Consider the following 53770-nt stretch of genomic DNA (forward strand, 5'->3'; position numbering starts at 1 on the left):
GTTAAGAGTTAAGAGTTAAGAGCTAAGACTCATTGATTGACGTAACAAACAGAGAAGGGGGCAGACAATCGCTCAAACTCTTTGATCCAGCGCCACTGGTTGTCTTGAAGTTTATCGCCAGGGCCTTTGACTTCAATCCAATGAAACTCATCGCCCTTGAACGCAATCAAATCCGGCATCCCAGTTCTAAATAGCTTTAAGTCACTCAATATCACTTTGAAGAGGTCTACAACCAAGGCATTTGGAATTGAAGCCATGCCGTGTTCGATGAGTGCCTTAGGAAAATAATTCCAATGAACAAAGGGGTTCGCGATACCTTGCTTTTCATCGTAAGTATCAAGAAAATGGTTCAGCCCATGTTTGGATATCGTCTGAAACACGGCTTCAATCTGTTCGGCTCGCTTGTCTACGAAATCTGAATGGTACAGATCCAATGGTCGATGTTGGTAACGATTGATAAAGGCGCCTTCAACGTCTGCGAAAATGACATCCCAGAAAGCCAAACCAAACAAGCCACACAGAAAACTGTTTTCTGAAAAGTAGACGTCCCAACCTTGGTTCTCAAAATGCTGCTTTACCGCAAGCTCGACTCGAGTTTGGCTGAGGTCTAATTCCAGTTTTAACTCTTTGCAGCTCGGCTTTATGGTTCGTGAAACTTTGTGCCCCTGTTTCCGTAGCAGCCGGTCTTCAAGCTTAATAGCGATTTCCAACTCTGACACATCCGATGGAGTAGCTTTCATTTGCGTGACAATGTCACACATTAAGTCTAGCGTACCTTGCTTATCATAGATGCGTGCAAGTCGTTCTCTGCTCGGAGGAAGTGTAGATTGTCTGAACCAAAAGATAGCTTGGTCGTTTAGATTAAGCCTTTCAAGATCGCGAGCAATATCATTGATCAAACGCGATCGTTTTCTGGCAATACTTCTGTGTTCTGATTCTTCAGGAATCGCATTTAAAAGCAGTTCCAGAAACGCGCCATCTTTGCGGTCACCTTCTGAATACAAGCGTTGAATATCGCGCATCTGGATTAATTGATTGAGCTGATCCCTAGAGGTGAAGAAGCGGTGTTGCTTGCTTAATGGGTAGTTCTCAAAGGTGTTTAGCCCAAGGTCGCTTAACACGAACTGACTTAAGTCTTGATAGGTGTTGGCAAAGAACAGCAACAGTAATACATCAATCACTTGAGATTCGATGACGTAAATACAGTCGAAAGAGAGGTTTTGAAATTGGTCAAAAGGTTGCTGATCAAGCCGTAACAACAGCTCGTCTTTCTTGGCATTTCTATGGCTCTTAAGGGCGGGGAATACACTCAACAGCTCTGGTTTGGTGAGCAAGTGAAACCCGAGCTCGACCTCACTAATGGCGAGGTCATGCTGTTCTTCGGGATGACTCAACCCAATGAAGCCTGAGCTGTTTAGCTCTTGCAGTACGGTCTTTAGATCTGGGATCTCAACATAGTTGAGTTTATCGCTGCGAAACCAACGGCCTTTACGAGAAAGCAAACGAACCATTAGGCATTGGCTTGAAACAGAAAGACGTTTGTATGCGGACAACCAACGACATTCATCATCACTCAGAAGATCGGGGTAGAGCGTTTGAGCGTGTTCAACCAGTCGATTGAAGTTGTCGAGATAATAAGTGGGGGAGAGCTGAAGAGTGGTTTCGGTCGTCAATTGAGAAGTCGCTTGATACAAAAAGAGCCTAACCCTAAGGTTAAGCTCTTCAGTAACAAATTCAATCTTTTCTGTTGATTAAGCTTGTGATGCTTTTAGTTCAGCAACTTTAGCTTCAGAGATTGGTTTAGTGATGATTGCTAGAACAATACACACTGCCATCATAACTGCAGAGATTGTGTAAGCTAGGCCGTAACCTTCGCCGTTTGACATTGAGAAGCCAACAACTGCTGCACCGATAGCGCCGCCGATACCCCATGCCGTGTAAAGCACGCCGTAGTTAGTACCGTAGTTTTTCAGGCCGTAGAACTCAGCAGTTAGTGTTGGGAATACTGCTAGAAGCGTACCGTAACCAACCGCTGCGATAGCCGTACCAATGATTAGCGTGAATTCAGAGTTGAACGTAGCGAATAGAGCCATGTTCGCGCCTTGAAGGATGAACGCTAGAAGTAGAGTACGTACGCCACCGATTTTATCTGCAAGCATACCCGCAGCAACACGGCCGCCTGAGTTGAATACTGCAAGGATAGACGCTAGGTAAACTGCGTTTGGCAGGTTAGCTTGAACGCTAGCAATTGTAGTGATGTTACCGATGATCATTAGACCAACAGATGCAGCGAATGCGTACATGATCCATAGAGAGTAGAACTGAGGAGTCTTCAGCATTACTTTCCAAGTTAGGTCTTCAGTCTTCTTAACCGCTTTAGGAGCTTGGCCTGCTTTTACTTTAGGCTCAGCTGGCGTGTAATCCGCTGGTGGGTTGTTGATTGTTGCTGCTAGAGGTACTGCGATTGCAAGTACACCAACACCAAGAATCATAAAGCTAGTTTGGATACCCATGCTGTCGATTAGCGCAGAAGTTACTGGTGCTAGGTAAATAGCCGCAAGACCGAAGCCTGCTGCGATAAGACCGTTAACCATACCTTTCTTAGAAGAGTGGAACCACTTCATTGCTGATGGAGACAGACATGCGTAACCGAAGCCGATACCTGCACCTGTTATAATACCGAACGTGATGTTCAGCATCATAGGCGTTGTAGCGAAACCAGAAGCAATCATACCTAGGCCTGTAAGCGCTGTACCTAGGATAAGGATCTTACGTGGACCCATACGGTCTTGTAGGATGCCCGCAACAAGAAGACAAACAGAGAATGTGATAGTTGCAATAGCGTAAGGTGAAGATGCTTCAGCAGCACTCCAACCAGCTTCAGTTACTAGCGCTTTGTTAAATACACTCCAAGCATACAGGATGCCAAGACAAAGGTTGATACAGAAGCCTGCTAGCAGGATACGTGTTGCTTTATCAATCTTGCTCATTTTTATTCTCAGTTTTGTCATCGGTTAGTGGAGAGCCACTTAACTAAAGACGGGTTATTGTGATTGTTTCTTCAAAATTAGTTTGCGTTTATCAACAGATAGCGCAAAAGAGCGCGGATTATAACCAATTAAAATGTGATTGGAATCTCTTTTTCCATTTTTGGTAAATTAAATTCAATTTGTTAATGAGTTGTTTTTCATTGGTTTTTGAAATGTTTTTAACACCTCTCTATTTTGTTCTTTTTCGCTCTGTCTTCTTATTATTTCAGGGATTTTGAGGTGATGGTTTTTGAATAGACGCGTATTGAGTGCGGATATCACAGAGTTACAAATAATTTTAATTAATTTCCAAGGTTAAATTTGTGTAACAAAATAAATCGTAACAGCGCTTTGTTCATATGAGACAAGGAGTAACGGAGTTTTATTAAAAACAGAATGTTAAGCAATTGTTAAGGGTGATTTTTGTTAGTACTTTTGCTTACATTTTGTTCGATTGGAGGGGTTGTGTTGTCCGTAAAAAGTGGGAAAATAGTATGCAAACTGAGATTCCAAATTTGAAAGGATGCGTTTCCAACTTATGGTGAGGCGAGTATTATGAAACTGTTTTTAATTTTATTGATGTCAATTTCTGGTGGTGTAGCGGCAGCTGACCATATTCACTCTTTCCTATTCGGCTTCTATGTTGCGGCTCTAGCAGTTGGTAGTTGCTACTGGCTTGCATTCCGCAGTACGCGTTTCCCACAGTTGGCATTAGTGCTATTGATGTGTGGCTTTTTTGCGAAAATTGCAGTGACTGTTATCGGTGTTTCTTGGGGTATCTCGAACGATATCATTCAATCGCCGTTCATTTTCTCATTGTCATACCTGTTCTTCTTAGTGGTTGTGTCTTACGTTTGGTTTGCATACCGCGATAAATTGACGCTAAAACAACGCGCTAAGAAGGTAGAAGAGTCTCGCAAGCAAGCGGCAGCATAATTCGATTTGATTCTTAAAAAGCCTTCTTCGGAAGGCTTTTTTGATCCTGCCTACCTGAACTCTATTATTTGGTTATGACGGCAGATAAAAGAAACCCCAGTATGGTGACATACTGGGGTTACTTGTTATGTATCTATTATCTAGCAGTTACCATCTACCAAAGACTACTCTGAAGGTGTGTTATTTCTTCATCATCTTAGCGAGATCGGCGAACGGGTTGTGTGTCGCTGACTGATGATCATCTAAACTCGCTTTTGCATCCACACCATAACGCTCATGGTCAGTGTATTTTGAATGCTCATGATCGTGACAGTACAGGCACAGTAGCTCCCAGTTGCTGCCATCTTCAGGGTTGTTTGTATGGTCGTGATCCACGTGGTGAACGGTAAGCTCTCGGAGGTTTGAGTAAACAAATTCGCGCGCACATTTACCACAAACCCAAGGGTACAGTTTTAGTGCTTTTTCGCGGTAGCCTTTCTCTTGGCGAGCATACGCTGCACTCGAACCTGTGAAATCAGAAGACATTGCCAAATCCTTATCAATTGTAATACCCCGATTTTATCACAGCTTTCTTGAAGCTGTCGGTATGTCGTTCGTAAAATCATTGCTAAATGATGCAGTGGACTTATCGATATTAGATTGAAGTTTGAATACAGACTTACCTTCTACACACTAACGCTTAAGCGGGTTATGTCTTTCTGGAATAAGCCATGCTTAACAGTTTGAAAATAAATCGTATTCAGGGGTTTTAACCGCAGGCATGTGACCTAATATCAGTTTGTGAGACCCTATATTAATAAGGAAATATCATGTCAGAACAATACACTCCGCCAAAAGTTTGGGTTAACGATACTGCTGGTGGTAACAAGTGGGCAAACATCAATAGTCCTGAATCTGGAGCTCGCTTTGATAAAGAGCTTCCTGTTGGTGACCATGCTTTTCAATTGTATTCTCTTGGCACACCTAACGGTCAAAAAGTCACTATCTTGCTGGAAGAGTTGTTAGCGGCGGGTGTTAAAGAAGCTGAATATGATGCGTACTTGATCAACATTGGTGAGGCTGATCAGTTCTCTTCTGGCTTTGTTGGCGTGAATCCAAACTCCAAAATACCAGCACTTGTCGACAAGTCTGGTGACGAAGACGTGAATGTATTCGAATCGGCATCTATCTTGATGCATCTAGCAGAAAAATTTGGTCACTTCTTACCAAAAAAAGGGGCAGCAAGAACGCAAACCATTAACTGGTTGTTCTGGGCACAAGGCTCGGCACCATTCCTAGGCGGTGGTTTCGGCCACTTCTACGCTTACGCGGATGAAAAGCAAGAGTACCCAATTAACCGCTTCGCAATGGAAGCTAAGCGTCAACTAGATGTGTTAGACAAGCAACTTGCTAACAGCACTTTCGTTGCGGGTGAAGAGCTGTCTATTGCAGATATCGCGATTTGGCCTTGGTACGGTAACTTAGTACTTGGCAAAATTTACGACGCAGCCGAATTTCTACAAGTTGAGTTTTACACCAACGTTGTGCGCTGGGCGAAGCAGCTAGAAGCGCGTGAAGGTTTCCAACGCGGCCGAGTGGTTAATCGTTCATTTGGCGAAGAGTGGGAGCAAGTACCAGAGCGCCATTCTGCAGAAGACATTGACCGAGTTTTAAAGCTTAAGCCTTAGTTCTTTTTTGAACGTGTTTTTGGCAGATATACCCTATCGGTCTTAATGTTAATGGCTAATTGAAACGCCATATCTCAATCGAGATATGGCGTTTTTCCGTTTTAAGGTAGGGAGAGGTTTTGTAATTGGAATGAGAGTCTCAATTATCATTTTTTTTCTTATTCAATCGCTTATGAGTAATGGTCTTTGTGGTTAAGACAAAAAACAATAGTCATCGAGGTGGAGTAAATCTATAAGATAACGGTCCACTTTAAATTACGACTAACTTCGCTCAATGAAAAAAAACTTAATTGCGTTGGCTATCATATCCACGGCTCTTTTAGGGTGTAATCACGACTCACTAAGCTATAGTGGTGGCCCTGATACGGCTCCTCCAACAGATATTGTACCACCAACGGACATTCTTCCTCCGACAGATATTGTTCCACCAACGGATATTCTTCCGCCGACTGATATTATTCCACCAACAGATATTATTCCCCCAACAACTTACATCGGTTCACTGTTGTCGAGCGGGGCGTTTGTTTCTGGAGATGTGTACTGTGACGGCATTCATCTTGAAAACGGAACGTTCAGTGTAAAACAAGGCGTGAGTTTTAGTTGTACCTTGGGTCACCTTACTTTAGGTGATTTCACGGCTCCTTTCCCCGAAGTCACAGAAAGCACGATTTCAAATGATGCGCTTCATGCGGCATTTGAGTTGACAGAATTACATGGAGACAACGTTACCAAGGTACTCGAATCAATTGATGTTTGTGAGACTGAAAGTGCTATCTGTCTAAAAGAGCTGGATGCTTTTGATATTGAGGATGTGTTCTCGCAGCTTGATGATCAAGATGCTGTCGATGCGTACTTTTCATCGAAAGAAGAAGAGTCTACAGATGAAGTAGGTAAGGCTCCTAGTTCACACGTAGACACAACAGTTGTTCCTGCGGTTGACCCTAATGCGGACAATAACCTTAACGCTGGTTTTGTTTCTGCAGACGCAGAGTCTACCTATGCTTATAAGCCAAGTGTTGAAGGTAAGGTGTTAACTCGCAGTAAGCTTACAGACGCTAATGGTAAAGCGATTTCTGGGATCAGTTTCTTTTCGGCTAACGCGACGGGCGTGACGGATGAAGAGGGAATCTTTGAGTACCTGTGGGGCGACAGAATCGTTTTTGGTATTGATACGTTTGAGTTTGGCTCCATTACGGGTAATCAGATTGCTTATAAATTGTCTGATGTGACCAATAATGTGGTTGAGAAAGCGAATATCCAGTCATTACTAGAGCGCTACGCGCTTGATCATGTAAGTCATTATGAGATATCTGAAGAAGTCCAAGGTACCTTTTCAAAGTACCCTAACGTTATAAATGAACTGATCAACCTAACTCTGCCAAATGGGGGATTAATAGAGGGTACAGACTTTGAACTTCCTAATGAGTTTGTTGGTCAGTTTAGCCAAGGGTTAACGGCAGTAATCGATGAGCAGCTGCGCCAAACGCCTCAGTTTATGGATTATGTTCGTCAACCTGCCGTTTTATCTATGGATTCTGGTCAGTATGTTACGGAGTCTCTGCAGCAAATCTTCCACAACGTCACCACATTCCATGTTTTCAATGACAATGGTAGTTTTTACGGTGCGACGGGGTATACCCGTGGTATGCGAGCTCTGAACATATCGAACAGAGCATTCCCTGTGATGATGCCAAGAACTGATAAAAACCGTCAGCTTTATTTTGGTGAGAAGCAGGCTTGGACCCGTGAAGGCAAACCTTACATCGCACAACACCCAAGTATCTCGATGCCTCCGATTCCTTTAGTCTCTGAAGACAACGCGACTTATGGTTTCCCATTCGTTACTGCAGGCGAGATAGGCAAAGGTAAGGTCGTGTTCATGGGCAATGGCTTATATCCAAGTATTCTGTCATGCCCAGAGAATTATTGGGCTAATCGCACATTACATATCGACAGCAACAAACAACAGTGCACTGTTTCGAAGTTTGAAAACCTACTACATGATGACCAAGGCAGCATGAGGTTGTTTTTCTCGAACTTGTTTGAGTGGTTCAATAATGGTTTGCCTATTGCTGGGATGAATGCAGTGACCAATATTGACCAAGCCTATTCGGCTTATCACCACTCCACAATGGGTAAGCAGTACACGTTTTTTGTTAGTCCTCAGTATGGTTTTGCGTCAGTAGAAAAGCGTGGTTCAGGTGACTTTGATGATTTGGATGCGAGTAATACGCCGATTTTGATCCTTCAGGCATACCCACCTAAGTTGGTTCAAGATGGCATGACTAACCAGTTTGTTGCTGACTTGGATAACCCGAACTTAAACCAAGACGATATTACGGCTCTTATTAACTATGTTAATGACGGTGGCAATATCTTGTTTATGGATGCGATTCAAACGACTAATCCTGAACCTGTTGGACGCTTGGCAGATGCCGTAGGTGTATCTCTTGGTGGTGAAAACGTTACCCCGACAAACCAAGCTTTCTGCGGTAGCTCTTATTACTGCCAAGCACCTTATCCTAATCTTCACGTGAAGAGTCAAAAGGAAATGGTGGTTCTTGAGCGTTTTCAAGATAACCAAGGAGAGCCTCCATTCACGGTAAATCAAGATGGTACGGTTGAGTGGATCAAAGATGAGTCCAAGATTAAGTTTGAGATCCCGACTTATGAGGTTACTAAGTTAGACGCTGAAGGGAAGCCAGTGCTTGATGCGTCTGGTGTAACAGTAATGGAGAAAAAATCCGCACGTATCTTTGTTGAATCGGCAGAAGAGCGTGAAGCGGCGATCAAAGAACTGCAATCTGCTTTTGTTGGAACTGATCTTTGTACAAACGATTATGAATATGAATTTAACTGTATTGAGACTCGTTCTGGAGACGGTGTTACTGTTCGTGGTGCTTATCATCGCGCAGACTTTGATCGCTATGAAGTAAGTGAAGCTGTTGTTGGTAGCATGGTTAAAGCGGCGAACTTGGGCACTAACTTTACGGCGCTTTATGAGCATGAAATTTACTATAGAACAAAAGGTACTCAAGGTAAGCGTCTGTCTAACAGCGAATTGAATCAAGCGTTTGATAACCTGTCTGTTTGGATGTGGAATGACAACGCATACCATTTTGAAACAGAAATACAAGATGAGTTGGGGTTCAAGCAGGCTGTTCAGTTCCTTAACTGTTATACCGAAGACTTACATCAAACAGACACAATGGATGCACAGTGTCCTGTTGACCTAAAAGCGTCGTTAGTCGCTAATGGAATGATTCATGGCGAAGGTGAGTTATCTGGGCAGTTGAATCCTAGCTATCCATTAAATTACATGGAGAAACCTCTGACTCGTATTATGTTGGGGCGCTCATTCTGGGATCATGAAATCGTTGTTGATACCACAATGTATCCGGGTCGAACTTCGGGGGCATCTTCGTCAAGTACGGTAATGGTTCAGACCAACGGTAAAGCGGTGACGTATTCGGCAGGAAACAATCAATCGACAGGTCTGTGGGCACCTCAATTACAAGAAGTAACTATTCAAGATGGCGTGGCAGCTACGATTACTGTGATGATCGCGGATGATCTTACAGGTAAGCCGAATCACGAAACGAGTTTGAAACGCCCTCCACGTATGCAAACCAGCTTTGACTACAATGGTTCGAGCTTAACTTTCAAGGTTCCATATGGTGGCCTTATTTACATTCAACCGAAAGTAAAAGAGCTTGGTGAAGTCTCGTTTAGCATTGATGGCGCGTTAAAAGCGGCTTGGTGGAAAGAGGGACAGTGGATTAACACTATTCAATCGGCAGACGCACCAATTGCAGAAATCGATACGGGTTCATTTATTTACACTACACCAATCAGGAATCTAGAATCCGCTGATTTGAACCAATTCGCAACAGATATGAATCGATTCGCTGAAGCGGCAAGTGACTTCTACGGGCGTGATGAGAAACAAAGCACTGGTTTACACCGTAGGTTCACTTATCCAGAACTGAATGCGTTCCGCCATCGTTTTGTGAATGACGTGCAGATTTCGATTGGCGCTGCTCACTCTGGCTACCCAGTGATGAATTCAAGCTTTAACGCAAATCGGACATACATTCCAACCAACCCTGTGAACGATTGGTTGTTGTGGCATGAAGTTGGTCACAACTTAGCATCAGCTCCTTTCCTTGCGGCTGGTAGTACAGAAGTGACCAATAACCTTCTTGCGTTGTATATGCAGGAGTTAGAGGGGCGCAATGCAAACCCTGAAATGGATCGTATTAAATCGGATATTAAGAAAGCACCTAAATGGCTAGAGCTTAATAATGAACATGCGTGGTCACATGGTGATGCAGGTTTACGATTAGTTATGTTTGGTCAGCTAAAAATCTGGGCAAAATCGAACTTTGCAATTGATGATTGGTATACACGCGGCGCAAGCCAATCTGATGTGTATGGTGAAGATGAAGGCTGGAACATGTTCAAACTTATGCACCGTAAAGCTCGAGGTGATAGAGAAGGCGACTCGAATACGAACTATTGTAGTGCTAGCGAGACTGGGCTTTCTGGTGGAGACCTAATGATGGTGTGCGCTTCTTATGTTTCAAACTATGACTTAAGTGACTTCTTTGAAGTTTGGAACGTGGGCGAAACGTCCATGACTAATACTGATGGCACGAAGTCTTATAGTGGCGGAATTAGCTCTAAAGGTCTTAGTGCGGTTGAACAATTAAAACTAGAGAAACCAAACAACAGTCCTTTGAATGTTGATTCAATTTACTAACGCTAATTATTGCTAAAGCATTTTATAGCTTAAAAACAAACGCCACACTGAAACTACGTGTGGCGTTTTTGTTGGAATGCTCTAGAAATTTCAGCTAGATCAGTCTTCTACATGATGTTTAATACTTCGGCTGCCATTGGTTGACTGTCCTTGCTAGAGAAAGCCGGTTAAACTGTTCGCATCATAATTCTAAAGGATGGTGCCATGTACCACGGTCATATCTATTTCCCTCTGCGATTTGCAGAGCAAGCAGAAACACTGCGTCAGAAAATTTTAGCGGAACGTAAAGATGTATTAGAGGTTTTCCCATTAATACAGCGTTTGGTTGGTCCACATAAGATGCCAATGTTTGAGATTCACTTTGCGAACAAAGAGTCGGGCATTGTTGAATGGCTTGAGCAAGAACGCGGTGATATGTCGGTGCTTATTCACCCTGTAACTGGCGGTGAAGAAACTTTGGATCACACAGTACGAGCGATCTGGCTTGGTCGTGAATTGGGTGTCTTTGAAGAAACGCTTACTAGCTAATCAAATATACCAATATTGCACTTAACTCATTCCGACCGGAAAATACATGAACAATAAAAAGGCTCCTCAAATGAGGAGCCTTTGTTTTAAGGAGCCGTTTTACCAAGAAACCGGTTATCAAGAGCCTCTGGTTATCGGGCTGAACCGTTAACCAGAGTAGGGGGATTAAGCCTCTGCAGTTACCTTAGAGTCACTCATCTTTTTAAGAGCCGCGTAACCAAAGCCTGTTACCGCTGTACCTGCTGCAATCGCCAATAGGTACATTAGAACTGGAGAGATAGCACCAGGAATCAGTAGTACGAATAGACCGCCGTGTGGAGCCATTAGCTGAGCACCAAACATCATTGATAGAGCGCCAGTTAGTGCGCCACCTGCCATACAAGCTGGGATAACACGCATTGGATCTTTCGCTGCGAATGGGATTGCACCTTCAGAGATGAAACATAGGCCAAGAACGAATGATGCTTTACCTGCTTCACGCTCGCCTGCTTCAAACTTGTCTTTCACTAGGAAAGTCGCAAGGCCCATACCTAGAGCTGGAACCATACCTGCTGCCATGATTGCAGCCATTGGTGCGTAAGTTTGCGAAGCCAGTAGACCAACACCGAATGTGTAAGCGGCTTTGTTTACCGGACCACCAAGGTCGAAACACATCATTGCGCCTAGAATCACACCTAGAAGAATCGCATTAGACGTACCCATGTTGTTTAGGAAGTCTGTCATTGCGCTCATTACGCCAGAAACAGGACCACCTACGATGTAAACCATCACAAGACCAGTGAACAAACTCGCGATAAACGGAATGATCAGGATAGGCTTGAGGGCTTCCATGGATTGTGGAAGTTGAACCTTGTCGGCAATGAATTTCGCTGCGTAACCGGCAATGAAACCTGCTGCGATACCACCTAGGAAACCTGCGCCCGTTGAGCTAGCCAACATACCGCCGATTAGACCTGGAGCCAGACCTGGACGGTCAGCAATCGAGAATGCAATGAAACCAGCAAGAACAGGAATCATCAGTGCGAATGCAGAACCACCACCGATAGTCATCAGTGCTGCTGCTAACGTGCCTTCTTCTTTAAACGCTTCGATACCGAATACGAAAGAGAGTGCAATGATCAAACCACCCGCAACCACCACAGGAAGCATGTGTGAAACACCTGTCATTAGGTGCTTGTACACGCCTTTCTTCTCGTCAGCAGGCGCTGAATTTGAAGAAGCAGTGTGTTGGTATGGTTTAGCTTCTGCGAATGCTTTTTCCATCTCTTGCTTTGTTTTCTTAAGCGCAGGACCCGTTGTCGTTTTGTATAGCGCTTTGCCGTTAAAACGATCCAGAGGAACGTCGATGTCAGCTGCGATGATAACAAGATCAGCGTCTGCGATTTCTTGGTCAGTCAGTTGGTTTTTCGCACCTACAGAGCCGCGAGTTTCCACTTTGATTTGGTGACCTAGGCGTTTGCCTTCTGCTTCAAGCGCTTCAGCTGCCATAAAGGTATGTGCAACACCCGTTGGGCAAGCCGTAATCGCTACGATCTTCTTGCTGCCTGTGCTTGCTGTTGTAGAAGAGTTTGGAGAGGTACCGGTCACTTCAACAGTGCTTTCAACTTGAGAAGCGTCTAGTACTGTTGCTTCTACTACCGCTTTCTCTAGAAATGCTTTTGCATCCGCAGTGCATTCCGAGATAGCTGCTTGGTACACTTTCTTGCCGACAAAGCGCGCTTTATCAACGTTGGTGTTGGCTGCGATAACCACAACGTCGCTGCTGTCGATAGCGTCTTGCGATACAGTTGAATCAGGTAACACGCTTGATTGACATTCAATAGCAGCGTTCCAACCTAGTGCTTTTGTCGCTTGCTCTAACAAGCCCGCGGCGATGATGCTGTTTGCTACGCCACTTGGGCAAGCTGTGATAATGGTAATATTCATAATAAACCTTTTGTCCTATTTGCTTGTGTCTAACTGGCTAGTTGGAGCACTAAGCGCCTGTAATTGGATATTTTGTAGTACTGAATCCAGCTCTTGTTGGCTGGTGATGCCCACGCCTACCTGTGAAACTGCTAGAGCAGATAGGGCGGTTGCGAATTTAATAAGTTCTGGTTTTGGCATCTGTTGCATTTGACCCCAACATAGACCAGCAACCAATGTGTCACCTGCGCCTACCGTGCTTACTACTTGCATGCGCGGTGGTTGAGCATGTAACCATTCACCTTGGTTAAGCCACATCACGCCTTCAGCGCCAAGTGATACCACGATATTCTCGATGCCTTTTTCACTTAGGGCTTGGCCCGCGTGTTGGCATTGGTCACGAGTTGTCAGCTCTGCATTGAACAGCTGAGACAGCTCTTCATCGTTTGGTTTGATTAACCATGGTTGTGCATTGATACCGGCTTTAAGTGCGTCACGGCTGCTATCAAATAGCACCTTCTTACCTAAATCGTGTAAGCGTTGAACCCAAGAAGCGCAAAGCTCAGGAGAGATACCTTGTGGCAAGCTGCCTGCAATGACGAAATAATCGTGCGTTTCAGCAAGTTCTAATAGGGTTTCTTCGAACGCTTTAATCGCGTCAGCATCAACAGGAACACCTGGGAAGTTGATGTCGCTTACTTGGCCTGAATTCTCTACCAATTTCACGTTAATGCGAGTTGCGCCATCAACACGGATGAAGCGGTCAGTTGCACCCATCTCTTCAAACAGTTGGCAGAACGCTTCTTCGTTATTGCGACCAAGGAAACCTGTTACGGTCACTTTCGCGCCAAGCTCTGAAAGAACTTTTGCGACGTTTACGCCTTTGCCCGCTGCATGCAGAGAGCCTTTGTTTACTAGGCTAACTGAACCTACATTTAGTGCGTCGATAGCGCCTGTCAGGTCTAGAGCAGGGTTAAGCGTTACGGTAACGGCTTTGATTTGTTTATCAGACATATCGACTCCTTAACCTTCGCCAAGGCCTGAAGCGATAGCTTTACCAATCGATTCAAGTGCTTGTGCTGCATCGTCACCTTCAGCAACAAACTGAAGCTGGTGGCCGTGTTTAACGCCAAGTGCGATGACTTTCATCAAGCTCTTCGCGTTCACTTCTTTTCCGTCGCCATCTAGGTTTGAAACGCGGATTGTTGATTCGAATTTCTTCGCTTCAGCAACCAACATTGCACCTGGACGAGCGTGTAGGCCGTGTGCGTTTTTGATTTTGAAGACTGCGCAGTTGTCGTCGTCTTGAGACGCTGTAGAAACCGCTTCACCTTTTAGAAGGCCAATCACTTGCGCTGCGTCAGCGGCTAACAGTTGTTGCTGTTTACCTTCAAAAACCATCTTGCTTAGGTTTGCCAGAATAGATTGGTGCGCGCTGTTACAAGCGGCGAATGCTACCAATGCTTTAACTGGTGTGCCTTCGTATTCACAATGGTTCGCTGTTGAAACGAAAGATACGCCAGTGCGAGTTACACCTTTGTCGCTGCCCAACAACCACAGGCCTTGGCCTAGGTGAGTTGGTGTTTTCGTTACTAGGTCAGCAACGAATGCGTTGTCTGTGCAACCTGTGTTCTTAAGTAGGCCACCCGCAACGGCAGACATTTGAATCATGTCGCTTGCAGGGAACAGTAGCTGAACTAAAGAAGCGTCTAGGTCGGCTTCAAGCTGAACTTCGCCGTTAAGTAGGGCGATGATTTCGTCTTCTGATTTCGCTTGTTTTAATTTCTCTTCAACACCGTCAGCCGCTAGAACCTTAGTTAGTTGCTTAAGGATGCCTAAGTGCTCGTCAGATTTCGCTGCAATACCAATTGCTACGTAAACACGGTTGCCGTCTGCCCAATCAATACCTTCAGGGAAGTGGTGTACTGCAACGCCTGTCTCTTTTACTAGGCTACGCGTGTCAGTGGTGCCGTGAGGAATCGCGATGCCGTTGCCTAGGAACGTAGAGTTCTGGTTTTCACGGTTCAGCATTCCTTCAACGTAGCCAGAGTCCACTAAGCCCTTCGCGGTTAGGTCGCCAGCAATGTTCTGGATAGCTTTGAATTTGTCATCGGCCGTTTGACCAAGAGTGATGTCAGATTTTGATAATTTAAGCATGGTGCCTCTTTAGCGTATCGCTTGAGAATTTGTGTATCGCTACGATTCAGTCTAGAGCAAGATTCATGGAGCTCAATTCTTTGCTTACTCTTTGTTTTATCTTAGCTGAATCGGTTCAGCATTCAGTGTAAAAAAATTCAGCAAAGCCAATTCTGTTAACCAAAATAGTTTTGCTGCGTGTCGTAATTTCCGTTTCATTCATAACGAGAAGTTGAATCACGACAAATGACGCTCAATCCATTCAAAAGGATGATTGAAGTCACTTTTCAGATTTTGCTGAATCCTTTCAGCTTTTATACTGAATCGATTCAGCATATAATTCAACTAATCCAAGGATCAGAAGATTGGTTATATGATCCTACGCACAAAATACAGGTCACCCATATGACACTAGATGAGATTGCCAAACTAGCCGGTGTGTCGAAAACCACGGCCAGCTATGTGATTAATGGAAAGGCGCAGAAATACAGAATCAGTGAGAAGACTCAGCAGAAAGTAATGGCGGTTGTCGACCAGTATAACTACCGCCCAGACCATGCTGCTTCGTCGCTGCGTGCTGGGAATAGCCGTTCATTTGGTTTGATTATTCCTGACCTGGAAAACAGCAGTTACGCGCGTTTAGCAAAATTGATAGAGCAGAACTCACGTAAAGTGGGCTATCAAATCCTGATTGGTTGTTCTGATGATGACGCCGAAACTGAACGCAAAGTAGCGGAAGCGTTGGTGAGCCGTCGTATTGATGCTTTGCTGGTGGCGAGCTCTATGCCAGACGCTAACGAGTTTTACTTGAAGCTGCAAAACTCTGGCACACCCGTAATCGCGATTGACCGTCCGTTAGACGATGAACATTTTGCTTGCGTGATCAGTGAGGACTTTGAAGCCGCGTTTGAACTGACGCATTCAATCCTTGATGACAGTATTCACAGTGTTGGTTTGATTGGTGCACTGCCTGATCTGAACATTTCACGTGAACGTCAGTTGGGTTTTGAAGCGGCGAATAAAGCACATACTCAACAAACAGGGTTAACCGAAAACAAGCCGATGGTTGTCGGTTATGGCGAGCACTTTGACCGAGAATCAGGGCGTGAGATTTTTGAAGAGTGGATTGCTAAAGGCACAGTACCTGATGCGATTGTCACTATGTCTTATACCTTACTAGAAGGTGTGTTGGATGTGATGGTCGAAAAGCCAGAGCTGATCAGCCAAGTAAAGCTGGCAACCTTTGGTGATAACCGTTTATTGGATTTCTTACCTTTTAAAGTCCATTCATTGCCACAGCAATTCGAAGTGATTGCAGACAGCGCCTTTGCACTTGCTTTGAACGCGTCTGCTAAACGTTACCAAGCGGGTATTGAGTTAGTACCAAGAAGCTTAGTAAAGCGTGGCTAGCTCGAATTTTACGCTTAGCTAGAAGCCTCGCGTTTAGCTCGAACCTGTAATTAACTCGAACTCAGTAATAAGCCCATTTCTACAATGGCAACAATGCCGAGCAACAAAGCCAACACTTTCCAAAACTGGATTGGGTTTCGGTTTATCAAAGGTTGCTTGGCTTTGCTTTTCACCAAGCTTTGGTTTGGTGTGTAAAGGTCTGCGACAAAATCCCCTAACACTTGATGACGTTCGCTTGGCGATTCCGCGCAGGCTTTTTGTAACACTAAATCCACCCAACTTGGTAAGTCCGCTCGTTTCTGAGTTATGGGTTGGTATTCCCATTGATGGTGGCGAGATTGTTTAAGCGATTGGGCAGTCATTTCAGAGTAGGGCAATGCACCGGTTAGCATCTCATAGCCGATCACAGCGATAGAGAACAGATCTGAGCTGGTGGTCGCGCTGTTGTGCTTGATGGTCTCTGGCGCTATGTAATTGACCGCGCCTAATGGTGTGTCGTCTTTGTCGGTGAGCTCTCCCTCTTCAAGGCCTCTCACTAACACCGCACCAAGGTCGATGATTTTTACCTCACCATCACGTTGAATCATGATGTTTTCCGGTTTTAAGTCTCGGTGCACCATGTCTGCACGTTGTAATACTCGAATGCCTTGTGTGATTTTTTCTAGTATGTCGCGCACTTCATTGAGTGACGGCTTTGGATTGTCGTACATCCATTGTCTTAGGGTGATGCCTTCTACCCATTCGCAGATTTGATATAAGAATTGCGAGTTCTCTGGCGTCGGGTAAACCTTCATTACTCTCTTATTTTTCAGCAAGATCCCCGCCCATTGTTCATTAAAGAAAGCTCGAAGTTGCGAAGGGCTATCGTGATATTGAACGGAAGGGACTTTCAGCACGAACTCGGTTTGTGTATCTTTCTGTATTACACGATACACATGGCTTCTTGACCCTGCATACAACACCTCAAGTACCATGAAGTTGTCGATACTTTGCCCGAGCTTTAAAGCGGGTGGGATAGCACGTTTAGCCAGCTTCTCATGGAACTCAATCAGCGAAGGTTTAGGCAGATGGCTGACTTGCACAATCAAGCAGCTCACGTTGTCCGAGCTATTGTGGCTTAAAGCCGTGTTACAGATGGTTTGTGCCGCGTATTCGAAATCCGCTCCGGGTTTGTCGATGTGTTCCTTGAAGGTGTTGGGAGAGACAAACTCGTGCACGCCATCAGATGTCAGGATAAAGCAGTCGTTTTTCTTTATAGGTAGGGTTTGATAGTCAACGTTGAGTTGGTTGTCCATGCCTAAGGCGCGTGTTAGATAATGCTTCTGTCCCATATTTTTACGCGTGTGGTCGCGGGTCAGTTGGCGTAATTCTCCATCTCTTAGTAAGTAGATACGGCTGTCGCCCACGTGGAAGATATGCGCGGTGTTTGATTTGAGTATCACGCTGCTGAACGTCGAAACGAGGGCATTGTGGTTCACTTGTTGTGCGGGATGAATATTAGAAACAGACGTGTTGAAGAGCCAAGAATTGAGGGACGTTAAGACCTTTTGCGCCGAACGTTGGATGCTCCAGCTTTGGGGAGTTGCGTAATAGTCGTCGATAAACTGCATCACGCTGGTGTGACTGGCTTTCTGGCCGTGTTCACTGCAACTTGCGCCGTCTGCTATGCAGGCAACACTGCCTTTCAACTCTTGCTCTGCGCGAGTTTTTGGGTGTTTTACAATGATGGCATCTTGGTTTTCATCTCGTACGCCTTGATTCGAATAACCACCAAACTTAAGCGTTAACTGGTTGTTGGATTCTGGCGTGATGACTTGCCCTTGGCTGAATGAAATTGTCATAACTGGTCTTCTTCTTAACTGCTCTTCTTCCCGCTTCCTTGACAGAACATCCTAGGAAGAACAAAAGCCCTAGTGAACTTAGAGCCTTTGAACGAAGCACCTAGCATTGATGTATCCGCTAAGGTGCTTCCCCCGATTCAATAATATCAATGCTTCATAGTACAGACCTAGCTTGAAACATTAATCAGCGTGACACTGCCATCGTCGTTTATTTCGGCGATTTGACCGTTAGGCTCTTCCATGAACAGTAGAGTCACAAAGCCAAGTACCGCTGTTGCAGCAATCACTAAGAAGAAGGTTTGGTAGCTCACGAATGACAACACAGTTAGGTAAACTACTGCACCCACGTTACCGTAAGCGCCCGTCATACCTGCAATTTGACCTGTCATACGACGCTTGATTAGAGGAACCGTTGCGAATACCGCACCTTCACCCGCTTGCACGAAGAAAGAACACGCCATCGCCGCAACAACCGCTAGCCATACAGGCCATGTGCTGTCGACTTGACCCATTGCGAAGTAACCCACAGCAAGACCAATCGTTAGAATAAGCAGTGTTGGTTTACGACCGAATTTATCTGAAATCCAACCACCACCTGGGCGAGACATTAGGTTCATAAAGGCATAAGCTGATGCAACCATACCTGCAAGAACCGGTGTTAATTCAAAGGTTTCAGAGAAGAACAGTGGCAGCATAGAAACCACAGCCAGTTCAGAACCAAATGTTGCGAAGTACAATACGTTAAGTACCGCTACTTGCTTGAACTTGTACTGGTGAATCTCAGGCACTTCTTCTTTAAATACGTTCTTGTTTACTTTCCAAACTTGCGACACTTCGTACACGTAAAGTGCTGCTAAACCTGCATACACAGAGTAAACCGCCATGTCAGACAACATGTTGATGTTGCTTGGTGATAGCTTCCAAGTCAGTAGCGCTAAAGCGGCATACATAGGGATCTTCATAATAAGTAGGAAGAAAAAGTCACCCTTTGATGTCACTTCCATTGCTGTTACTTGAGCCGGTTTGAAGTAAGTCGAACCTTTTGGTGTATCTGACACGTTTTTGTAGAAGATAAACGAGAACGCTAAGCTCATTACGCCGGTAATACCGACCGCATAACGCCAGCCGTCTTCACCACCAAACGCTAGAGCGAGAGTTGGAAGTGTGAACGCTGCTGCTGCTGAACCGAAGTTACCCCAACCGCCGTAAATACCTTCTGCTGTACCCAGTTCGTTGTGTGGGAACCATTCAGACACAAGACGAATACCAACAACGAAGCCTGCGCCAATGAAACCTAATAGGAAACGTGCAATCGCCGCTTGAATGAAAGAGTCTGCCAGAGCAAACATGAAACAAGGGATAGAACAGACCGCGAGTAGCGAAGAGTAAACCAACCTTGGGCCGTATCTATCGGTTAGCATGCCTATTGCGACACGTGCCGGAATGGTCAATGCAACGTTGAGGATCAGGAGGGTTTTGATCTCTTCAGTAGAAAGACCAAGCGTAGTTTTTACCATTTGCAGTAGTGGGGCAAAGTTGAACCACACAACAAAGGTAATGAAAAAGGCCATCCAGCTTAGGTGTAAGACCTTCATCTTACCCGTAAATGAAAGCAGCGAAAATTTAGTGTTATCCATGGTTTAAATCCTTTAAATCTGGAAAATTACCCGGTTTGTGCACCTGCGTTACTTCCGAACTTAGAACGCTTTTAATGTGCATAAACCCTGTGCCGAAATTGCGCACGCTAATAAGCGTTTGCATGATGGTGTCGGCGGTTTAGTTAACTGGCGATAGCAAGTGGTGCGAGAACTTGAACTTGTTCTCCTTGTTTGCGAACTTCAAATTTCACGAGCTTGAGCTCAGGCTGTTCAAGACATTCGCCAGTTTCTAAGTGGTAATGCTGCTTGTATAAGGGTGAGGCCACGTAAGGTTCTCCGCTTAATGAACCAATTATACCACGTGACATCACATTCGCCTTGCCGATAGGGTCGTAATTAGAGAGCCCATAAAGCGTGTCGCTGCGCTTGCAGTAAAAAATAGCCACTTGGTTATCGTCTACTTTGGCGCAAATTCCCCCGTTTGGGGTTAGATCGCTGGTGCTGCATACGGTTGTCCAATTTTCCATGACTTTCTCCTAGTCTAAAATTGAGTTTTTATTTTTTTATTGATGAACCTGATGAACCTGATGAACCTGATGAAATTTATGAAACCTCAGTCACTTCGATTTGGTCTGCTTTAGCGAGCTTTTCATCGCGTTTTGAATCGGAAGAAGAGCTCAAGCTCGGCTTAGGAAAACGCTGCTCTCGTTCTTTGATGAATGACAGGCTAGTGTCCATTTCTTCGCTGTTGATGTAGTGCTGGAAGCGTTTCATCTTTTCAGGGTTTTCGATGGTGGTTTTCCACTCACACTGGTATTTTTCGATGTTGAGGGCGATATCGGCCTCAAGTTCTTCAGCAACGTTGAGCTTGTCTTCAATCACGACTTGCTTGAGGTATTCGATGCCGCCTTCAAGGTTCTCCATCCATACCGATGTACGCTGTAAGCGGTCTGCGGTACGTGTGTAGAACATCAAAACGCGGTCGATGTATTTAAGGAGTGTGGTTTCGTCTAAATCAGTGGCGAATAGGTCTGCATGACGAGGACGCATACCGCCGTTACCACAGATGTAGAGGTTCCAACCTTTGTCGGTGGCGATAACACCAATGTCTTTCGATTGGGCTTCTGCACATTCACGAGTACAGCCTGAAACCGCAAACTTGATCTTGTGTGGTGAACGCAGGCCTTTGTAGCGGTTCTCAAGTCGAATCGCTAAGCCAACACTGTCGTCGACACCGTATCGACACCAAGTGCTACCGACACAAGATTTCACGGTACGAACCGATTTACCGTAGGCGTGGCCCGTTTCAAAACCTGCATCAATCAGCTTTTTCCAGATGATAGGCAGTTCGTTAAGCTGTGCGCCAAACAAGTCGACACGCTGACCGCCCGTGATTTTGGTGTACAGGTCGAACTCTTTAGCGACTTCGCCTAAAACAATCAATTTATCTGGAGTGATTTCACCGCCAGCAATACGCGGAACTACCGAGTAAGTGCCGTCTTTTTGCATGTTGCCAAGGTAGATGTCATTGGTGTCTTGCAGCTCGATATGTTGATCTTCAAGGATGTAATCGTTCCAGTACGAAGCCAGAATCGAACCGACAGCCGGTTTACACACAGTACAGCCCAATCCGTTGCCGTGAGAATCTAACAGCTCGTCGAAGGTCTTGATTTTGTTGACGCGAATGATGTCGGTAAGCTCTTGGCGAGAATAAGCAAAGTGCTCACAGATATCGTTAGAGACTTCCACACCTAGGTTACTTAGCTCGCTATCGAGAACCTGTTTAGCAAGGGCAGAACAACCTCCACAACCTGTTGAAGCATTCGTGGTTTCTTTCAATGCAGCCATCGTGGTGCAGCCTGCTGAAACGGCCTCTTTAATATCGCCTTTGGTCACATCAAAACATGAACAGATCACAGCGCTATCAGGCAGAGCTTCAACACCCATTGCAGAGCCAGAATCATCGGCCACGTTAGGTAAAATTAGCACTGATGGGTTTTCAGGAAGGGGCATATCATTTTGCTTGATTTGCAGTAGCGAACCGTAGGCTTCTGCATCACCGACCAATACGGCACCGACAATTTTCGTGCCGTCAGCCGAGATGATCAAGCGTTTATAAACTTGTTCAATTTCATCGTTATAAGTATACGATTGAGCGCCTTCCGTCTTGCCGTGTACTTCACCAATACTGGCCACATCAACACCCAGTAATTTGAGTTTGGTGCTCATGTCTGCACCAGTAAATGAAGCGTCGCTCGTTCCGTCCGATAAGATATGCGCAGCCGCGATTTTCGCCATTGAATAGCCAGGGGCGACTAAGCCGAAGATCTTGTTGTCCCAAAGGGCACATTCACCAATCGCATACACGTTGTCGATGTTGGTTTGGCAGTGATCGTTAATCACAATGCCGCCACGTTCACCAATGGCGATATCAGAGCTGCGAGCTAAGGCATCTTGAGGGCGAATACCCGCAGAGAACACGATCATATCGGTTTCAAGGTGGGTGCCGTCTGCAAAGTTCATACGGTAGCGAGCGTTTTCTCCGTCGACTATTTCAGAGGTCGCTTTCTCGGTGTGAACCTGCACCCCAAGGTCTTCAATCTTTCTGCGCAGTAGCGCACCGCCACCGTCATCTAATTGTACGGCCATCAGGCGAGGTGCAAATTCCACGACATGGGTTTCTAAGCCAAGGTTTTTGACTGCGTTTGCGGCTTCTAAACCCAGCAGTCCACCACCAATCACCACGCCCGATTTGCTGCCTTTACTTGAGAGCTCAATGGCGTCTAAATCTTCGATGGTGCGATAAACGTGGCAGTGTTCTTGGTCGTTACCGGGAATAGGGGGAACAAAAGGGAATGAGCCGGTCGCCAAGATTAGCTTGTCGTAACTTTCAACGTGACCACTTTCAGTGATGACTTGTTGATTGGCGGTGTCTAGCTTGGCAACCTTCTGATTCAACAAGTAGTTCACGCCGTTGCTTTGGTAATATTCTTCACTGGTCAATGACAGGTCATCAGCGCTTTTACCATTAAAGTAAGCCGTCAGCTGAACACGGTCGTAGGCCAGCCTTGGTTCTTCACTAAAAGTAATCACATCAAACTCATCACTGTCTGATTGCAGGATGTTGTCGATAAATTTGTGTCCAACCATGCCGTTACCAACAACGACGATTTTCTTCTTGCTCATAATCCATTCCTTATTCTCGGCGCCACCATCACTAGCATCTAATTTCTAGTCGTTAGCAGATGAATACCGGGTTGAGATTCCACTCAATTCATAATCATCAAGAAAAACAAAAATGTTTTTTCTAAGTCTTGGTTTTTAGTGGAGCAAGGAGGATGCCAGATTACAGTTCGTTTATTTAAATAAAAATTTATTTATAATTTTCAGTGCCTTAAAAAATAGAGGTGGTACGCAATTACCCCTAAAGTGGTATGTAAATTTTTTGTTAGATTTATATAAATGAGCGTTTGTGGTGCAACTTTCTGCAAGGTGGTGCAAAAATTAAGTTTCGATCTTGGTTAAGTTCTGTTTGGTTCGTTGTTGATATTTGTGTTTTTATTAAGTTGTTGTTTTTAGATGAAATTATTTGCTATTCATCAGCTGCTATTAAGTGGCGTGTTATTTGCTTATTTTCAGTTATTACAATTATGGATAATTGAGCGAGAAACGGATGACCGATTCAAACAGCGGCTGGATAAAATCGACCTGTGCTTATTGTGGTGTAGGGTGTGGAATAGAAGCGAGACCGACATCGTTAGGAAAACTAGAAGTGCGTGGTGATAAAGATCATCCATCAAACTATGGAAAGCTATGCACTAAAGGGATTGCGCTCGGCGACACCGTCACGCCTTTAGGTCGTCTTACACAGCCTGCTCATATTCAGAATGAGCAAAAACAAGAGCTAGATTGGAACAGTGCCACTCAGTTGGTCGCAGACAAATTCAATCAAACCATCGAAGAATATGGGGCCGATTCGGTTGCGTTCTATGTATCTGGTCAGCTGCTTACCGAAGACTACTATGTTGCCAATAAACTGATGAAAGGCTTCATTGGTAGTGGCAACATCGACAGTAACTCTAGGCTATGTATGGCTTCAACTGTGGTCGGGCATAAGCGTGCATTTGGCGCAGACACCGTACCGGTATGCTACGAAGATCTCGAGCAAGCCGATCTAGTCGTGATTACAGGCTCTAACCTAGCATGGTGTCACCCGGTACTTTTCCAAAGATTAAGAGCCGCGAAACAAGCCAACCCCGCATTGAAAGTTATCGTCATCGACCCGCGTTATACCGACACTTGTGAAATTGCAGATATTCACTTGGCATTGGAATCTGGCTCAGACGTGGCGCTGTTTAACGGCTTATTGGGCTATCTCGACGATAACGACAAGCTAGATGCAGACTACATAGAAAACCACACTCAAGGCTTTACTGAATCGATTCGATCTGCAACTCAATATCGCTATACCGAATCAGGCTGGGGCGACAAAAGCGTTCCTGAGCTGACAGGGTTAACAGAGCAGCAGCTAAAACAGTTCTACAGTTTGTTTGCATCGAACGAGAAGGTGCTGACCATTTACTCCCAAGGCGTGAACCAATCGACACAAGGGTGCGATAAGGTAAACGCCATTATTAACTGCCATTTAGCCACCGGGAAAATTGGCAAGCCGGGCATGGGGCCATTCTCTGTAACGGGCCAGCCGAACGCGATGGGCGGACGTGAGGTGGGCGGGTTAGCCAATACTTTAGCGGCGCATTTTGAATTTGGTGATCCGCAATCACACCAAACCGTCAGCGAGTTCTGGCTAACCGACAGCTTAGCCACACATGCGGGTTTAAAAGCGATTGACCTGTTTGATGCCATGAATGAAGGCAAAATCAAGGCGGTGTGGATCATGGCGACTAACCCAGTTGTGAGTTTGCCAGATAGCGAAAAGATCAAAGCCGCATTAGAGAAGTGCCCATTTGTGGTGGTGTCGGATTGTATTGCCGATACTGAGACCACTCGCTTGGCTGATGTGGTGTTGCCCGCGCAAGGGTGGAGCGAGAAGTCGGGCACCGTGACTAACTCTGAGCGTCGAATCTCACGCCAACGCCGTATATTACCAAGCCCAGGGGAAGCCAAACCCGATTGGTGGATATTAAAAGAAGTCGCGCAAAAAATGGGATTCAAAGAGCAATTCGAGTTCCGCCACGAAGGCGAGATCTTCAAAGAGTATTGCGAGATGACAGCGCTCGGCAATGAAACAGGTAAAGAGCGTGACTTGTGCTTAATTGGACTCACGCAACTGGATGAGAAAGGTTATGGCGAACTCACTCCACAGCAATGGCCAGTATTAGAGTATCAACCAGAGATCATTGAGCAGCGCATGTTCACCAATGGCGAGTTCTTTACTGAATCAGGCAAAGCGCAGTTTATTGCAGTTGAGCACGACAAACCGATTGCCGATACCAGCCTGGAATTCCCGCTTATCATGAACACAGGTCGAATCCGAGACCAATGGCACACCATGAGCCGCACAGGCTTGGCGGCAGGTTTAGGTGAGCATACCCCTGAGCCTTTTGTTGCGATGCACCCAGATACCGTTTCAGAACTGAACTTGGATGAATTTGGGCTAGATGCTTTCAACCACGCGACTATTAACCCTGTGGTGAAAGTGCGCAGCGCACAAGGGGAGTGCCAAGCGCGCTTAGTGGTGACCAAAGAGATGCGCCGTGAACAAGTCTTCATGCCGATTCACTGGAACGCACCCACCGCCAAAGACAGCAAACCATGCGACCTAATCTTGCCTCATACCGATGCCGCATCAGGTCAGCCAGAATTCAAACATACCCCAGTGATGGTTGAACCGTGTGGCTATCGCAGCGAAGCCGCACTGGTCAGCGACAAAGTGATGGACTGCAGTGGCTTTGATTACTGGGTTCGCCAAAGAGTGGAGGGCGGTTTTCTGTATCGCATCTCATCATCTAAGAACCCTATGGAGCTGGTTATTCAGCTTGCTAATACCCTCGATGCCTTGCCAGAACCTAACGCAGAAGCGATTAAATCACTCCATTACCACGGCAATAAATCATTCAAGAACTACGGCTCTGCCAAGCTGGGTCAGTCTGGCGTAAAGCAAGCCTTCGTGGTGAACAGTAAGCTCGACCATCAAAGCATCGATTGGCTGGTGGAATGCCTAACCCGAGAAGCCGATGAAGAGTTCGAAGCCGAGTTTTTGAGCACCATGGCGAAGTAGTTACTACCTCCCGCTCATCATACCTATAGCAAAAACGCCGACAATCATGTCGGCGCTTTTTTTGTTTGAGAATACAACTTCCAAGATACAACCTTCATAGCCTGAACTGCGGTTTACTCACATATTGGGGAGTTTTCTGCATTTTGCCGGAACTATATGGAAAATTTCTGCTTTTCGTCATGTTTGATACAAAGATAAGTAGGTAAGATGATGTTATTAAATGAGTTATTAGACTAAGTGCAGCGAGTCTTGGAAACTAGACAGAATTGTTTCAGGGACAAAATGCAGAATTATTCTGTCTAATATAGCTGTTATGAAACACAGGAGAGTTACGAGTATATGAATTTACCAATGTCGAGCAGTGTTCTTTTCGAAGATGATTATTTAGATGAGTTCAACTGTAACTTTAAGCGTAATTTTGGGCTTGAGTTGGCTATCCCAAAAGATTTCATCGGAATTGACACGGGATTGGTTCTATATTCTGACAATACTCGTAAATGCATTGGCAGTAGAAAAATATGGTTCCAATTCAAAGGAATTGAGGCAGGTAAGAAAACATCGGATCGTTATGATACTGATTCTTACATTACGGCAAGAAATATAAAAATGACACACATTAAGTACTGGGGGACCTTCGGAGAGCCTGTGTACCTAACAGTGTATAGCCAAAAAGATAATAAGTTTTACTACATCGATTCAGAGCAAATTCAATGTTTCTACGACGCTAGTAAAACTCAAGTAGACATCCGAATTGAAAAAAGTGCGTGTCTCGATAATGAATTCTTTGAAAATCAGCGATCACTTGCCCCGTCGGTTAGAGCAGAAGCAACATATAGAGGCAGAATTTTAGCGATAAATCTCAACCCTTTAAGAAGTTCAGTTTCTATGTTGAAACCTGAAGTATATAAAAATCTGATATTGCGGTTACTCAAGTGTCACAACTTTATTGAATCAAGTAAATCGTCTATTTCAACGGGTGAAAGAGTAGACGGGATTTTACTAGACCCATTGGAGACACCGATATACTGGACAATCGGTTACGCGCATTCTGATTCAATTTTTCGAGACAACGGTAAATTTGAAAACACTAGTGGAGAGCTTGAAGTCTATATCGTTCCTGACATTAGTGATTTTGACTTTGAGGGGCTACCAGTTGTACCAAAAGATAGAAAGGCTGTACTTTTTTATAATGACGAAGAGTCTGACATATTGTTTGGACAGTTACGTTCAAAAAACATACTTCCAATCTCAAATCACTCAGTGACTTACAATTTAATTTTGTCGCCTGTCTTGTTTAATGAGTTCAAAACGGACGTCAAATGGGCGACTATGAATCCACTGGTAAGTGTTTCATAACAATGCATTTAAGAGTGATTCGCAACGCTTGGCGCTTTCGCTTCGCTCAAGTATAGCCAAGCGCCGCTCACACCTTAATGCGGCTACATGGATTCCCCCGGTTGTCAAACATCCGCTAAACTTATGTTGATGGGTTTTGGACTGCCGCTCTACATTCGGCCTACTTATCGACGATTCGCATACGTCGTGGCCCTGATGACTTTGCGCGACTGCGGTGTCTTATTCGTTAGATGACATCTAGTGTGTCCGCCGCATTAACAGGCTCTCCGCAAGTGGTCTTAACCTATCTCCATCATTAGCGTCTGCAATGACCCGGTGGGTTTAACTCTTTATGCTGCTTAGGTTTCTACTTAAGCAGCATAGTTTTCATATTCTGTTTGATTGTGTAAAAGCGACCATATAATTCGTGCGTTCTTCGCGGCCAGTGCCACTATTGCTCGGTTCATTCCTCTTCGTTCTAGAACGCCGCGACACCACTGACTTAACTTATCTTGCTTGTCGCCAAGGTTGGCAATCACGGTCCTTGCGCCATGAACTAATAGTGTTCGTAAGTATTTATCACCGTGTTTGGTTATTCGGCCTAAGCGAGGTTTTCCTCCTGTGGAATATTGCTTTGGTACGAGTCCTAGCCAAGCAGAGAAATCACGGCTTTTATCAAATTGAGAACCATTGCCTATCGAAGCAAGTATCGCAGTAGCGGTTTGCGGCCCAATACCTCGAACTTTCATCACTCGTTGAACATTAGCGCTGACCTTAGCAAAAGAGTCGAAGATTTGTTCAGTATCGGCGATACGTTGATTCAACTCTCCAAGGTGGTGATAAGCATCGGCAATCACCGTTCTTGCGAGATGTGGCAGTTCATTTTCTGCATCTTCAAGCATTAAGGGAATCTGTTTCATCAATGAAGAGCGACCAACGGGAATGATCAACCCGAACTCAGAAAGTAGGGCGCGCATGCGATTCATAAGCGCGGTGCGTTCACGAACCCAATGCTCTCTCATTCTATGTACCGATAGGATGGCTTGTTGCTCTGGTGATTTTACGGGCACAAAGCGAGTGGATGGTCGCTGAACAGCTTCGCAGATAGCTACTGCATCATTAAGGTCGTTCTTCCCTTTAGTTCGATAAGGAACCACGTATTTAACGGCCATGATGCGGTCGTCATGCCCAAGTTTATTGAGTGTTCTTACCCAATAATGTGCGCCACCACACGCTTCAACGCCTATACGCATGAGTGGCATATTTGCTATTGTAGTCAGTAGTTTAGAGCGAGTTACTGACTTATGAAGTATGACCTTACCATTTTGGTCTACGGCATGAAGACTGAAGTGGTTTTTAGCTAGGTCGATACCGCAGAAATAAGAATAATCAGACATGGTGCCTCCGATGCATTTAAGTACCACATAAGTGTGGCAGATCCTCGGTAGGGGGAATCCATGTCATTCGTTGATACCGCAATCAATCATCTAACCTTTTCATAGCTTTACGGTAAACATCGCTACGTTCGCGTTTTCCGTTTTCCGACTGCTAAGACGGTTACAATGATGACATCGTCTTCAACTTTGTAGACGAGACGGTAGCCCGATTGGCGCAGCTTAATCTTATACATGTTGTCAGCTCCAGAGAGTTTTGAAGCCGGAACATGCGGGTTATCTAAACGCTCGATTAGCTTTTTCTTAAATTGTTGTTGAAGCGTTGAGCCAAGCTTTTTCCACTCTTTGAGTGCACTCTTTTTAAAGTCGAGTTTATAGGTCATCAATATTTACCGAAATACTCTCTTCAGATTCACGCTCTTTCGCAATAGTTAGTAGTTCAAGATCTTCGAGTCTGTCCATCATCATTTCGTACGCTTCGGCTGGTACGCAATAAAATGCTGGCTCATTTCGGTTCAGTACAGCAACAGGTTCACCGTAAGCACTAGTTGCAACTTTCATAGGGTTAGCTTTCAACTCAGTAATGCTTGCAGCAACATCGGCTAAAATTCTAGTGGTCATTTAATAGGTCTCTTAAGTGGTCTTTATTTTGGTCATTTTAGCCTCAATCAAGCGGTATAACAAGTTGCTTAAGAGTGATTCGCAACACGTGGCATTTTTACTATGCGTTGGTTTATGTGTTTAAGGTATTATGCGGAGGCTAAGGTATTGGTTTGCTCACACCTTAGCAAGGCGTAAAGTGTCGATATCTTGGGATAATAGTTCTAGATATCTAATTCAGAATAGCTGCGTAAACCTTAATTTAGAGGCTCTTGAACCATGGTATTACTTATAGTTTGGTTGGCTATTTGGGTTTCTTCAGTCAAGCCACTTGCTTCTGTCGCCCGACGAACATACCGCATTAGAGTACAAAGTAGTTCGAATGGTTGGAAAAGTATTTTGTTTTCTATATTGGCTCACCTTACCTTTGTTCAACTATTTAGCTTTCCTGTAGATAGTTGGTTTTACTGGGTACTTCCAGTACTAAATGTTTTGTTTGTTATGCACATGCTCTTGCTCTTGGATTTGGTTCTAGATCGTTATAGTGTGGTTGATACTTCACGTTTTACCCATCGTTCAATTGCACCTTTTTTGGTGTCATGTAGTGCATTTATTGCAATGCTTTTCTACTCAGCTTATCTCAATGATGCAATACTGAGGGGAGTATGTATTGCTGCTCTGTCAATAGGTTTGACAGGGTTTCTAGTAACTTATAGAAATGTAAAATAGGGTCATACAGCTAACAGAGTATTTTAGGTTGATAAGAATCAACCCAACCAAAGAGGGCGCCAATAACGGCGCCCTTTGTATTAGTTGGCAACGCTGTAAGTGTCGTAGTCGCGCAGTAAGAAGAGTGCGACACAGGCTGCGAGCATTGGCCAAGAGGCAAAGAACAGAAGGTTATTGAACGGGTCCATGTATTTTCCAAAAGAGGCGAAGGTTGAGCCTGCATGCAGGACTAAAATCGCGCCGTAAGTGTACTTCTTCCACATGCCTACAACGAACGCGCCTAAAAAGCCGAGCTGTGCGACACCCATAGCCATTATTGCGTTGTTGGAGATGTCGATGCCGTAAAAACCAGACAGCACCTTTGTCGCGTGCTCTGGTACCAGAATCTTATCTAAGCCCCAGAACAAGAAGACGATAAAAATGCCGATTCTCAGCAGTAGTAGGCTCGTCGCCAGTTTGGTTTGAAGTGTCTTTTCCATGATATTCCTTTTATGCACTCAACGATGCGATGAATTAAATGTTCATCAAAGGAGACCCATAGCCTTCGCGTTTTCTTTCGCAGTTTTTCAGTGGCTTATGTAACAGGAAATGTCTGGTTGGTTTGTTCCTCAACGTTATCGGACTCAAAATGCTGCTGCCTGAGTAAGCTGACAGTCAGGTTTATCGGCATCGGCTTATAAAAATAGAAGCCTTGGATATAGTCGACACCGAGCTTAGATAAGATTTTCACTTGGGATTCATACTCGACACCTTCGACGATGACTTGCATGCCTAAGGAGCGTGATAGTTGAAGCATGGACTCTAGCAAAGGGAGACCAAAGCTGGATTCGTCGGATATGTTTTTCACAAACACGCGATCGATTTTGAGAATGCTGAACGGGAACTGTCTTACGAAATCTAACCCTGCGTAGCCTGTACCAAAATCATCAATCGCGACTCTGACGCCCCTGTTCGATAGCTTGGTTAGGTTGTCTCTAATTTTGACCATGTCGGCATCAGAACATTCACCATCTTCGGTTACTTCAAAAACCACCTGTTTGAGAATCTCAGGGTGTCTTTTAAAGATGCTGATCACCTTGTTAGAAAAGTTACTGTTAGACACTACGTTGCGGCTGATGTTGACGCTGATGTACTTTGAGTCGAACACATCTTGATTGCTTTTCAACGTCATTAATACTTTGCGCAGCACGAAGTAGGTGAGCTCCTCAATTAAGCCTAAGCTTTCAGCAAGCGGAATGAAAATAGCCGGGGAGACGTTACCTTCAATTGGGTCGTTCCATCGTAATAGTGACTCACAGCCGACGATCTCATTGGTGTTTTGGTTAACGATAGGCTGCATGTGAACATGAAGGTGTTGGTTTTTTAGCGCACTTGAAAGCGAATATTCTAAGCTGCGTTGGCTCTGCTTTTTATGCTTGATGGAAAGGAGAATAATGGTGGTGATTCCGGCCATCAAAAAGCCAAACCATAAATAACTCAACATGAAGTGAAGATAAAACTGATACCCAATGTATGAGGTGATGGTCAATGGGTAGGTGTTTGATTGTATCCGCACCTTGGCGATTGATGAGTCAATATCGGTAGGGTGGATATCTCTTTTGATCACTTCAACTTTGGCCTGTATTCCATGGCTGCTGAGGTTTGTTTCAACAAGGTCATAGATGAAGTGTGGCGGAATCATCAGGCTCACTCCGGCATCTTCTTTGTTCGAGAAAATGAGCATGATGGACTGAACTTGCGTGATGGCCGAGTTGGAATACGACAGGGTTGTTAAATTCGGGTCGTCATTGAGTCGCTGCCTGATGGTGCTGTATAGGCGAAATGAAACGTCACCATCGGTGGTTGAACAGTAAAATCGGTTCTGTTTATTGAATACCGCTGCTTCTTTTACCCAATCGGCTTCAAAAACGTTTTGTCGAAGCTGTCTAACGATCGCGTCGCAAGACTGTTCAGGTCTAACTTCAGATAAAAAACGGTCGAACCTTGATTGGATCCTTTCTAACCTAGTTTCGACTAACCTTGATGTGTCTTCGGTTAATGTTTGGTAGTGATACGGTGTAAAAGGAATGAGCATTGCCATGGAAAAAAAGAAAGAAATGGCAAAGTAAAATGAAGTCTTGGCAATGTTTTGGTACTTGATATCCATAGTTGGAGAAGCGTTACCGATTTATGTGAGCATTCGATTTAATTTATAAAGTTAACGATTACGTAGCAATATAAATAATTAATATTGTGAATGCAGGCACAAATTATTGATATAAATAATATGTTTTCTAGTTTTACCAGCAAAATCTTGATGTTATCTCGTTTATTTGAGTTGGCGAGGCGTCATTTTTGATGATTTATGCGGATAACAAATGCTTATATCCTGATAAATTTTATTGTTATTTGCTCTGGCTGAATGAGCTGAATGAGCTGAATGAGCTGAATGAGCTAAATATTGAGCCACGTTTAAATAAATAAAGTCACGACACGATTCGTTTTGGTGGTGGCAGCATAAAGGATGATTATGACAAAACTGATATCGGCACTCATAGCGGTGTGCTTCTCATTCTCTGCGTTGGCCTACGAAGGTGTTGTTGATTGCGAGAATGCGATGAATACCATCGAGATCAATCACTGTGCGGCAATTGAGTTGGAATCTGCACAAGCGGAACTGGATAAATACCTTGCAGCCAGCTTTGAGCACAATGTTTATGATGCTGAGCTGGTGGCGTCAATTAAGAAGGCTCAGGAGAGCTGGCAGGCGTACATGACAGCACATTGTGATTCTGTGTACACCCAATGGCGTGAAGGTTCTATTCGAGGGGTTATGGCGCTTTCCTGCAAGATGACGTTAACCAAGCAGCGCACGCATGAGGTGTGGGAAAACTTCTTAACTTATATGGACAGCACGCCTCCGGTTTTACCAGAGCCTAAATTAGCGCCGTAGGCAGGTTTAAAATACGTACAGGACTGTGCACCTGCTTCAACCTTTGGCGGGCGAATAAGAAAGCGATAGGGGATTGGCCTACTCTTTCGTTCTTAGTTCTTAGTCTCCAGCTTGAAGCATTACAGCTTGAAGTATTACCTAGCAAGGAATCGATTGTGAACAATGTCAGTATCACGCTTATTCAGCTTGAAGTTGAATACAAAAACAAACAAAAGAATATGGATTCGGTCTCTGATCTTTTGCAAGCGGAGCCGTCAGTCGGTGATATTACTTTACTGCCTGAACTGTTCACGACTGGGTATATTTTTAACGAGGCTGAAGAAATTCACGAATTGGCTGAAGACTTCGCCGACAGCAGTACTATTGATTCATTAACTCAGCTTGCAGCGAAGCATCACACCTTGATTGTTGCTGGTATTGCCGAGAAAGATAGCGGCCAATATTACAACAGAGTCGTGGTTGTGGATGCTTCCGGTTTACGACACAAATATAGAAAAATCAGTCAAACCAAATTCGATAAGCAGTATTTCTCGAGAGGGGAGGAACGCCTCTCGTTTGAGCACAAAGGCTTAAAGTTTGGTGTCGCGATTTGCTTTGATATTTGGTTCCCGGAGATCATGAGAGGGTATCAGTCGGTCGACGTTATTCTTCACCCTGCCAACTTCGGTGGGCATCATAGTTTTGCCATTGCTCAAGCGAGAGCCTTGGAGGAAGGGTGTCACATGGTTACTTGTAATCGCGTCGGGCAAGATGTGGTTAATGCGTTTACCGCGACATACTGTGGTGGTAGCCGAGTCTACTCACCCAAAGCGGAGTTAATGACTCAGCTCAACGAAAGGCAATCGGTAGAAACCGTAAGTATTCAAGATCTCTCGATTGCGCCGCAATACAATGGCGTTGATGTTGAAGATGAGATGCAGCAAATCACCACTCTGTTAAACTGTTAAACTGTTAAACTGTTAAACCGTTAAACCGTTAAATCGTTAAATCGCTAGAACAGAGACTAGCGCGGTATAAGATCGAAAAACGCAAGGTGATTAAGCCTTGCGTTTTAGCTTGGGAGCGAAGCGTTCTTAAGCTTGATCGTTCATTTGATTCAGATGCTCGACTGAATGGGCGTTTTTCATCCGCTGAGCTTGATGGATATTGACCATAAGGCGATTGAGCAGCTTTTGCAGTCGTTCAATATCCGGCAATTGTTGATTTTTGGCTTCGACTTCTAGTTCCAATGCCTGCTTAGAAAGCATGTTAAGGCCTAAGTTTAGTGACATGCCTTTAATGGAGTGCAGGGTGCGACAAAGTGGCTCTAATTCTTTATCTAAATAGTATTCGATGACACGATCAACCGACTGTTCGAACTCAATAATGGTTGAGTCGATGAGTAAGCTGAACCCTTCCGTGTCGTCTTTCAGTATGTGTATCACTTCTGAGTGGCTGATCTCTTCTTCCGTTAACCTCAGCGTTTCAATAGGCTTACGATGAAGCTCGACAATATTTTCATTCTCACTCGAACCTTCGGCTGCGGTTTGTTTCGGTAATCGACTTGAGAACTGTTGTAGGGCGTCGAAGAAACTCTCTTGCTGCAGAGGCTTGGTCAGAATATGGTCGACACCCGCCTGAATAAAGTTGTCATGCGCCTCACGGAATACATCGGCCGTGTAAGCGAATATCAAGGTATCTAGTTTCAGTTTTTCGCGGATGTGATGCGTTGTTTCGACCCCGTTCATTTCAGGCATATGATTGTCCATCAAGATAAGGTCATATTGAGTAGTTTTAAGGCGTTCAATCGCTAATTTTCCGTTCTCTGCATGATCGACATGATGGCCGAGTTTTTCACAGAAGCCTTGTGCAACAATGGCATTAATACGGTTATCTTCCACCAACAGGATACTTAACGAGTCATAACTGAGAGTTTCTGCATCGACTGTATGGGTAGCGATGTCTTTCGCTTTGCTTTCTTGCCATGTGATAGGCAGGGAGACTTGGAATTTTGTACCAAGCCCAACTGCACTGGTTAATGTGATTTCTCCGTTCATGAGGTTGACTAGGTTCTTGACGATTGCGAGGCCAAGCCCTGTTCCGCCAAACTTCCTTGTTGTGGAAGTGTCTGCTTGTTCGAACGAATTGAATACCTGCTCGTGCTTATCTTTCGGGATACCAACTCCGGTGTCTGTTACCGTGAGAATCAGTTGATTGTTGGGGCGATTGAGGTCAGCTTGAATGGACACATGACCTTCTTTGGTGAATTTGGTCGCATTGCCGCCCAAGTTGAACATGATTTGACGTAGCCTTGCACAGTCTCCGACGAGTTGGATGTTTTTCGGTATGTTATTTTCGATCAACAGGCGAATGCCTTTTTCATCGGCTAAGGGTTTTAGAGCGCTGCATACAGGCTGCATGACTTGAACAAAATTAAAGGGTGCCACATCTAGCTCAAGCTTGTTTTCTTCGACTTTTGAGAAGTCGAGAACGTCGTTGAGTATTGTCATCAAGTGGTGACCAGAATCGAGAATGATGTTGATGTTCTCTTTTGTTTCGGGTTCTTGGGTCTGGCTTGCAATGATTTGAGATATTCCAAGAACGCCGTTCATTGGCGTTCTGATCTCGTGGCTCATGGTAGACAGAAAATCGCCCTTAGCTTTTACTGCGGCTTCAGTTTTGGTTCGTTCGGCGATTAGCTCCTGAGTTTTCGCTCTCATTTCACTGTCATTACTGATCAAATTGTCTGTCATTTTTTGAAAGCTTTGTTTGAGATGAGCGATTTCGTCTTGGGTGTTTATATTCGAACTCAATTCCAGAGTTGCAGCACCTTGATCCAAATGGCCAGCGGCAACTTGGTTAGTGGCCTCAAGTAGGGTGTGTAATCTTCGATTAATACGCTTTGACGCCCACGCAGCAACAAGGAGTGATATGAACACGGAAAACAGTGTTCCGAGGATTAATATGTAGCTGGTTTGATTGGCTGAGTTCTCCGATTTTTCGACCCTGGTAATAATAAGTTTTTGTTCAATTTCAATGAATTGAGCAATCTCTTGGCGGATCTCGTCAATCAATTTTTTTCCGGTTTGCTGCTGAGTGAGGTCGATGACACTTTGTATTTCAGCTTCGCCTTTATTGACAAGGCTGCGTTGATTGATCTCTTTCTCTCCAGACTGTTTCAGCCATGTTTTATGAATATCATCGATTCTATATAGGCGTTCTACTTGAGGTGGGTTATCACTCACTTGATTCGCAAGGGTTTGGAGTTTTTGAGGCCATACATCAAGAGCTAAATGGTAGGGTTCTAAAAAAACAGGATCACCCGTGATCAAGTAACCACGTTCAGCCGTTTCTATGTCGACTGTTAAGCTGAGAAGTTCTTGAGCCCGAGCGATGGCTTTATGTGTGTGTACAACCCAATTATTGTCTTTTACAACCGTTCGGGTGTTTTCATGGACAGAAAAAGCCACGATAAGCATCAAAGCGATAGGAATCAAAAAGCTGACTAATAGCTTTTTCTGTAGGGATATATTGTCAAACCAACCCGCGATCATAAAACAGCGCTCTCCATGTCGTTGTTATTCACTGTTAGTGTAGATGATCATTAGTCGTTAAGTGCGCAAATAGTTGCTGAGTGCGTAAATACATACTTTAGCGTGTAAGTTTCGCATATTAACGGCATTTTAGGGGTGATTAAGCGGCGTTATTATGTTTCAAAGACAAAAAAGCTAGCTCAATAAGCTAGCTTTCAACGGTGTGATGAGTGTGGCGAGTATTAAAGCGCTTTTACGCTGCTTCGTTCAACAAGAGTAGGTTCAAGTTCAACGACTTGCGGATAAGCATCTGGAGTTTGTAATCTGCTCAAAAGCGTATCCACTGCGGTTTTACCTAAACGATGTTTTGGCTGGTGGACAGTGCTTAACGCGGGTGTCATGTACTTCGACAGGTGGATGTCATCGTAGCCAATGATAGACAGATCATTCGGAATCGATGTGCCATCTTGCGCCGCAGCGTGAATCACGCCCATCGCCATCATATCGTTACTGACGAACAAGGCAGACGGCATTTCGCCACGAGTTTTCAATGTCTGATAAGAGTCAAAACCACCGTCACATTCAAAGTTGGATTCAACAATCCACTTAGGGTTGATCTCTAAATTGGCTTCTTCCATTGCTTGCTTGAAGCCTTGATAACGAGACGAAGCTTGATTACGGTGCAGTGGGCCAGTGATACAACCAATTTGAGAATGACCGTTATCTATCAAGTGCTTAGTTGCCATGTAGCCACCTTGGTGCGAGTTGTCTTGGATCTTATCGCTCGCAAACAACATAGGGCCCCAATCCATGACTACAACAGGCAGTTCTGGGTAGCGCTCGAATACATCGATATGTTCGCCTTCAAGGGTAGAACACATTAGCATCAGGCCATCGACTCGCTTTTGCAGCAAGGTATCGATAGAGGATTTCATGCGTTCGCTATCGCCTTCGGTGTTACACAAGATAAGGTTGTAGCCTTTTTCGTAGCAACGACGTTCCACACCTTTTACCACTTCGCCAAAGAATGGGTTGGTGGATGTGGTCACTAGCATTCCCAAGGTTTTGGTTTGCTTCATTTTCAAGCTGCGAGCCAATGCAGAAGGCGCATAGTTGAGTTCTTTAGCCGCATTGTTAACACGCTCAGCAATCTCTTCACTGACAAAGCGTGATTTGTTGATCACGTGGCTCACGGTAGAAGTCGAAACCTTTGCGAGCCGTGCGATGTCTTTCATTGTTGCCATAAAAAATCCTTGTGAGAATAACCTTCCACGTTGGGCGATATTCTGCCTGAAAACAGGGGCTTATTCTTGTTATTTGTTGTTACCGAATTTGAAGGCTAACATCCGTTAACCACGGTTTAGCTCAGAAGTTAGGCCTTCAAATAGGTATCAAACTAAGCAGACAGTAGCTCTGCCAAAAACGCATCGGTTTCAGCACGGCTTGGAATCGACGTTTGAGCACCAAAGCGTGTCACAGAGATAGCAGCTGCAGCATGAGCAAATTTAATCGCACGCTCAAGTGGCATATCTTCAAGCAAGCCTGTCACCAACGCGCCGTTAAAGGTGTCACCTGCGGCAGTTGTATCTGTTGCTTCAACACGGAAACCTGCGATTAATTCACCTTCGCTGGCTTCATTGCCTTGACCGCGATGACTCACCCACACGCCTTTCGCGCCTAGCGTGATCATTACCGTTTCTATGCCTTTAGCATGCAGAGCCAACGCAGCCTGATGAGCAGACGCGTTGTCCGTCACGGTAATGCCTGTCAGCACTTCTGCTTCAGTTTCGTTCGGTGTAATCACGTCAACACAAGCAAGCAGTGAATCCGATAATGGACGAGCAGGAGCCGGGTTTAGAATGACTTGCGTGCCACTCTCTTTTGCTACTTTCGCAGCGTATTCAATGCCTTCAATTGGCGTTTCAAGTTGAGTTAGCAGGTATTTGGCTCCGCGAATCTTCTCTAGATGCGGCTCGATTTGATCGCAAGTCAGCTTGTCGTTCGCTTCCGCAGAAAGACAGATGCTGTTTTCACCCGTTGCGGATACTTGGATCATCGCGATGCCAGTTGGCGTGTTGTCTGCCACGATAACACCGTCGATGTTGATGCCGTCTTTAGCGAAGTCTTGACGAATGTTGATGCCGAATGGGTCGTCACCGACACAGGCGATGAAGCCGATATCTGCGTTTAATCGCGCAGCAGCGACTGCTTGGTTTGCGCCTTTACCGCCAGGGATGACCTGATAGTTACCGCCAATCAAGGTTTCACCCGGACGAGGGAACGAAGGAACTTGCAGTACGTGGTCAGCGTTAACGCTACCTAAAACAATCAGTTGAGTCATGATACGAGCCTTATGATATATCGTATTTGAAAATGCATGGGTCTTTCTCATGGTGTTAAGTGCGCTCTCTTTTGTGAGCGGAATGAGAAACAGCGATGCACTGTCGGGGTTTGCTTTTGTTTGAGTCAGCGAGCCAATCAAAGCAGGGAGATAGGGAACTCCCTGCTTTATATCGCGTTACCTAGTAACGATTACTTAGCGATGATTTTTAGAGGTACTGGTACGTACTCGTCTACTGTTTCGCCTTTCAGTACTTTGTCTGCCATTTCGATACCTAGAGAACCGATTAGGTCAGGTTGTTGTGCAACTGTAGCGCCTAGTAGGCCGCGGTTAACAGCAGCGATGCCGTCGTCTGTGCCATCAAAGCCAACGATCATCACTTCTTTACCTGACGCTTGAACTGCGCGAAGTGCACCTAGTGCCATTTCATCGTTTTGAGCAAATACTGCTTGTACATCTGGGTTAGCAGCAAGCAAGTTTTCCATTACGTTCAGACCTTTAGTACGGTCGAAATCAGCAGGTTGGCTTGCAAGAAGTTCAAGGTCGCTGCCGTTTACTGCATTCATGAAGCCTTCACCACGTTCACGAGCTGCAGAAGTACCAGCAATACCTTCAAGTTGGATTACTTTCGCTTTTTCGCCCACTTTTTCCATGATGAAGTGACCTGCCATTTCACCACCGATTACGTTATCAGAAGCGATGTGGCTTACTACGTCACCACGGCTTGCACCACGGTCTAGTGTTAGTACTGGGATGTTTGAACGGTTAGCCATGCGAATTGCGTTAGACACGGCGTCTGAATCTGTTGGGTTGATCAGGATTGCCTTAACACCACGAATGGTTAGATCTTCAATGTTCGACAGCTCTTTGCTTGGGTCGTTTTGAGAATCAAGAACGATAAGCTTGTAGCCTAGCTCTTCAGCTTTCGCTTCTGCGCCATCTTTCATGGTTACAAAGAATGGGTTATTCAATGTAGATAGAACGATTGCCATTGTATCTTGCGCCTGTGCAGACACAGATACCGTTGTAGAAAGAAGAGCAGCCGAAATAAGAGTCGCTAATTTTTTCATGGTGTAAGTCCTTTGTGTAGGGTGAGCTAGGAGGTGAGTCCTAACTCGTAGTTACATTATTTATAGATTCTAATATTTTAAGGTAAAACAAACTGTTACTTTTATTAAACTAGAGTGTTACTTGTATTAACCTAGAGTGTGAATAGGTTTTATTTGTTTTTGTTGTCGACCAATACTGCCAGAAGAATAACCACTGCTTTTGCAATCATCTGGTAGTAAGAAGATACGTCTAGTAGGTTTAGGGCGTTGTTTAGGAAGCCGATAATCAGAGCACCAATCAATGTGCCCATGATACGGCCACGACCGCCAGCTAAGCTTGTCCCGCCAAGAACTACGGCTGCGATAGCGTCTAGCTCATAACCCATACCTGCGGTTGGTTGAGCAGATGACAAACGCGATGCCACGATGATGCCTGCCACTGCAGCTAGCAGACCACAGATTGCGTAAACACCGATTTTTACTTTGTCTACGTCGATGCCTGATAGGCGAGTTGCTGATTCGTTGCCACCCAGTGCGTAAACGTAGCGACCAAAGCGTGTGTGGTTAAGTAGGTACCATACTGCTGCGAATACCACGACCATGATCCATACTGGAACCGGTACACCCATTGCGTAGCCAGTACCGAACCAAGCGAATGCGTCTGCTGTGTCTGTGAAGCCTGTTGAAATAGGACGACCATCTGTGTAAACCATGGTTACGCCGCGAAGTAGTGTCATGGTGACAAGCGTTGCGATGAAGGCTTGAACCTTACCCTTAGCGATAATCACACCACTAATCGCACCTAATGCTGCACCTGCTACAAGAGCGGTTGGTACTGCGATCATCACAGGGATTTCCATGCCAATCATGCTGGCTGCGAACGCACCACAAAGCGCCAGTACAGAACCAACACTCAAGTCGATACCCGCGGTTAAGATAACCAGCGTCATACCTACAGCGATAATTGCGTTGACCGAGGTTTGGCGCAGAATGTTTAGGATGTTGTCGACAGTAAAGAAGTTCGGGTTTAAGAAAGAAACGACAACAATCAGGAAGAGCAAAGCAATCAATGACTTTTGATCAATCAGCCACTCTTTGCTGATTAACGGTTTTTTCTTTGGAGCTTCAGTTGTTTTGCTCATGGTTTTAGTACTCATGCTGCGTCCTCGTTGATCTTTTTACCGACCGCACACGCCAGTAATAATTCTTGGTTTGCTTCTTTAGCATCAAATTCACCGCTTACACGGCCTTCATGCATCACCATGATGCGGTCACTCATTCCTAACACTTCTGGCATTTCAGATGAGACTAAAATGATGCTCATGCCGTCGGCTTTAAATTTATTAATGAGTTGGTAAATCTCTTTTTTAGCACCGACATCGACACCGCGCGTTGGCTCGTCGAGAATCAGTACTTTTGGTTTGGTCATCAAGCCCTTAGCGATAGCCACTTTCTGTTGGTTACCACCAGAAAGGTTGCCAATAATCTGTTCGCGCGTCGGGGTTTTGATGTTGAATAGCTTGATGAAGTCATCTACTGCAATCACTTCGTCTTTATGTTGGATTTGACCGCTCTTTGTTAGTAGGTCAAGTGAACATAACGACATGTTTTCTTTAACAGAAAGCCCTAGAACTAAGCCATCGCCTTTACGGTCTTCAGAGATGTAAGCAATGCCATTGGCCAAGCCGTCTTTCGGGCTTACAGGGTTGATGGTTTTATTTTCTAGGTTGATGACGCCGCGTTCACTTGGAAGGGCACCGTAAATCACTTTCATCAGTTCAGTTCGGCCAGCACCCATTAGGCCAGATACACCCAGGATTTCACCGCGTTTTAGCGTAAAGCTCACATCGTGAACACCAGAACCCGTCAGGCCAATCACTTCAAGACAAGTTTCACCATGGCTCTGGCCGATACGTGGATATTGTTCGTCTAACTTACGACCAACCATCATTTCGATTAGGCCATCTTCGTCGGTGTCTTTTACTTCACACTGACCAATGAACTTACCGTCACGCAGCACTGTGATGTCATCACAAATCTCGAAGATCTCTTTCAAACGGTGAGAGATGTAAACAATGCCACAGCCTTCATCGCGCAATTCGTTAATCACCTTAAACAGAGATTCAGTTTCGGTATCGGTTAGCGCATCGGTTGGTTCATCCATGATGATGACTTTAGATTCAAACGATAGGGCTTTCGCAATCTCTACCATTTGCTGCTCACCAAGGCTCAACTGACCTAGAGGCGTTTTCGAGCTGTGTTTCACGTTAAGGCGTTTAAGTAGCTTGTCTGCTTCTTGGTACATCTCGTTCCACAAGATACGACCCATGGTGCCCGTGATTTCACGACCTAAGAAGATGTTCTCGGCGATGGTCAATTCAGGGATTAGATTCAGCTCTTGGTGAATGATGCTAATGCCTGCTTGTTGAGAATCACGTGGCCCTTTAAATGCAGCAGGTTTTCCTTGGTAGGCAATAGTGCCGCCGTCCAAGTGGTAGATGCCTGTCAGCACTTTCATAAGCGTTGATTTACCCGCACCGTTTTCACCCATTAACGCCATTACGCGTCCTGGATAAACGTTGAGGCTTGCCTTATCCAGTGCTTTCACACCAGGGAAGGCTTTCTCAATTGAGCTAAGTTCTAAAATGGCTTGAGTCATGTCGGTTCCTTTACTCGGGGCCAGTTGTATTTGATTGTTCTGTCTATGTATTGTTTTTGGTTCAGTGATGACACTGAGCTGTCGTTGCGTTTTGCTTGAGCTAAAAGGTTACGCCAGCTTGGAAAATAACATTTGCGTATGGTGTGCATTCACCGGTGCGAATCACTGCACGGCTTTCATGCGTTCGCTGTTTGAATTCTTCATGAGTGATGTAAGTAATAGAAAGCGATTTGCCACAACGTGCTTCTTCTGTCTTGATTAAATCAATCAGCGCTGCGTGGTGCTCTGGGCTTACTTTCGCAAACTCTTCTGCAATCACAACGCCTTCGATTTGAGATTCATCCAGCATGGTTTTTACCGTTTGCTGAAAGCTTGGGACACCGTGAGTCAAAGCAAGATCAATACGAGTTACGTGGTCTGGAATCGGCAGGCCCGCGTCACAAATCGTGATTTCATCTGTGTGGCCAAGAGTCGCCACTAGGTAAGAGAGTTCAGAGTTTATTAAAGTACTTTTTTTCATATCACGACCTATCGAAAAATAACGCTTGATGGGTTGAGAACAACTCAAGAAAAGCCATCGAAACGTTTCGATAGTGATAATAGTGTCTGATTTATCATTTGCACGTTTGATTGTTTTAGAGTGTGATAATGATCATCGAAACGTTTCGATGGGGCGTTTTTTGGTGATCTTAGTCACCGCCATTGATTGCATAAATCCTTTTACGTGGGTTCAATCGATAGCGCATATCCGAACTTACTAATGGTAATGATCTGGACGTTGGATGCTCTTAATCGCGCGAACACATTGCGTAGGTTATAGACTACGTTTGCAAGAACATGTGGTGACGAGAGTTGCCCGTCCCAACACACATCAACAATATGCTCTCTTGAAATCGGTCTTCCCACATTTTCCAATAACAAGCAGAGCACTGCTAATAGGCGAGGGCGCAAAGTGATTTTGTTTCCTTGCTGGTTGGTAATCGTTCGAGCGTCGATATCAATGATTAAGCCGTTGAAGTCTATTGTGTGGTTCATCGTGTTTTCTGTTCGTCTTATTCTAAATTGTGGAGATTGAGCAAATTGGCCTGCTGTTGGAGCGGGTAATTATTTAAGTGTGCTAATGGTCGAAGTGGGCGGGTTAACTGACACGATCAGTGAGCCTATTACTTTTAAAGCCGAAGACAATACTTACCGATTAATTGCTGGTTACAAATTTAACCGCATTGTTTCGGTTGAAGCTCAATACACAGATTTTGGTGATATCGCCCTGAAAACGAAATCTGGTAATAAGGTTTTCACTTGGACACCTCAAATCTTTTCGGTAACGGCGAACCTCGGTTACACGTTTGATAATGGCATTCGTCCATTTGGCACTATCGGTCTGTCGACTATTGATCTAGACATGAAGCTTGCTGATGGCTCTCGCCCTTCAGGAGATGGTTTTGATGATTCGGGAGATGGCATCCGTATGGGTGTTGGTGTTGGATATACGCCACCTACAATGTCTTCGTTGAGCTTTCGCTTAGCGTACGAAGCCGATGCTTTTGATATCGAAGATTACGAAAACGGACACAAGACAGAAGATACTGTTGTTCTGGATTCTTTCTACTTAGGCGCAATGTACACATTCTAAGTTTCATACTTTGCTAAACGGTAAATCGGTTTCTAAATGGGGCGTCGGTTAGCTCAACCCGTTTAGCTAAAGTGGAAGGCCGCAGTTTTTGACTGCGGCTTTTTTATGTTTAACTCTAGGCTTCACGAATATGAGCGGTAACAGACACGATGGCATGGTCCGTACTGAATTGGTCGTGTTCAAAGCTTGGATTGGTGAGGTGATGGTCTAACACTGTGTAGCTAGAGATCTCCATCAAACTAGACGAGTTCTGACAATCAAACTCGTTCGACATCAAAATGTAGTCCAGTACAGACCCAGATGCGCCGTAGTAATGGGTTGGCTTACGCTGTTCAAGCAAATCTTCTTCATGTAGCTGATGGTAAAGATCCCAGCTGTCTTTTAATCGAAAGTGGGATAGCCAATGCTTGCTGTTTTCGTCTCGGTTGATTGAGTAATTCAACAGCCCTTTAAACTCATCATTAAACAGTGGCTTATTAAAGTCACCCATCAACACAACAGGTTGCTCGGTTTGGTAGCGTTGGTTGGTGATGTATTGATACAGCATCTGAGCTTCTAGACCGCGTTGGACACTTGATAGCCAAGAGCCAAGCTGTTCTTGGTGAAAACGAGTGAGCGTGTCACTTTGTGGTTTTGCACCTTGCTGAGTGTTGTCCGCATCGACAGATTCTGCTTTTGGTTCTGTCGGACGTTGTGATTTGAAGTGCACCACATAACAGTCGGTTGAACCTAAATGGGGTAACGTAATCGTCGCGTGAACAGGTGTTCTGTTGAATGAGAATTTGTCGCCAAGGTTGAATGCTGTCAGTAACGTCGAATCTGGCGTAACAGGCTGAACGTTTTCAATAGGGTAACGGGAAGCAATACCAACGACAGGTGAGGTGTATAGGTAATCATCTTCAACGTGTGCGCTATCGACCACTGCAAAGTATGGATAACCTAGGTCGTTCATCAATTGCTCTAAAGACTGCGGGCTAAATATCTCTTGGAAGCCAATCACATCGCAATCTAATGAACGAATCGCTTCAGCCATCCAATGTTGCTTCTTCTGCCATTCTTCGAAGCTGTAGATGTTCTCAAAATCATAATAAGCATTCGGTGGCTCGAGATAGTTCAGAAGGTTGAACGTTGCGAATGTTATTTGGTTTGGTTTGTTCAAAGTGTCATTCCATTTAGACCTAGGCTGCAAGGATACTCCAGTAAAAGTATAGTTTGTTGATTATTTAGAACCTAAACTTCAATTAGAAGCGAATCAAAGGAAATCTAAGCTGTGGAGGCTTGTGTCATTCAGGCTAAGCAATCAAAGCTCACTGCATCCAATAACTTCGAGTGGTGACGAGTAATTTGTAAATAAACCGTCAGAGATAGAGTGCTGATGGTTTTATTAGTTATTACATGATGTTAGATTTGAACCTATACTTGATTTAACGGCATGCATTCAAAGCCGATAAATCAACTTGAATATAGAATTCATGACATTTGAAGGGAGAGTCAAATGGGAACAGTTTTTCGACGCAAAGCCTCGCAACGCACTCAGTTTTTCAGGTTTAATTTGAAGTCATGTGCAATCATGTTGCCGCTTATTGCTTTACAACCCTCCGTTACTTACGCTTCTGAAACCCAATCAACTCCTGCTGTCACCGTTATTGAAACCACACAACTGGTTGGTTTTGGTGAAGCAAAATATCCAGCCGATTTCACTCACTTCGATTACGTTAATCCTGATGCGCCAAAGCAGGGCAAAGTGACCTATGGCAGCATAGGTACGTACGATAGCTTTAATCGATTCGGTTCCCGCGGCGTTGCTGCAAGTTATACCGGAGAGATTTACGATACCTTGATGTTTTCTCCGAGTGACGAGATTGATGCGTACTATCCATTGATCGCTTCAAAGGTTCGCTACTCCAGTGATTTCACTTGGATGGAAATCGACATCAACCCAAATGCTAAATTCCAAGATGGCGAGCCTATCACTGCGCATGATGTTGCCTTTACTTTTGACAAGTTCTCAACCGAGGGCGTGCCTCAGTATCGTGTGTATTACAAAGAGATTAAGTCAGTAAAAGCGGTCTCTGATTTGGTTGTTCGTATTGAAATGAACAGTCCAAACCGCGAAAAACTGTTTAGCTTCGCGCAAAGCACTCGTGTATTGCCGAAACATTTCTGGAAAGACAGAAAACTGTCTGAGCCGCTAAGTGAACCGCCTGTGGGCAGTGGCCCTTATAAGATCATCAGTTATAAATCGGGTCAAAGTGTGACCTACGGTTTAGATGAAAATTACTGGGCTGCGGATCTGCCTGTTAACGTTGGCCGTAATAACTTTAAGCAAGTGCAATACGATTACTACCGTGACGACACCGTAATGCTGGAAGCCTTTAAAGCCGGGGAGTTTGATCTTCGAACCGAGAACTCGGCGAAGTTCTGGGCTAACTCTTATACGGGCGCGAACTTCGATAAAGGCTACATCATTAAAGAAGAGATCAACCACGAGAAGCCTGAAACGACTCAAGGTTTCGTCTTCAACATTCAATCACCTGTGTTCTCGGATCCTAAAGTGCGTGAAGCGTTAACCTATGCGATGGACTTTGAGTGGATGAACAAGAACATGTTCTATGGTCAGTACAAACGTACTCGCAGCTACTTCCAAAACACAGACTATGAAGCGAAAGGCTTACCAAGCGAAGCGGAAGTCGAGTTGTTGTCTCAATACAAAGATCAGATTCCACCGCGAGTTTTCACCGAAGAATTCCAACCACCCGTCACCGATGGTAGCGGTCGTATTCGTAGCCAAATGCGTACCGCTTTCAAATTGTTGAAAGAAGCGGGTTGGGTGCTGAAAGACAAAGTCATGACCAACGAAAAGACTGGCAAGCCGATGTCATTTGAGTTGTTGATTTACAGCCCAACCACGGAACGTATCGCAACGCCGGTTCAAAAGAACCTTAAGCGCATGGGTATTGAGATGAAGATCCGTACCATCGATACCACTCAATACATCAAGCGCTTGCGTGATCGTGATTTCGACATGGTTTCGTCGTCATTTTCCGCAAACCCTTATCCTAGCCCGAACTTAATGATCGTTTGGAACTCTAACTACATTGATTCTACTTACAATACTGCAGGTGTTATCGATCCAGTGGTTGACGCGTTAACAGAAGAAATTGCGCGTAACCAACAGCACCCTGAAAAGCTTCTTACACTAGGTCGTTCACTAGACCGAGTATTGCAGTGGAATTTCTACAACATCCCGCAATGGCACGTTGGCGAGTATCGCGTAGCAATGTGGGACAAGTTTGAGCGTCCAGATGTATTGCCTAAATACGATTTAGGTATCGATACATGGTGGATTTCAGAAGAGAAGGCGGCTTTGCTTCCTGAAAAACGTCGCTAGGAGTTAGTTAGCATGGCCGCGTATATATTTCGACGTTTATTGTTGGTGATCCCCACGCTGTGGGCGATCATCACCATCAACTTTTTCATCATCCAGATAGCGCCTGGAGGCCCGGTAGAGCAAGCTGTTGCTCAATTAGAAGGGCATAACTCTGGCATTATGGAGCGTTTTTCTGGTGGTGGACAAGAAGTTGATTTAAGTGAAAGTGATCAAGCGTCTGCCAGTGGCTATAAAGGCTCACGCGGGCTTGATCCTGAAGTGGTTGAAGAGATCAAAAAGCAGTTTGGGTTTGATAAACCGATTCACGTTCGCTACTTCGATATGTTGAAAAACTACGCGACCTTTAACTTTGGTGAAAGCCTGTTTAAGGGTGGTAACGTGATTGATTTAATCATCGAGCGTTTACCTGTCTCCATTTCCTTAGGGTTGTGGAGTACGTTAATCATCTATGTGATTTCGATACCCTTAGGCATTATGAAGGCGATACATCACGGCTCTCGCTTTGATATTTGGTCGAGCGCGGTGGTGATTGTCGGCTACGCGGTGCCGGGCTTCTTGTTTGCGATTATTCTGATTATCTTGTTTGCAAGCGGTAACTACTTCAGTTGGTTCCCATTGCGAGGGCTTGTGTCGAGTAACTTCGACCAGCTCAACTGGTATCAGCAAATTGGCGACTACTTCTGGCACTTGGCGTTGCCCATTTTCGCCATGGTTATCGGTGGATTCGCCACGCTCAGCATGCTGACCAAAAACTCCTTCCTTGATGAAATCAATAAGCAATATGTAGTGACTGCGAGAGCGAAAGGCTTGGACGAGAGCAGTATTCTTTATAAGCACGTTTTCCGTAACGCCATGCTGATCATTATTGCGGGTTTCCCAAGCGCATTTATTAGTATTTTCTTCACGGGTTCTATGTTGATTGAAGTGATGTTTTCACTCGAAGGAATTGGTCTGCTTGGCTTTGAATCAACCATTCAACGTGACTATCCCGTGGTGTTCAGCTCTCTCTATATCATGACCTTGCTTGGCTTGGTGCTGAGCATTATCTCCGACCTGACGTATACCTGGGTTGATCCTCGAATTGATTTTGAAGCGCGTTAATGGCGAACGAATAACAAGGTATTGATAATAAATGTTTAACAACCCTTTAGCTGAAGCTCGTTGGTTACGTTTTAAAGCAAACAAGCGTGGTTTTATCTCCCTTTGGATATTTACCATCTTGTTTGGCTTGAGCCTGTTCGCTGAGATCATTGCCAATGATAAACCACTCTTGGTTTCTTATGATAATCAGTGGTTTGTGCCTGTTATCAATGAATATGCCGAGACGGAGTTTGGTGGTGAGTTTGAAACCGAGGCCGACTACAAAGACCCGTATGTTATCGAGCTCATTGAAGACAACGGTTACATCGTGTGGCCAATCATTCCGTTTAGCTACGACACAATAAACTTCGATATTTCAGGTGCGGTGCCATCGGAGCCCGATTCGGTGAACTGGTTAGGGACTGATGATAAGGGGCGAGATGTATTAGCTCGTATCATTTATGGTTTCCGTATTTCCGTTCTATTTGGTTTTATTCTGACCATTGTATCGAGCGTGATTGGTGTCGTGGTTGGCGCAACACAAGGCTACTACGGTGGCTGGGTTGATCTATTCGGACAACGCTTCATTGAAGTCTGGTCTGGTATGCCGACCCTGTTCTTGCTGATTATTTTGTCGAGTTTTATTGAGCCGAATTTCTGGTGGTTGCTCGGGATTATGGTGCTGTTTAGTTGGATGAGTTTAGTCGGCATCGTGCGAGCGGAATTTTTACGCTGCCGAAACTTCGATTATGTGCGAGCCGCGCAAGCCATGGGTGTTGATGACAAACGTATTATGCTTCGTCACATGTTACCTAACGCGATGGTTGCATCGTTAACCATGATGCCGTTTATTCTTTCAGGCTCGGTGACCACACTGACTTCGTTAGACTTCTTGGGCTTTGGTCTTCCTGCGGGTTCGCCTTCGTTAGGCGAGTTGTTGGCGCAAGGTAAAGCTAACTTACAAGCGCCTTGGCTTGGCATTTCTGCCTTCGTCGTGCTTTCACTGATGCTTACGTTACTGGTCTTCGTTGGTGAAGCGGTGCGTGATGCTTTCGACCCGCATCAACAGAAGTAAGGATAGGTTATGACTTCAAATACAACGCCTGCTTCTCCGGTTTTGACCATAGATAAACTGTCTGTCGGTTTCGGGCGAAAAAACTCGATAGAGCAAGTGACACAAGATGTCTCTTTAGAAATATACAAAGGTGAGACACTTGCTCTGGTAGGAGAGAGTGGTTCAGGCAAATCGGTTACCGCTAATTCAGTATTGAAACTGCTGCCTAAAGGCTCGTCACATTACTTAAACGGTAAGATTAACTTCTCTGGCACCGATATTCTGAGTTGTTCTGAAAGACAACTGCGCGGGATTCGTGGTGGTCGCATCGGCATGATCTTTCAAGAGCCCATGGTGTCGCTGAATCCGCTTCATAGAGTCGGAAAACAGCTTGTTGAAACCCTCGCGATTCACCGAGGTATGAGAACCAACAAAGCGCAAGCCTTAGCGATAGAGTGGCTATCCAAGGTTGGCATTCGCTATCCTGAGCAAAAGATTTCAGCCTATCCGCACGAGCTATCTGGTGGAGAACGCCAGCGCGTGATGATCGCGATGGCACTGATCAATGAACCAGAGCTGCTTATTGCTGATGAGCCGACAACGGCTTTGGATGTATCGGTACAAGCGCAGATCCTCGACCTTCTAAAAGACCTGCAACAAGAGCTCGGTATGGCAATGCTTTTCATTACTCATGACTTAAGTATCGTTCGTAAGATTGCCGACAGAGTAGCGGTAATGAAAGATGGTCGCTTGGTTGAAAGTAACGACTGTCATACCCTGTTTAACGCGCCTGCTCACCCTTACACTCAAAAACTTATTAACTCTGATCCGAAAGGTTTGCCCGTTCCTGTGTCACCCGAAAGCAAACCGCTACTCGATGTAAATCAACTTCGTGTTTGGTTCCCGATCACGGGCGGTTTATTCAAGCGCACCATTTCTCATGTTAAAGCTGTGACCGACATGGAGTTCACTTTGAAGAAAGGGCACTCAATCGGTTTGGTTGGCGAAAGTGGTTCTGGTAAATCGACGACCGGTATGGCGATACTTAAGCTGGTAGATAGTGAAGGGTCAATCACCTACTCGAGTGAACAGCTTCAAGGTTTAGATCGAAAACAGATGCTTCCGTTTAGAAGCCGTATGCAAGTAGTCTTTCAAGACCCGTTTTCTGCGCTAAACCCGAGAATGTCGGTCGCTCAGGTGATTGGCGAAGGTTTGTTAGTGCATCAACAATTGGATGAGCACGAACTCGACCAACGCATCTGTGACGTAATGAAAGAGGTTGACCTCGATCCTGAAACGCGTCACCGTTACCCAAATGAGTTTTCTGGCGGTCAAAGGCAGCGTATTGCGATTGCTCGTGCTTTGATTTTAAAGCCAGAGTTTATCCTGCTCGATGAACCAACATCGTCATTGGACAGAACCGTTCAAGCTCAAGTATTGGATTTGCTGAAGTCACTTCAAGAAAAGTATGGCCTGACCTATTTGTTTATCAGTCATGATCTGAATGTCGTGAAATCCTTGTGTCATTACACCATCGTCATGAAAGCTGGCGAGGTAATAGAGAAGGGCGACACTGAGACTTTGTTTGGTAATCCGCAGCATGAATATACTAAGCAGTTGGTGAGTCTTTCGAATGTTGGTGGTGTTTTATAACGCAGAGGGTTTGTTTAAAACAAATGGGCTCTGGTTGAATTCAACATGGTCATTTCGTTGTTTTAAGATTACACTGCGCCCAATATTTCAGAAGTACATATTTAGGTAGAGGTCACCATGGACCAAGAACATTACGAAGACGCTGATTACGAAGGCCAAGAGCTGGGCGAAGAAGGCGAAGAGATTGAAATTGAAGCAATTGGTATTGATGTTTCATCACAGCCAATCGAGCTCTACAAAGTGTTTAAAATTGCTAACCTAGTGAGTGGTGGCGGTGAAGCTAAGCACATCATCTCTGAAGGCTACGTAGCGGTAAATGGTGAGCTAGAAACCCGTAAGCGTCGTAAAATGTACGATGGCGACTTCTTTGAATTCAACCAAGAATACTATGTAGTGGTGTGTGATCAGCCAGTACAAGAAGAATCAGAAAAGCCGAAAAAGAAAGAAACGCCTAAAAAAGAGAACAAGGCGAAGAAAGGTCAGTCTAAAAAGGATTCTAAGAAGAAGGAATCTAACAAAAGCAAAGCAGAAATGCTAAGCGCAAAGGCTGAACCAAAGAAAGAGAAAAAAGAGAAGAAACCGAAAAAGAAAGCGGATACGCCAAAGCCAACACGTGATGACAAAAGCGGCCGTAATTCGATTGAGTTCTTCTAAGTTATAGCTCTAACCTACTGATCTAAAGCTATTCTTTCAAAACGCAAGCAACCTTAGACTTAGGTTTACGTTAAGAAAATATCAAAAGGCTCACTATTTAGTGAGCCTTTTTTGTTGGTGAAATTTAGCTTCTGGTCTAATTTCCTTTTTGATGAGCCACAAACTCTACAAACCTATCCCTGAGTGGGTTGTCACTCTCTCCATTCCAGATTAACCCGACAGGCCAAGTCGCGTGTTCACCTTCTAACGCAATGAATTCCACATCGGTGTTACTAATGTACTGCGCACTGCTGGGTACAATGGTGAAACCGATATTGGCAGAAACCAAGGCAAGTAGGGTGAGAATATCATCGGCTTCTTGTGCCTTGGATAGGTCGATATTATTGGCGAGGCAATATTGTTGGATCTGCTTGTCTAGCCCGGGGCCACGATGTTGGGCGAGCTTTAGATAAGGCCAGTTCGATAGTTCAGATATTGCCTGACTTGGGTTAGAACTCAACTCGGGAGCTTGCTTGATAAGATCTTTGTGTATCGCGACCACAAGCGACTCATTGAAAAGCGTTAGGCTTTCTAAATTCGATGATTCTGGTATCCGATTGAAGCTGATATCGAGATCATGGCTCAATAACTCATCCGTCTGCTGCTTAGAAGGTGTGGGCTTTGTTTCCTAATTGGATCTCAGATAGAAACGGCCAGTATGGGTGATTATTAGGCTATTTCTATCGTTTTAGGCATACCTAACCCTGTGAGCTTATTCAACGCTTTAATCATGGCGTAGGTTTCACCAACCTGAGCATTATAGTTTCTTAAACTTAATCGCCCACCAAACAGTGTCTTTACACGGAACATAGCCGTCTCTGAAAGTGACCGTTTATGGTAACCGTACTTCTTTTTCCAATGTTTATTTGAGCCGTATAATTTCTGGCAAGCTACCGCCAGATTACGGGGGTGACCTCGTAACCAAAAAGCAGCACCTTCTCTCGGTGGAATAAGTGGAACAGCTTGTTTAATACGTATTGCTTCGTAGCATTGTCTTGTATCGTAAGCTCCATCACCAGATATCTCATTGATTCTACGACGAGTTTGATTCAGTAAATTAGGAAGAGCTTCACCGTCAGTGACATTCGATAAACTTAACTCAGCCGCAATGATTTCATGAGTGCCAGTGTCTACGGCTAAATGGAGCTTACGCCAAACTCGACGCTTCCCGTCAGTACCATGTTTTTTTACTTTCCATTCACCGTAGACCTTTAGCCCTGTTGCATCAATGGCTAAATGCTGTATTGCGCCTCGGGTCTTTGTCTTGAATGACACATTAACCGTTTTGGCTCGTTTACTGATGCATGAATAATGAGGACATGACAACGGGAGTTGAGCGAGTTTGAAAACAGAATCGATGAATCCTTGTAACGCTCTCAACGGCATCGCGAATACTCGTTTAACCATGAGGGCGGTCGTAATGGCTAAGTCACTAAACAATCGAGGTCGACCTCGTTTACCTTGCTTGAGTTGCTTCCACTGTTGAATCGCTTCCTCATCAATCCAGAATGTCAGTGAACCACGATTGATTAGGGCTTGGTTATATTGTTTCCAGTTAGTTGTTCTGTAGCGAGGCTTTGGCATTGCTCTAAGTATGTGAGTGAACTTAGATGATCTGATCGTAGCTTTAAGCATTAGTTCCCTGATTTAGGAAACAAAGCC

The 53770-nt window shown here is 44.8% G+C and carries 39 protein-coding genes and 2 pseudogenes; 15 read left to right on the forward strand and 26 right to left on the reverse strand.

Annotation, left to right across the window (positions count from 1 at the left end; genetic code table 11):
* Positions 1-29: 29 nt before the first annotated feature.
* A complete protein-coding gene (locus AB4517_RS16210) occupies positions 30-1694 on the reverse strand; it encodes a VRR-NUC domain-containing protein (protein ID WP_372148749.1) in 1665 nt (554 codons plus the stop codon).
* A 57-nt stretch (positions 1695-1751) separates the two neighbouring features.
* Complete coding sequence (locus AB4517_RS16215) at positions 1752-2990, reverse strand: OFA family MFS transporter (RefSeq protein ID WP_017067032.1); 1239 nt, start codon at positions 2988-2990, stop codon at positions 1752-1754.
* A 594-nt stretch (positions 2991-3584) separates the two neighbouring features.
* Here AB4517_RS16215 and AB4517_RS16220 point away from each other — a divergent pair.
* Positions 3585-3965: a hypothetical protein gene (locus AB4517_RS16220; protein ID WP_017064770.1), complete on the forward strand. Its 381-nt coding sequence runs from the start codon at positions 3585-3587 to the stop codon at positions 3963-3965.
* Positions 3966-4145: 180 nt separating this feature from the next.
* Here the strand turns inward: AB4517_RS16220 and AB4517_RS16225 are convergent, their stop codons facing one another.
* The gene (locus tag AB4517_RS16225; protein ID WP_017060876.1) at positions 4146-4490 is read right to left on the reverse strand and encodes a YajD family HNH nuclease; all 345 of its coding nucleotides are present in this window, start codon (positions 4488-4490) and stop codon (positions 4146-4148) included.
* Between the two features lie 284 nt (positions 4491-4774).
* Here AB4517_RS16225 and yghU point away from each other — a divergent pair, with 284 nt between their 5' ends.
* The 3 genes from yghU (at position 4775) to AB4517_RS16240 (ending at position 10922) form a co-directional block, all read left to right on the forward strand.
* Positions 4775-5632, forward strand: coding sequence for a glutathione-dependent disulfide-bond oxidoreductase (gene yghU / locus AB4517_RS16230; RefSeq protein ID WP_372148752.1), 858 nt, complete (start codon positions 4775-4777; stop codon positions 5630-5632).
* A 274-nt stretch (positions 5633-5906) separates the two neighbouring features.
* Positions 5907-10394, forward strand: coding sequence for an SslE/AcfD family lipoprotein zinc metalloprotease (locus tag AB4517_RS16235; RefSeq protein ID WP_372148754.1), 4488 nt, complete (start codon positions 5907-5909; stop codon positions 10392-10394).
* 204 nt (positions 10395-10598) lie between these two features.
* The gene (locus tag AB4517_RS16240) at positions 10599-10922 is read left to right on the forward strand and encodes a DOPA 4,5-dioxygenase family protein (protein WP_017060873.1); all 324 of its coding nucleotides are present in this window, start codon (positions 10599-10601) and stop codon (positions 10920-10922) included.
* Positions 10923-11087: 165 nt separating this feature from the next.
* Here the strand turns inward: AB4517_RS16240 and fruA are convergent, their stop codons facing one another.
* Genes fruA through fruB form a run of 3 tightly spaced genes read right to left on the reverse strand, consistent with a single transcriptional unit; the run spans position 11088 to position 14984 of the window.
* A complete protein-coding gene (fruA, locus tag AB4517_RS16245; protein WP_372148757.1) occupies positions 11088-12848 on the reverse strand; it encodes a PTS fructose transporter subunit IIBC in 1761 nt (586 codons plus the stop codon).
* A gap of 15 nt (positions 12849-12863) precedes the next feature.
* The gene (gene pfkB / locus AB4517_RS16250; protein WP_017060871.1) at positions 12864-13841 is read right to left on the reverse strand and encodes a 1-phosphofructokinase; all 978 of its coding nucleotides are present in this window, start codon (positions 13839-13841) and stop codon (positions 12864-12866) included.
* 9 nt (positions 13842-13850) lie between these two features.
* Positions 13851-14984: a fused PTS fructose transporter subunit IIA/HPr protein gene (gene fruB / locus AB4517_RS16255; RefSeq protein ID WP_372148760.1), complete on the reverse strand. Its 1134-nt coding sequence runs from the start codon at positions 14982-14984 to the stop codon at positions 13851-13853.
* 384 nt (positions 14985-15368) lie between these two features.
* On the opposite strand from fruB, the gene cra reads away from it, so the two are divergent.
* On the forward strand, positions 15369-16373 hold the full coding sequence (gene cra, locus AB4517_RS16260) for a catabolite repressor/activator (RefSeq protein ID WP_372148763.1): 1005 nt from the start codon (positions 15369-15371) through the stop codon (positions 16371-16373).
* A gap of 50 nt (positions 16374-16423) precedes the next feature.
* Here cra and AB4517_RS16265 read toward each other — a convergent pair whose 3' ends face one another.
* The 4 genes from AB4517_RS16265 to nirB all read right to left on the reverse strand — a co-directional run bounded on the left by AB4517_RS16265 (position 16424) and on the right by nirB (position 22998).
* Complete coding sequence (locus tag AB4517_RS16265) at positions 16424-18214, reverse strand: protein kinase domain-containing protein (protein ID WP_372148766.1); 1791 nt, start codon at positions 18212-18214, stop codon at positions 16424-16426.
* 167 nt (positions 18215-18381) lie between these two features.
* The gene (locus AB4517_RS16270; RefSeq protein WP_372148769.1) at positions 18382-19851 is read right to left on the reverse strand and encodes a NarK family nitrate/nitrite MFS transporter; all 1470 of its coding nucleotides are present in this window, start codon (positions 19849-19851) and stop codon (positions 18382-18384) included.
* Positions 19852-19994: 143 nt separating this feature from the next.
* Positions 19995-20339, reverse strand: a complete 345-nt coding sequence (nirD, locus tag AB4517_RS16275) for a nitrite reductase small subunit NirD (RefSeq protein ID WP_012600889.1) — start codon at positions 20337-20339, stop codon at positions 19995-19997.
* A 76-nt stretch (positions 20340-20415) separates the two neighbouring features.
* Positions 20416-22998: a nitrite reductase large subunit NirB gene (gene nirB / locus AB4517_RS16280; RefSeq protein WP_372148772.1), complete on the reverse strand. Its 2583-nt coding sequence runs from the start codon at positions 22996-22998 to the stop codon at positions 20416-20418.
* A gap of 472 nt (positions 22999-23470) precedes the next feature.
* Here nirB and AB4517_RS16285 point away from each other — a divergent pair, with 472 nt between their 5' ends.
* A complete protein-coding gene (locus AB4517_RS16285) occupies positions 23471-26053 on the forward strand; it encodes a molybdopterin oxidoreductase family protein (RefSeq protein WP_372148775.1) in 2583 nt (860 codons plus the stop codon).
* A 339-nt stretch (positions 26054-26392) separates the two neighbouring features.
* Positions 26393-27409: a hypothetical protein gene (locus tag AB4517_RS16290; protein WP_372148777.1), complete on the forward strand. Its 1017-nt coding sequence runs from the start codon at positions 26393-26395 to the stop codon at positions 27407-27409.
* Positions 27410-27759: 350 nt separating this feature from the next.
* Here AB4517_RS16290 and AB4517_RS16295 read toward each other — a convergent pair whose 3' ends face one another.
* The 5 genes and pseudogenes from AB4517_RS16295 to AB4517_RS16315 all read right to left on the reverse strand — a co-directional run bounded on the left by AB4517_RS16295 (position 27760) and on the right by AB4517_RS16315 (position 32257).
* Entirely contained in the window at positions 27760-28785 is a 1026-nt protein-coding gene (locus tag AB4517_RS16295; RefSeq protein ID WP_372148780.1) for an IS110 family transposase, read from the reverse strand.
* Positions 28786-28867: 82 nt separating this feature from the next.
* Positions 28868-29165: pseudogene (locus AB4517_RS16300) on the reverse strand (type II toxin-antitoxin system RelE family toxin).
* Complete coding sequence (locus AB4517_RS16305; protein ID WP_004730320.1) at positions 29155-29403, reverse strand: type II toxin-antitoxin system Phd/YefM family antitoxin; 249 nt, start codon at positions 29401-29403, stop codon at positions 29155-29157. The pseudogene AB4517_RS16300 and the gene AB4517_RS16305 overlap by 11 nt, the downstream one beginning before the upstream one ends.
* Positions 29404-30191: 788 nt before the next feature.
* The gene (locus AB4517_RS16310) at positions 30192-30590 is read right to left on the reverse strand and encodes a hypothetical protein (protein WP_372148783.1); all 399 of its coding nucleotides are present in this window, start codon (positions 30588-30590) and stop codon (positions 30192-30194) included.
* A gap of 95 nt (positions 30591-30685) precedes the next feature.
* Positions 30686-32257 (reverse strand): EAL domain-containing protein, encoded by a 1572-nt coding sequence (locus AB4517_RS16315; RefSeq protein ID WP_372148786.1) that lies wholly within the window; start codon positions 32255-32257, stop codon positions 30686-30688.
* A 363-nt stretch (positions 32258-32620) separates the two neighbouring features.
* Between AB4517_RS16315 and AB4517_RS16320 the strand changes: the two genes are divergently transcribed.
* Positions 32621-33043, forward strand: a complete 423-nt coding sequence (locus AB4517_RS16320) for a lysozyme inhibitor LprI family protein (protein WP_372148788.1) — start codon at positions 32621-32623, stop codon at positions 33041-33043.
* 155 nt (positions 33044-33198) lie between these two features.
* Positions 33199-33990 (forward strand): carbon-nitrogen hydrolase family protein, encoded by a 792-nt coding sequence (locus tag AB4517_RS16325; RefSeq protein ID WP_372148791.1) that lies wholly within the window; start codon positions 33199-33201, stop codon positions 33988-33990.
* 126 nt (positions 33991-34116) lie between these two features.
* Here the strand turns inward: AB4517_RS16325 and AB4517_RS16330 are convergent, their stop codons facing one another.
* The 8 genes from AB4517_RS16330 to AB4517_RS16365 form a co-directional block, all read right to left on the reverse strand.
* Entirely contained in the window at positions 34117-36576 is a 2460-nt protein-coding gene (locus tag AB4517_RS16330; protein ID WP_372148793.1) for a CHASE3 domain-containing protein, read from the reverse strand.
* A 221-nt stretch (positions 36577-36797) separates the two neighbouring features.
* Positions 36798-37799 carry a substrate-binding domain-containing protein gene (locus AB4517_RS16335; protein WP_372148796.1) on the reverse strand — a complete coding sequence of 334 codons (1002 nt, stop codon included), beginning with the start codon at positions 37797-37799 and terminating at the stop codon, positions 36798-36800.
* A gap of 152 nt (positions 37800-37951) precedes the next feature.
* Positions 37952-38896 carry a ribokinase gene (gene rbsK / locus AB4517_RS16340; RefSeq protein WP_372051109.1) on the reverse strand — a complete coding sequence of 315 codons (945 nt, stop codon included), beginning with the start codon at positions 38894-38896 and terminating at the stop codon, positions 37952-37954.
* 191 nt (positions 38897-39087) lie between these two features.
* A complete protein-coding gene (gene rbsB, locus AB4517_RS16345; RefSeq protein ID WP_017060856.1) occupies positions 39088-39966 on the reverse strand; it encodes a ribose ABC transporter substrate-binding protein RbsB in 879 nt (292 codons plus the stop codon).
* A gap of 149 nt (positions 39967-40115) precedes the next feature.
* Positions 40116-41102, reverse strand: a complete 987-nt coding sequence (rbsC, locus tag AB4517_RS16350) for a ribose ABC transporter permease (RefSeq protein WP_017060855.1) — start codon at positions 41100-41102, stop codon at positions 40116-40118.
* The gene (rbsA, locus tag AB4517_RS16355; RefSeq protein WP_009844906.1) at positions 41099-42604 is read right to left on the reverse strand and encodes a ribose ABC transporter ATP-binding protein RbsA; all 1506 of its coding nucleotides are present in this window, start codon (positions 42602-42604) and stop codon (positions 41099-41101) included. Before rbsA ends, rbsC begins: the two co-directional genes overlap by 4 nt.
* Before the next feature lie 100 nt (positions 42605-42704).
* On the reverse strand, positions 42705-43124 hold the full coding sequence (gene rbsD, locus AB4517_RS16360; RefSeq protein WP_017060853.1) for a D-ribose pyranase: 420 nt from the start codon (positions 43122-43124) through the stop codon (positions 42705-42707).
* A 200-nt stretch (positions 43125-43324) separates the two neighbouring features.
* Positions 43325-43639 (reverse strand): winged helix-turn-helix domain-containing protein, encoded by a 315-nt coding sequence (locus AB4517_RS16365; protein ID WP_017060852.1) that lies wholly within the window; start codon positions 43637-43639, stop codon positions 43325-43327.
* Positions 43640-43724: 85 nt separating this feature from the next.
* Between AB4517_RS16365 and AB4517_RS16370 the strand changes: the two genes are divergently transcribed.
* A complete protein-coding gene (locus tag AB4517_RS16370) occupies positions 43725-44237 on the forward strand; it encodes an outer membrane beta-barrel protein (protein ID WP_240698121.1) in 513 nt (170 codons plus the stop codon).
* Positions 44238-44352: 115 nt separating this feature from the next.
* On the opposite strand, the gene AB4517_RS16375 is transcribed toward AB4517_RS16370, so the two are convergent.
* Entirely contained in the window at positions 44353-45396 is a 1044-nt protein-coding gene (locus AB4517_RS16375; protein ID WP_372148799.1) for an endonuclease/exonuclease/phosphatase family protein, read from the reverse strand.
* Between the two features lie 336 nt (positions 45397-45732).
* On the opposite strand from AB4517_RS16375, the gene AB4517_RS16380 reads away from it, so the two are divergent.
* The 5 genes from AB4517_RS16380 (at position 45733) to AB4517_RS16400 (ending at position 52069) form a co-directional block, all read left to right on the forward strand.
* The gene (locus AB4517_RS16380; protein WP_017068488.1) at positions 45733-47628 is read left to right on the forward strand and encodes an extracellular solute-binding protein; all 1896 of its coding nucleotides are present in this window, start codon (positions 45733-45735) and stop codon (positions 47626-47628) included.
* A 12-nt stretch (positions 47629-47640) separates the two neighbouring features.
* Positions 47641-48729, forward strand: a complete 1089-nt coding sequence (locus AB4517_RS16385; protein WP_004730359.1) for a microcin C ABC transporter permease YejB — start codon at positions 47641-47643, stop codon at positions 48727-48729.
* 31 nt (positions 48730-48760) lie between these two features.
* On the forward strand, positions 48761-49783 hold the full coding sequence (locus tag AB4517_RS16390) for an ABC transporter permease (RefSeq protein ID WP_017060847.1): 1023 nt from the start codon (positions 48761-48763) through the stop codon (positions 49781-49783).
* A 9-nt stretch (positions 49784-49792) separates the two neighbouring features.
* A complete protein-coding gene (gene yejF / locus AB4517_RS16395) occupies positions 49793-51415 on the forward strand; it encodes a microcin C ABC transporter ATP-binding protein YejF (protein ID WP_372133059.1) in 1623 nt (540 codons plus the stop codon).
* A gap of 117 nt (positions 51416-51532) precedes the next feature.
* Positions 51533-52069 (forward strand): RNA-binding S4 domain-containing protein, encoded by a 537-nt coding sequence (locus AB4517_RS16400; RefSeq protein ID WP_372148802.1) that lies wholly within the window; start codon positions 51533-51535, stop codon positions 52067-52069.
* 136 nt (positions 52070-52205) lie between these two features.
* Here AB4517_RS16400 and AB4517_RS16405 read toward each other — a convergent pair.
* Together AB4517_RS16405 and AB4517_RS16410 are read right to left on the reverse strand one after the other, a co-directional pair.
* Positions 52206-52724: pseudogene (locus AB4517_RS16405) on the reverse strand (LysR family substrate-binding domain-containing protein); the annotation flags it as partial.
* A gap of 53 nt (positions 52725-52777) precedes the next feature.
* Positions 52778-53692, reverse strand: coding sequence for an IS5 family transposase (locus AB4517_RS16410; protein ID WP_372148805.1), 915 nt, complete (start codon positions 53690-53692; stop codon positions 52778-52780).
* Between the last annotated feature and the right edge of the window lie 78 nt (positions 53693-53770).

It is taken from the genome of Vibrio sp. 10N.222.52.C3, from assembly GCF_041474195.1.
Taxonomy (GTDB): Bacteria; Pseudomonadota; Gammaproteobacteria; order Enterobacterales; family Vibrionaceae; genus Vibrio; species Vibrio crassostreae_C.

Bases quoted from the DNA above. Each gene is read 5' to 3' on its own strand.
- pfkB (WP_017060871.1), bottom strand. From the start codon at position 13,841: ATGTCTGATAAACAAATCAAAGCCGTTACCGTAACGCTTAACCCTGCT.
- rbsD (WP_017060853.1), bottom strand. From the start codon at position 43,124: ATGAAAAAAAGTACTTTAATAAACTCTGAACTCTCTTACCTAGTGGCG.
- AB4517_RS16220 (WP_017064770.1), top strand. From the start codon at position 3,585: ATGAAACTGTTTTTAATTTTATTGATGTCAATTTCTGGTGGTGTAGCG.
- AB4517_RS16290 (WP_372148777.1), top strand. From the start codon at position 26,393: ATGAATTTACCAATGTCGAGCAGTGTTCTTTTCGAAGATGATTATTTA.
- AB4517_RS16390 (WP_017060847.1), top strand. From the start codon at position 48,761: ATGTTTAACAACCCTTTAGCTGAAGCTCGTTGGTTACGTTTTAAAGCA.
- yejF (WP_372133059.1), top strand. From the start codon at position 49,793: ATGACTTCAAATACAACGCCTGCTTCTCCGGTTTTGACCATAGATAAA.
- rbsA (WP_009844906.1), bottom strand. From the start codon at position 42,604: ATGACTCAAGCCATTTTAGAACTTAGCTCAATTGAGAAAGCCTTCCCT.
- AB4517_RS16215 (WP_017067032.1), bottom strand. From the start codon at position 2,990: ATGAGCAAGATTGATAAAGCAACACGTATCCTGCTAGCAGGCTTCTGT.
- yghU (WP_372148752.1), top strand. From the start codon at position 4,775: ATGTCAGAACAATACACTCCGCCAAAAGTTTGGGTTAACGATACTGCT.
- nirD (WP_012600889.1), bottom strand. From the start codon at position 20,339: ATGGAAAATTGGACAACCGTATGCAGCACCAGCGATCTAACCCCAAAC.
- AB4517_RS16240 (WP_017060873.1), top strand. From the start codon at position 10,599: ATGTACCACGGTCATATCTATTTCCCTCTGCGATTTGCAGAGCAAGCA.
- nirB (WP_372148772.1), bottom strand. From the start codon at position 22,998: ATGAGCAAGAAGAAAATCGTCGTTGTTGGTAACGGCATGGTTGGACAC.
- AB4517_RS16320 (WP_372148788.1), top strand. From the start codon at position 32,621: ATGACAAAACTGATATCGGCACTCATAGCGGTGTGCTTCTCATTCTCT.
- AB4517_RS16370 (WP_240698121.1), top strand. From the start codon at position 43,725: ATGGTCGAAGTGGGCGGGTTAACTGACACGATCAGTGAGCCTATTACT.
- AB4517_RS16385 (WP_004730359.1), top strand. From the start codon at position 47,641: ATGGCCGCGTATATATTTCGACGTTTATTGTTGGTGATCCCCACGCTG.
- rbsK (WP_372051109.1), bottom strand. From the start codon at position 38,896: ATGACTCAACTGATTGTTTTAGGTAGCGTTAACGCTGACCACGTACTG.
- AB4517_RS16400 (WP_372148802.1), top strand. From the start codon at position 51,533: ATGGACCAAGAACATTACGAAGACGCTGATTACGAAGGCCAAGAGCTG.
- AB4517_RS16295 (WP_372148780.1), bottom strand. From the start codon at position 28,785: ATGTCTGATTATTCTTATTTCTGCGGTATCGACCTAGCTAAAAACCAC.
- AB4517_RS16225 (WP_017060876.1), bottom strand. From the start codon at position 4,490: ATGTCTTCTGATTTCACAGGTTCGAGTGCAGCGTATGCTCGCCAAGAG.
- AB4517_RS16310 (WP_372148783.1), bottom strand. From the start codon at position 30,590: ATGGAAAAGACACTTCAAACCAAACTGGCGACGAGCCTACTACTGCTG.
- AB4517_RS16270 (WP_372148769.1), bottom strand. From the start codon at position 19,851: ATGGATAACACTAAATTTTCGCTGCTTTCATTTACGGGTAAGATGAAG.
- AB4517_RS16305 (WP_004730320.1), bottom strand. From the start codon at position 29,403: ATGACCACTAGAATTTTAGCCGATGTTGCTGCAAGCATTACTGAGTTG.
- AB4517_RS16335 (WP_372148796.1), bottom strand. From the start codon at position 37,799: ATGGCAACAATGAAAGACATCGCACGGCTCGCAAAGGTTTCGACTTCT.
- cra (WP_372148763.1), top strand. From the start codon at position 15,369: ATGACACTAGATGAGATTGCCAAACTAGCCGGTGTGTCGAAAACCACG.
- AB4517_RS16235 (WP_372148754.1), top strand. From the start codon at position 5,907: ATGAAAAAAAACTTAATTGCGTTGGCTATCATATCCACGGCTCTTTTA.
- AB4517_RS16330 (WP_372148793.1), bottom strand. From the start codon at position 36,576: ATGATCGCGGGTTGGTTTGACAATATATCCCTACAGAAAAAGCTATTA.
- rbsB (WP_017060856.1), bottom strand. From the start codon at position 39,966: ATGAAAAAATTAGCGACTCTTATTTCGGCTGCTCTTCTTTCTACAACG.
- fruB (WP_372148760.1), bottom strand. From the start codon at position 14,984: ATGCTTAAATTATCAAAATCTGACATCACTCTTGGTCAAACGGCCGAT.
- fruA (WP_372148757.1), bottom strand. From the start codon at position 12,848: ATGAATATTACCATTATCACAGCTTGCCCAAGTGGCGTAGCAAACAGC.
- rbsC (WP_017060855.1), bottom strand. From the start codon at position 41,102: ATGAGTACTAAAACCATGAGCAAAACAACTGAAGCTCCAAAGAAAAAA.
- AB4517_RS16265 (WP_372148766.1), bottom strand. From the start codon at position 18,214: ATGACAATTTCATTCAGCCAAGGGCAAGTCATCACGCCAGAATCCAAC.
- AB4517_RS16410 (WP_372148805.1), bottom strand. From the start codon at position 53,692: ATGCCAAAGCCTCGCTACAGAACAACTAACTGGAAACAATATAACCAA.
- AB4517_RS16315 (WP_372148786.1), bottom strand. From the start codon at position 32,257: ATGGATATCAAGTACCAAAACATTGCCAAGACTTCATTTTACTTTGCC.
- AB4517_RS16365 (WP_017060852.1), bottom strand. From the start codon at position 43,639: ATGAACCACACAATAGACTTCAACGGCTTAATCATTGATATCGACGCT.
- AB4517_RS16380 (WP_017068488.1), top strand. From the start codon at position 45,733: ATGGGAACAGTTTTTCGACGCAAAGCCTCGCAACGCACTCAGTTTTTC.